The following is a 55,948-nucleotide window of genomic DNA, read 5'->3' as shown; positions in this document are numbered from 1 at the left end:
TCGGTTGTCTCGTCAATCGCATACACACTGGCCGAACGGTGAAACGGATCGGCCGCAAGTAGCTCGGCCACGAACCGCGCTATGTCGGCCTCGGTGCGCAGCGGTTGCACGGGTACGTTGTTGTGGTATGCGACTTCCAGTACGAACCCCACCGTTATGGCCTCCGTCCTCTGTACGTTCGCTTGCCTTCCGGCCAGTACACCGTAACCTCTTGGTCTGGTCGCAAGATTTGGGGTAGGAGTCGATCGCAGGAGAAACGACCCTGGAAACAGGGCGCATTGTTAATGACCAGTCTTATACGTTTGCGGTCACTACCGCGTAGTCGTACAGCGAACTTGACCTCGACGTGGGCAACGGCCCACATCGCGCCGCGCTGAGGGCCAATTCGCAGCGAGCGAAGTTCTTCAAGTGCCCGCCAGTAATCCTCGTCTTCGCCGCTGACGAGTGGGCCGTATTCTTTGCCGTCCTCATCCATCCAATAACCCGATGTCTTGTCTCCAGGTTTGGTGCGTTTCGGCAACTTGGCCAGCAGGTCGGCCGCTCGTTTGCCGTCAGCATTCCCTGCGTTGGCCGTTGCGATCGGTCGCGCGGTTTCGTCGCGCTTTGCCACAATATTCGGTTCGACTACGCGCACCACATCGCTGACTGTGCCTGTCCCCACGAGTGCCGTAACGAGCCCTTGGACAGCCGAGCGGATAGTGACGAACGCGTATTGGACACGCTCCAGTTCGCCCACAACGTAGGCAAGTTGGGCAACGGCCTGACGTAGCTCAGCCTGACTGCTGCCTGCCGCAATGGGGGCGAGAATCCCGTAACATTCGCTCAGGTGCCCGTGGGCAATGCTCACCAGTTCGGCCGGGAGCAGACTCAAGGCCAACTCCAGGTCGGCCGCGACTTCCCTCGCCCCTACCACGTCTGCCTCCCTGAGACCGCTCGTACACCCGTGGGGACACACCGACGATACGAGTGCCGTGGTCGATCGGCCTCCTCGCCCGACCGCGAAGCGAATGGGAACCCTGCGACGATATCCACGCTCATCTGGTGGAGGTGTGGTCGGGATCACCAGGTGTGATCGCTTCCGCGACGTGGCCGCGCCGTGAGACGTTGGGGCTTTCGAGGAACGGAGAGCGACCGATCGTGGCGGCACAACCTGATCCCCGGCACACGCCTGTTCTGATCACCGTCACCGGCCCGGACAAGCCGGGTGTCTCATCGGTCCTGTTCGCGGTGCTCACCAGGCACGGCGTCGACATCCTCGACGTCGAGCAGGTCGTCATCCGTGGCCAGCTCGTGCTCGGCGCCCTCGTCGGCGCCCACCACGACGCCGAGGGGTTGCAGGAGACCGTCGAGCAGGCGATGGCCACTGTGTCCATGCAGGTCGACGTCGAGATCGGGGTGGACCCGCTTTCCCAGGCCCGGTTGGGTTCCTCGCACGTGCTGGTGGTGCTGGGCAGGCCGGTCACCGCGCGCGCGTTCGGCGAGGTCGCTCGCAGGCTGGCCGCGCTCGGCACCAACATCGACGCCATCCGCCGCGTGGCCGACTACCCCGTCACCGGTCTGGAGCTGCGGGTGTCGGTCGCGACTGACACGCCCGAGGCCGACGCCGAGTTGCGGGCCGCGCTGGTCGAGCTGTCGACCAGGGTCGAGTTGGACATCGCGGTCGAGCGCGACCTGTTGTCCCGTCGCGCCAAGCGGCTGATCGTCTTCGACGTCGACTCCACGCTGATCCAGGGTGAGGTCATCGAGATGCTGGCCGCCAAGGCGGGCTGCGAGGAGCAGGTCCGCGAGGTCACCGAGGCCGCGATGCGCGGCGAACTCGACTTCACCGAGTCCCTCGAACGTCGGGTGAAACTGCTCGCCGGGCTGCCCGCGTCCGTAATGGACGAGGTCGCCGACGCGCTGGAGTTGACGGCTGGCGCCCGCACGACCATCCGCACCCTCAAGCGCCTCGGCTTCCGCTGCGGCGTGGTGTCCGGCGGCTTCACCTACATCATCGAGCGCCTGGTCGAAGACCTCGGCCTCGACTTCCACGCGGCCAACGAACTGGAGGTCGTCGACGGCCGCATCACCGGGCGGGTTGTCGGCGATGTCGTGGACCGGCCGGGCAAGGCGGTGGCGCTGCGCCGCTTCGCCGAGCAGTACGGCGTCCCCCTCGCCCAGTGCGTGGCGGTCGGCGACGGCGCCAACGACATCGACATGCTGTCCACGGCCGGCCTCGGGGTCGCGTTCAACGCCAAGCCCGCCCTGCGGGAGGTCGCCGACACCGCGCTGTCCCACCCGTACCTCGACGTCGTCCTGTTCGTCCTGGGCGTCACCCGCGCCGAGGTGGAAGCCGCCGACGCGGCGGACGGCCTCGACCTCGACCGACCGTGACCGAGCCTGCCGCCGCGTGGGGTGGCGGAAGCATCCTCGCCCCGCTGGCCGCCAGCTACGCGTCGTGGCTCGCGCTGCCCGCCGCCGCGACCCGCGAGGTCGCCGACGAGGACCCGGCGCTCGTGCGGGCCATGCCGGTGGTCCTGCGCATCGAGCGCGACGCACCGCCCGCGCGGACGTCGCTGCTTGCCGCCGCCGCGTCGGCCGCCCTGGCGGTCTGCCTCGACCCGCGCGCCGGGCCGGAGGGCCCCTGGCACGACGACGTGCGGGAATGGGTCTCCGGCAGCATCCGCAAGGTCGCCCGCCGGGCCCGCGCGACGCACTGGGCGGCGGTGCGGGAGCTGCCCGGCGTCACCATCGAGGTCGACGGCGCCGAGGCGCGGGCGCTCGTGCCGGTCCGGGTGGCCGACACCCCGCGCGAGGTCGCCCGGCTCCAGATCTCCGGCAGCGAACTCCCCGACGATGACCCCGGCCCGCCGCCGCCGGGCGTGCCGGTGCTGTGGTGCAACCCGGAAGTGCCGATGACAGCGGGGAAAGCGGCCGCGCAGGTCGGCCACGCCACCATGCTCCTCGCCGCCGTCCTGGCGACCACTCCGCTCACGGCGTGGGCCGACAGCGGGTTCCGGTGCGCGGTTCGGACACCGTCGGCACACCAGTGGAAATCCCTGCTGCTCGGCGACGACCCCGACGCGGCTTGGCGCTCCCGCCGCGTACTGGCCGTCCGCGACGCCGGTTTCACCGAAGTGGCCCCCGGCACGGTGACGATCCTCGCCCAGTGGCCCTAAGCCGGGCGTTGCCAGACGACGAACAGGCCGTCCTCGGTGGTGGTCATGGCCTCGATGAAGGACTCGTTGTCGAAGTCGGGCAGGGACTGGAGGCGGTTCATCAGGTCGTCGGCGGCCGGGTCACCCGCGGGCACCGCGCAGCCGCCGCCGCCGTCGCGCATCAGGAGGAAGAAGACGTCTTCCTTCCAGGGGCCCTCCGGGGTGGTGCGGATCGCGACCTCGGCGAGGTCGGCCCAGGACACGGACTCCGCGCTGCCGTCGGCGAGCTGGCGGCGCACCCCCTCGTCGTCGACGGTGATGCCCGCTTCGCCGGGTATGCCTGACACGCGACCTCCGTGAATGATTCTGCTGAGGGACTAGCTCACTTCGCAGCGGCGTCCAGCCTGCGAAGGGCGGCCCGCACGACCTCGGGGTCGGTCGTGGGCCAGAACGGGGGCAGCGACGCCCGCAGGAAACCCCCGTAGCGCGCGGTGGCCAGCCGCGGGTCGAGGACCGCGACGACGCCCCGGTCGTCGGTGGAGCGCAGCAGTCGGCCCGCGCCCTGGGCCAGCAGCAGTGCCGCGTGGGTGGCGGCGACAGTGAGGAAACCGTTGCCGCCGCGGGCTTCCACGGCCCGCTGCCGGGCCGAGGCCAGCGGATCGTCCGGCCGGGGGAACGGGATGCGGTCCATCACCACCAGCGACAGCGACGGCCCCGGCACGTCCACTCCCTGCCACAGCGACAGGGTGCCGAACAGGCAGGTCGCCGGGTTCTCGGCGAACTTCTTCACCAGCAGCGACGTCGAGTCCTCGCCCTGGCAGAGAATGTCCTGCTCGACCCGCTCACGCAGCGCCAGCGCGGCCTGTTTGGCCGCGCGCATCGAGGAGAACAGGCCCAGTGTGCGGCCGCCCGCGGCCTCCACCAGCGCCTGGATCTCGTCCAGGTACGCCGGGGGGAGTCCGTCGCGGCCGGGCGGGGGCAGGTGGCGGGCGGTGTAGAGGATGCCGGTGCGGGGGTGGTCGAACGGCGATCCCACGTCGAGGCCGGTCCAGCGCACGTCGTCGGCGTCGGACGGCGGCTCCTTGTCGGTCGCGGTGCCCTCGGCCTTCGCACCCGCCCGCTGCGTGCCCGGCAGCCCCCACTGCTTGGCCAACGCGTCGAAGGTGCCGCCCAGGGTCAGCGTGGCGGAGGTCAGCACGGTCGTGTTCTCGCCGAACAGGCGCTCGCGCAGCAGCCCCGCCACGCCCAGCGGCGCCACCTTGACCGTCGGTGGGCGCGGGGTGGCCGAGCCGAAGTCGCCGGTCACCCAGACCACGTCGCGGCGGTGGGCGTCGTCGGTGTCGAACGCCGCCAGCACGCGCACGGCGTTGTCGTGCACCTCTTCGAGCATCGACATCGCGAGCTTGCGCGTGGCCACGGCGTCCGGGTCGGACTGGCGTTCCGGGCCGAGCGCGGTGATGCAGCCGTGGGCGCTGTCGCGGATGGCGCTGACGGTGGCGCGCAACGGCTCGGGCAGCGTGTCGAGCCTGCCGGTGGACACGTCTTCCAGGAGCATCGCGAGGCCGTCGCCGGACTCGGCGAGCCGGTCGGCGGTGTCCTCCTCGACCAGCCTGCCCACCCGGCGCGCGGCGATGGACACCGCCGCCGCGGACAGCTCGCCCGTGGCCACGGAGGTGACCCGGTCGACCAGGTCGTGCGCCTCGTCGACGATCACCACGTCGTGCTCGGGCAGCACCTGGTAGCCCTGCAGGGCGTCGATGGCCAGCAGCGCGTGGTTGGTGACTACGATGTCCGCCCGGCCTGCCTCGGCGCGGGCGCGCTCGGCGAAGCAGTCGGTGCCCATCGGACAGCGCGACGCGCCCAGGCACTCGCGCGCGGACACCGACACCTGCCGCCACGCCTGCTCGGACACGCCGGGCACCAGTTCGTCGCGGTCGCCTGACTCGGTGTCGCCTGCCCACTCACGCAGTCGGGTGACCTCGCGGCCAAGCCGGGAGATCGCGAACGGGTCGAACAGCGCCTGGTCCTCTGGCTCGTCCTGCGGGCCGCCGTCGAGCCGGTGCAGGCACAGGTAGTTGCGCCTGCCCTTGAGAATGGCGAACGTCGGTGTCCGGCGCAGCGACTTGGCCAGCGACTTCGCCAGCCGCGGCAGATCGCGGTCGACGAGCTGACGCTGGAGCGCGATGGTGGCCGTGGAGATGACCACCGTGGTGCCCTTCGCCACCGCGTGCCGCACCGACGGCACCAGGTAGGCCAGCGACTTCCCGGTGCCCGTGCCCGCCTGGACGGCGAGGTGGTCGCCCGTGCGAATGGCCGCGTCCACCGCCTCGGCCATCTCGACCTGCCCCGCCCGCTCGGCGCCGCCCACCGCGGTGACCGCGGTGTCGAGCAGCTCGCGCAGCGGGGGCAGGGAGTCGGACACAGCGCAGACGGTACCGGTGGGGTCCGTCAGCGCGGCCCGAGGTCACCCCGGCGCGCCGGGGAATCCACAGTGGACAGTGAGTCGAACGACGTCGACCCGCGACCCGACTTGTCCACACCCCGCCGATCCATCCACAGCTTTCGCGCCGCACCCCCACAACCCGCCACCACCGATAGACTGGAGCAGGGCTGACCCCCCAAGGGAAGGGCGGGGGCTGCCCGGGTGGGTCAGGGCGCAGGCAAGGTCGATTGCCCGGGTACGCGGGCTTGTGCTGCTCTCGTGTGCGATGTCCTTGCCGGGCCCGATCAACCGGGCCGAGGTGGCGCCGACAACGACGTGCCGTTGGTGCCTACCCCACCTTGGGTGTGCCGACGAGGGTCACGTCGGCGACGCGCAGTCGGTCCAGTGCCGTGTCGACGGTGGTCGCGGCGACGCCCGCGGTGAGGTCGAGCAGCACGGTGGTGACGAATCCGTCGCGGGCCGCGTCCAGCGCGGTGGCCCGCACGCAGTGGTCGGTCGCGATGCCCACGACGTCGACCTTGCCCACCCCGTGCGCGCGCAGCCACTCGGTGAGTGAGCGCCCGCCCGGGCCCGCGCCCTCGAAGCCCGAGTACGCCGCCGCGTAGGCGCCCTTGGAGAACACGGCCTCGATCGCGGCGACGTCCAGCTCCGAGTGGAACGACGAGCCCGCCGTGCCCACGACGCAGTGCACCGGCCAGGTGTCCACGAAATCGGGTGTCTCGCTGAAGTGCGCGCCCGGGTCGATGTGGTAGTCGCGGGTGGCCACGACGTGGTCGTAGTTCGCCGCCGCGATGTGCGCGCTGACGGCCGCGGCCACCTCGGCGCCGCCCGCGACCGCGAGCGAGCCGCCCTCGCAGAAGTCGTTCTGCACGTCCACGACGATCAGCGCGGTCTTGTCGGTCATGGGACTCCTAACTCACGTAGACGGTCGGGATCGCGGGGTCGCCCGCGGACAGCTTGAGCCCCTCCCACGGCAGGCTCACCAGGCCCTGGCGGACCCGCTGCCTGCACTCCTGCGCCGTGGGCAGCCCGGCCACCGGCTCGCCGTCGCGCAGCAGCGGGATCTGCAGCCGCCGGTCGTGCTCGCCCACCGCGGGCTCGGTGCCCGCCGCGAGGTAGATCACTTCCTCCAGCGCGGTGCCGGTCGGTTTGTGCGTGCGCAGGGCCAGCTTCCGGCCCCCGCGCGACTCCTTGTGCGAGCTGCGTTTGGCCACCGGGCGGCCGTCGACCTCGACCAGCTTGTAGACCATGCCCGCGGTCGGCGCGCCCGATCCGGTGACCAGCGACGTGCCCACCCCGTAGGCGTCGACCGGCTCGGCGCGCAGCGCGGCGATGGCGTACTCGTCCAGGTCGCCGGAGACGACGATCCGGGTCTCGCGCGCGCCGAGCTTGTCGAGCTGCTCGCGGGCCTGGCGGGCGAGCACGCCGACGTCGCCGGAGTCGATTCTGACCGCGCCCAGTCCGGTGCCCGCCACCTCGACCGCGGTCTCGATGCCCTGGGTGATGTCGTAGGTGTCGACCAGCAGCGTCGTCGCGGTGCCGAGCGCGGCGATCTGCGCCTCGAACGCGGCCCGCTCGCTGTCGTGCAGCAGGGTGAACGCGTGCGCGCAGGTGCCCGCGGTGGGGATCGCGTACGTGCGGCCCGCCTCCAGATTCGACGTGGTGGTGAACCCGGCCAGGTAGGCGGCGCGGGCGGCGGCCACCGCGGCCCGCTCGTGCGTGCGCCGCGAGCCCATCTCGATGATCGGCCTGCCGTTGGCCGCGCTCGCCATCCGCGCGCCCGCGGAGACGATCGCGCTGTCGTGGTTGAGGATCGACAGCACCAGCGTCTCCAGCACCACCGCGTCGGCGAACGTGCCGTGCACGGTCAGCACGGGGGAGCCGGGGAAGTACAGCTCGCCCTCGGGGTAGCCGTCGGCGTCGCCGCGGAACCGGTAGTCGGCCAGCCAGGCGAGCGTCGCCTCGTCGACGACCGCGGTCTCCCGCAGGTGGCGCAGCTCGGCGTCGCCGAACCGGAACGCCGCGATGGCGTCGATGACCCGCTGGGTGCCGCCGACGACCCCGTAGCGCCGCCCGTCGGGCAGCCTGCGGGCGAAGGTCTCGAACACGCACCGCCGGTCGCCGGTGCCGTCGGCGAGCGCGGCGGCCAGCATGGTCAGCTCGTAGTGATCGGTCAGCAGCGCGGTGCTCGACATGCTCACGGCCATGGTCGGTGAGCCTATTGGCACACCCAGCCCGCGCCAGGGCACGATCGGCCTAGTCGTACTCCGATCGAATGAAGATCCGCCGGACCGGTCCAAACCGGTCATGTCACCATTGACCCCATGACCGCAGCCGTCGACATGGAACAGACCGAGGCCACGCCCGCGGGCGCCGAAGTGGTGGCCGCGGACAGACCGTGGCAGACGGTCGTCTGGAACGACCCGGTCAACCTGATGTCGTATGTGACCTACGTGTTCCAGAAGCTGTTCGGCTACAGCCGCGACCAGGCCACCAAACTCATGCTCGACGTGCACCACGAGGGCAAGGCGATCGTCTCGTCGGGCACCAGGGAGAAGGTCGAGGGCGACGTGGCCAAGCTGCACGGCGCGGGTCTGTGGGCGACGATGGAGCACTCGTCGTGAAGCCGTGGAAGCGCAAGGGCGACAAGGTCCAGGCTGACATCGACAAGCAGGAGGCGGCTGTCCTGCGCGGCCTGGTGTCCCAGATCGACGACATGCTCAAGGCGCGCATCGAGGAGACCCCGCAGGACGAACTTGCCGAGCTGACCGGCATCCGCACCGGCCCGTCCACCTCGCCGGACGACCCGATCCTGTCCCGCCTGCTCCCTGATTTCCACCGGCTCGACGAGGACAACCCGACCAAGGAAGACCTGGATTCGGCGGCGGTGCTGCGCTCGCTGCACGAGCCGACCCTGCTCGACCTCAAGACCGGCGTCGCGGCCGTGGTCCTGGAGACCTGCCCGATGTTCGGCGGCGGCATCCGCCTCTCCCTGGAACAGGCCGACGCCTGGCTCTCCGCCCTCAACGACGTGCGCCTCGCGCTGGGCACGGCGATCGAGGTCTCCGACGAGATGCCGGACGAACTGCCCGACGACGACCCGCGCAGCCCGCACCTGGCCGTCTACCACTGGCTGACCTGGGTGCAGGAGTCCCTGATCCAGGCCCTGTCCAGCGAATGACGCGCAACACCTGCACCGATGTTGCGGCGGCGGACCACCACGGCTGGGCCACCGGAGCGTCGGTGTGACGCGCAACGCCATCACCGATGTGCCAGGGGTTCTCGTCGGCCATCACCATCGCGTCGGCGACGGCTGGGCCACCGGGACGACCGTCGTGCTGCTGCCCGAGGGCACGGTCGGCGGCGTCGACTGTCGCGGCGGCGCGCCCGGCACCCGGGAGACCGACCTGCTCGCGCCGGAGAACCTGGTCCGCCGGGTCGACGCGGTGTGTCTGTCCGGCGGCAGCGCCTACGGCCTGGCCGCCGCCGACGGGGTGCTGCGCTGGCTCGGCGAGCGCGGCCGCGGGTTCCCGGTGGGCACCGAACCGCACGAGGTCGTGCCGATCGTCCCCGCCGCGGTCCTGTTCGACCTGCCGCGCGGCGCCTGGGGCAACCGGCCGGACGCGGCCTTCGGCGCCGCCGCCTGCGCCGCCGCGTCGTCCGGGCCGGTCGCGCAGGGCACGGTCGGCGCCGGGGCGGGTGCCCGCGCGGGCTCGCTCAAGGGCGGCATCGGCACCGCCAGCGCCCGGGTCGGCGCGTACACGGTCGGCGCGCTGGCCGCAGTCAACGCCCGCGGCGAAGCCGTGGACCTGGCCACCGGCGCATTGTGGGCCGCGGACCTGGGCCGCCCTGGCGAGTTCCCGGCCACCCCCGGCCGCCCGGCCACCCTGACGGTGCCAGTCCCGTCCGACCTGAACACCACGATCGGCGTGGTCGCCGTCGACGCCGCGCTGGACAAGGCCGCGTGCCGCCGGATCGCCATGGCCGCCCAGGACGGCCTGGTCCGCGCGGTGCGCCCCGCCCACTCCCTGTTCGACGGCGACACCGTGTTCGCCGTCGCAACCGGCGCCCACCCGGTCGAGGGGCCCGCCGCGCTGGACGCCCTCTGCGCGGCCGCCGCCGACGTCTTCGCCCGCGCGGTCGCGCACGGCGTCCTCGCCGCCGACACCGTTGGCGACCTACGCTCTTACCGGGACGTCTGGGCTGCTAGCGCGGGGTGACGCCGCGGCGGTTCACCGCTTCCGGTGGCGAGGTGCTCCCCAGCCCGACTACGCCCCCGAGTGCAGGCACCACGGGTGCCAGCCGAGAAGGTCCGCGCCGTGCTCATTGCGATATGCAGAGTTCATTGCCCTCCGGGTCGTCGAGGGTGACCCACGTGTGGGGCCCCTGCCTGCCGTTGTGCCGGAACGTTGCCCCACTGGCAACCAGCCGCTCGACCACCGCGTCGACGCCGTCGGAGCCGATGCGGATGTCGAGATGGACCCGGTTCTTGACCGACTTGGGCTCCGGCACGAGCTGGAAGAGGACCCGCGGGGCACGGTCCGTGCCACCGGGATGCACGATGGCTGCGCCCTCCTTCCACACCAGCGTGCCGTTGTGGGTCGTCGTGTCGTCCTCGGTCGCGTGGCCCTGCGCGAGCATCTCGCCGATGAACGCCTCGTCGCTCGGTTCCACCGCCCACCCCAGGGCATCGGCCCACCAGTCGGCCAGCACATGCGGCTGAGCCGAGTCGATCGTCACTTGGAATACATACGCCATGACCGACACCGTAGAACCTGCCACCGACAATTCCGCGGCTATGCCCGCCACAGTGGACGGTCCGGCTTGCCGCCGAAAACCTGCTCGGCCGCCCGCCGGACCGGATTCGGCCCGCACCGGAAGCACAGCGCGAGGTAGGCCGCGACCAGCCCGAGGTCCCAGATCCCGTCCGCCCGAATCCTGGTGAACACCGCCACCGGGTCGATCGGCACCGGTTCGAGCCGCGACTCCCAACGGTCCTTGGCGTGCAGAAGCTGCGCTTCGAGCACCTCGCCCGCACTTCGGCGCAGGTCGACCAGACCGAGGAAGTTCCACTGGTAGTACGTCATGTCCACGGCGAAACCCAGCAGCCGCACGTCCTCCTCGGCGATGTCGACGCCCAGTTCCTCCCGGCAGCCGCGGACCGCCGTGGTGTACGCGCTGAGCGTGCCGCCGACCTTGCGGTCCAGCAGGGTGTGCATCCCCTCGACGACGCTGACGTCGCGCTCGCCCGGTCGAGCCCGGGTGCTCGGGCGGCGGCGGGTCAGCAGGAGTCTGTCGTCGTCGGTGAACCCGACGAGGGCGACGCCCACCCCGTTCGCCAGGAACGGCAGCGGCCGCGCCACAGTGTGGTGGCCGTCAGTCGCCAGGAAGTCTCGGCGGAGCGTGGTCCGAACCGCGTTGCCCGCGCCGTCCGGCCGGTCGAACTCCCGGTCCAGGCCCAGCACCGTCGCGGCGAACGTCGCGTAGTCCGCAGGCGCCACGTCGAGGTCGAGGCTGGACGCCTCGTGCCCGCCGGACCGGCCGATCCGGTAGCCGCACAGCGCGACCAGGGAGTCGCTGTTCCAGGTCGACGCGACACCCGCGCCCGCCTCCGCCCGCACCTCCGCCACCACGCGGTCTCGACAGGCCGCGACGGCGTCGGGCAGGTCGACCGCGTCGGGGCGCAGCCGGATGGTGATGTTCCGGGCGTCCAGGACGAGGTTGCCGTCGCCTTCGAGCAGGTGGACCGTCGTGGCCTTCCCCGCGATGTGCACCGGGCCCGACGGCTCGGGGTGCATCCGCGCGACGGCGTTGGCGAGCCGGAGGTGTTTGCGGCGGGCCACCCGCGCCTTCCACCTGTCCTGGTAGAACACGGCGCAGACCAGGCCGAACACGCTGCCCAGGACGGCACCCACGATCAGCAGCACGATGTCCGTCACACCCGAGACGTCGCCGTCGAGTTGATCGTGTTACCGATCGGTCGTCTCTCACGGATTGGGAGCGGGGTACCCACCCAGTAGGATGGGAAGTGTGTTGCACATCCGTCGAGAACTCGTGGACGCCATGGTCGCCCATGCTCGCCGCGATCACCCGGACGAGGCGTGCGGCGTGATCGCCGGTCCCGAGGGTGCCGACCGCCCGGAGCGGTTCATCCCGATGCTCAACGCGGCCAGGTCGCCGACGTTCTACGAGTTCGACTCGGCCGATCTGCTCAAGCTGTACCGGGAGATGGGCGCCAACGACGAGGTGCCCGTGGTGATCTACCACTCGCACACGGCGACGGAGGCATACCCGTCGCGAACCGACGTGTCCTACGCCGCGGAGCCGGACGCGCACTACGTCCTCGTCTCCACCCGCGATCCGCACCAGCACGAGCTGCGCTCGTACCGGATTGTCGACGGCGTCGTCACCGAGGAGCCCGTCGAGGTTGTCGAGTCCTACCGGTTCGCCCACACCGGCCCGGACGACGTGCCCGAGCCCGGCGCATAAGTGAGCTTCCGCGGACGCGGAATACCGACCGCCGTCCCGCGCGTCATCTCCTAGAGAACAGGCAAACCCGGAGGTTCCACCATGGCCGTCACCGTCTCCATCCCGACCATCCTGCGCACGCACACCGGCGGCGAGAAGTCCGTGCCCGCCGCGGGCGGCACCGTGGCCGAGGTCATCGACGACCTCGACGCCAACCACGGCGGCATCAAGGCCCGCCTGGTCAAGGACGGCACGCTGCACCGGTTCGTCAACATCTACGTCAACGACGAGGACGTCCGGTTCGCGGGCGGCTTGGACGCCGCGGTCGCCGACGGCGACAACGTCACCATCCTGCCCGCCGTCGCGGGCGGCGCCCGCTAGCACCCGGAGGGTCCCGTGGCTCGGTACGACTCGCTCATCGACGCGCTCGGCGACACCCCGCTGGTGGGGCTGCCGAGGCTGTCGCCGTCCGACGACGTCCGGCTGTGGGCCAAGCTGGAGGACCGCAACCCGACGGGCTCCATCAAGGACCGGCCCGCGCTGGCCATGATCGAGACCGCCGAGCGGGACGGGCGGCTGACGCCGGGCGCCACCATCCTGGAGCCCACCTCGGGCAACACCGGCATCGCGCTCGCCATGGTCGCCAAGCTCAGGGGCTACGGCCTGGTCTGCGTGATGCCGGAGAACACCTCCGAGGAGCGCAAGCAGCTCCTGCAGGCGTACGGCGCGCGGATCGTGTTCTCCCCGGCAGCGGGCGGCTCCAACGAGGCTGTCCGGCGGGCCAAGGAACTGTCCGCGCAGCACCCCGAATGGGTGATGCTCTACCAGTACGGCAACGTCGACAACGCCCGCGCGCACTACGAGGGCACCGGCCCGGAGATCCTGCGCGACCTGCCCTCGATCACCCACTTCGTGGCGGGCCTGGGCACCACGGGCACGCTCGTCGGCGTCGGCCGGTTCCTGCGCGAGCGCAAGCCCGACGTGCAGATCATCGCCGCCGAGCCGCGCTACGGCGAGCTGGTCTACGGCCTGCGCAACCTCGACGAGGGGTTCGTGCCGGAGCTGTACGACCCGGCCGTGCTCACCGGCCGCTACTCGGTCGGCTCGTACGACGCGCTGCGCCGCACCCGGCAGCTCCTGGAGGTCGAGGGCATCTTCGCGGGCATCTCGACCGGCGCGATCCTGCACGCCGCGCTGGCCGTGGCGGAGAAGGTCGCGGGCACCGGCGAGTCCGCCGACGTGGTGTTCGTCGTCTGCGACGGCGGCTGGAAATACCTGTCGACCGGCGCCTACAGCGGCTCCCTCGACGAGGCGTCCGAGCGCCTGGACGGGCACCTCTGGGCGTAGATTGGCCGCGTGATCGAGATCGAGCGCGCCGCCAGGGTCGCCGCCCCCTCGGCTGAGGTCTGGGCGGTCGTGTCCGACGCGGGCCGGGCCCCGGACTGGTTCAGCTTCGCCGAGCGCACCGACGTCCTCTCCGGCGACGGCGTCGGGCAGAAGCGCAGGCAGCACGGCCGCTGGGGCAAGCGCAGCTCGGAGATCGACCAGGAGGTCATCGAGTTCACGCCGGGTCGCTCGATCGCCTGGAAGCACACCGCCGAACGCCTCGACGGCAAGCCCGCGCCGGTGTTCGCGTCCTCGTCGGTGTTCCGCATCGAGGTCGAGCCGGACGGCGACGGCACCATCGTGAAGCTGCGCGCGGTGCAGCAGCCTGCCGACCGGCTGCGCGGGCTCGCGATGAAGGTGTTCGGCACCCGCGACATCACCCGGCGCATGGAGGAGTCCCTGGTTCGCCTGGACCGCGCCCTTCGCTAGCCCGCGAACACCGTCGTCGGGTGACCCGCGCCCGCGTCGGGGAAGACCAGCACGGAGCCCGCGAGCGGCTCCTCGGTGCCCAGCCCGCGGCGAGCCGTGGTGACGTAGAGGTCGGTCAGGTCCGGTCCGCCGAAGCAGCACGCCGTGGGCCGCGACACCGGCAGGGCCAACTCCCGGTCCAGGGCGCCGTCCGGGGTGTACCGGCGGACCGCGCCGCCGTCCCACACCGCCACCCACACGCACCCGTCCGCGTCGACGCACAGCCCGTCCGGTGAGCCCGGCCCGTCCACCGCGCACAGCGGGCGCCGCCCGACCGCGTCCCCGGAGTCGAGGTCGTAGTCGAACACGTCGATCCGCCCGGTCGGCGAGTCCACAAAGTACAGCCGGGTGCCGTCCGGGCTCCAGCCGAGCCCGTTGCTCACCGCCACGTCGTCGAGCACCACGCGTGCGGCGCCCGTGGGCTCGATCCGCGCCAGCCAGCCCGCCGACGGGGTCGACCCGTAGCCGGTGGTGCCCGCCCACAGCCTGCCCGCCGGGTCCACCCCGGCGTCGTTGCCCCGGTAGCCGTCGCGGGCCCAGTAGACGAGCCAGCGCCGGGTGCCGTCGAGGTCGAGCAGGGCGATGCCGTCGCGCAGGTTCGCCACCAGCCCGCCTGCCGCGCGCGGCTTGGCGGCGCCAACGTGCTGGGGCAGCACGAGTGTCTCGTCCGCGTCGGACGCGGGGTCGTATCGGTGCACCGCGCAGCCGAAGACGTCGACCCAGACCAGCGTGCGGGTGCGCACGTCCCAGGTCGGCCCTTCGCCGAGCCCCGCCGTCGCCCGCACCGCCACGTCCATGCCCGAATCATCCCGCGCGGGCGGTCGGTGGGGGAGCATCAGGGTCATGAAGGTGATCGGACTGCTGGGCGGCATGAGCTGGGAGTCGTCCATCGAGTACTACCGGATCGTCAACGAACGCGTCCGCGACCGGCTCGGCGGCCTGCACTCTGCGCACTGCGTGCTCTATTCGGTGGACTTCGCCGCGATCGAGCGCATGCAGGCGGCAGGCCACTGGACCGAGGCAGCCGCCGTCCTGCGCGACGCCGCGCGGGCGCTGGTCCGCGCGGGCGCGGAGATCATCGTGCTGTGCACCAACACCATGCACAAGGTCGCCGACGACCTCGGTGTCCCGATCCTGCACATCGCCGACACCACAGCCGCCGCCGTCCGCGGCGCCGGTCTGACCAGGGTCGGCCTGCTCGGCACGGCGTTCACCATGGAACAGGACTTCTACACCGGCCGCCTCGCCCGCCACGGCCTCGACGTGCTGGTGCCGGAGGCCGAGGACCGGGCGGTCGTCCACCGGATCATCTACGAGGAACTGGTCCTCGGCGTAGTCCGCGAGGACTCCCGCCAGGCTTACCGCGCGGTGATGGCCCGGCTGATCGAGCGGGGGGCGCAGGGGGTGATCCTCGGGTGCACGGAGATCGAACTGCTGATCGGCCAGGCGGACAGCCCGGTCCCGGTGTTCCCGACCACGCGCCTGCACGCGGAGCTGGCCGTGGACCTCGCCCTCGGCCTGGTGGACGATGGCGGTGCGGAGTCACTGATCTCCGTTCGCGGCCCGGACTTCAGATGACCGTGACCAGCGTCCGCCGTAGCCGCCACGCGGCGTAGCCACGGGCCAGCCGGGCCCGGTGCGGCGAACCGGAGCCGCCAGTGGCGGCAAGGTGGCTCCAGAACCCGGCGACGTAGACAGCGAACGCGGTCAGCCCCTCATCCTGGATATCGGCGAAACTCGACCGCGCCCGCGCCCAGGATTCGGCGGTCTCGGGCCGGTGCCCGGCCTCGATGAGCCGGAGGATCATGAACGCGGTGTCGACCCAGGGCGCGCCCGCGCCCGGGAACCCCCAGTCGATCACGTGCACGCTGCCGGTGTCGCCGATGATGAACTGGTCGCCGTGCAGGTCGGTGTGCAGTAGTCGGTCGCCGTCGACAAGGTCGGGTACGAGCGCGGCCAGCCGGGTCATCTCCTCGACGTCCCAGCCCACGACTGTCTCGGGCGCCAGCCGCGTCCACCAGTCTGTTGGTGCCCAACGCTCGCGCAGCGCGGTCATGCCGGGCGCGGGCATGGCGCTGATCCGCTCGATCGTCGCGGCGATCAGCGGCAGGTCCGGTGAGCCAGGGGCGAGACTGGCCGGGCGTCCGGGCACGTGCTCGTACGCCACCAGCAACCAGTTCTCGCCCGCTTCGGCGGCGTCGATGTCGGCGTGGAACAGCACCCGCGGTGCGACACCGGCGGCGACCTGCCCGCAGGCGATCTCGTTGCGCAGCCACCGCATCCGGCGGCTGACACCCGCCACGCCTTTGAGGAACACCGATCGGCCGGAGTCGAGCCGCAGCACGCAGGCGATGTCGCTGTTGCCTCCGGCTACGATCTCGTCGGCACCCGCCACCGGGCCGAAGTGCTGCTCGACCACATCTCGGACCGGCTGCGGCAGGTCATCCCAGGCCACGGCATGCTCCCGTCCTACTTCTTGCGGGTTTCGGTGTTCTCGTTGCCGTCCGAGCCACTGTTGCTGCAGTTTCCATCCTCATGGCAACTACCGCACTTGGCCTTCAGCGGCCACAGATCGTGGTCGATGGAATCTACTGTGGACAGTGGGTGCGTTCGGCTTCCTCTTGGGCGAATCTGGCGTCCATGTCGCTGAGGGCTTCGGAGGCCAGTGCGGCGAACTGGCGGAGCGCTTCGGCCTCGATGGTGAACTCGAAGCAGTCCGGTGGGGTGCCGCAGGTGAAGTCCGCTTCGCCGCTGCCGTTGACATCGCAGGTGATCGGACAGTCATCGCGGATGGTCACCCAGGTGTTGGTGCTCAGGTTGGCGTACATGGCATGAACTATAGATGGAAGCCTTCCGTTTTGCGTGTCGCCCAATTGGGCGACGTGTGTGATCACATACCGCTACGACAGACTGATGTCCCGATGTAACAGGAGGTGCGTTTTGAGCGGCACGGTCAGCCCGGTCCAGAGCAGGCGCCTGTCCCGCGCGTTGCGGCGCTGGCGCGAACGCGCTGGCTACTCGGTCGAACGCGCGGCCGAGGAGTTGCTGTGCGGCGCGGGCACGGTCTCGCGCATGGAGACCGGCCAGAGCGCGGAACCGCTGCGAGTCAAGGCGGCACTGGAGTTGTACGGCGCCCCGCCTGCCGTGGTGGCGGAGATGATCGAGGCCGCCAAACAGCGCCGTCGTCGTGGCGTACTCCGACGCCCGTACTACGACTTCGTGTCGCAGAACTTCGCCGAATACCTGGACCTGGAGAACGAAGCTGCCGAATTGAGGTGCGTTCAGAGCGACCTCGTGCACGGATTACTGCAAACCAAGGACTATGCCCACGCCTTGATTGACAGCGCCGGTGAACTCATCGAAGCCGTAGATCGGGACAAGTTCCTGCGACTACGCATGGAGCGCCAGCAGCGGCTGATCGCTGACAACCCGTTGGTGCTGCGCGTCATCATGGCCGAATCCGTCTTGTCCACCGAGATCGGTGGTCCGAGGGTGTTGAGTGATCAACTTCAGTACCTTGCGGAACTCGCCGAAGGTGCGGCCAACGTGGAGGTTCGGATGTGGCCGTTTACCGCAGGCGGGCATCCGCTCGTCAACTGCAGTTTCACGATTCTGGCGTTCTCCGGCCCTGATGGCGGACCTGAGTCCGAAGTGGTCCACTCCGAGAACCCCCTGTTCTTCGTGCTGCGGGACGATCCTGAAGAAGTGGCTCGCGTCCAACGAATCTATGATCAAGTGTGGGAGACGGCGCTGGGCGCCGTCGCGTCCGTGGATATGATTCGCCATGCCCAATCCAAGATCGCGCAACGCTCCCGACGAGAGGGATAGGTGATGATCGGGAACAACCTTGCAGAAGCGAGATGGCGGAAGAGTTCCAAGACGGTCGCCAACTCGTCGTGTGTCGAGTTGGCCACTGATGGGGTGACGTGGGGGGCCGTTCGGGACAGCAAGCAGCCTGCCGGCGGGGCCTTGCTGGTGGGCAGGGGCGCGTTCGTCGCGCTTGTCCGGCTCGCGGCCGAATAAGGGGCGACATCAGGGTTTCACCTGATCCCCGGGCCGCCCGCGAGCACGTAGCCTCGACACTGTGACCACCTCGCCCGACAAGACCGCCGCAGGCCGCGTGCTGCCGCCGAGTCCGGCGCAGGCCGCGATCGTGGTCGGCGGCTTCACCGTCCTGCTCTACCTGGTCGAGTTCGTCGACATGCTGCTCCCGGCCGATCTCGACCAGAACGGGATCATCGCGCGCAGCGTGTCCGGGCTCGACGGCATCCTGTGGGCGCCGCTGCTGCACGGCGGCTGGCCGCACCTGATCGGCAACACCCTGCCGCTGTTGGTCTTCGCCTTCCTCGCGATGGCCAACGGGCTCGGCCAGTGGGTCGCGGTGACCGCGACGATCTGGCTGGTCAGCGGCATCGGCGTGTGGCTCACCGGCGACGGCGGCACGGTGACCGTCGGCGCGTCCGGGCTGTGTTTCGGCTGGCTCGCGTTCCTGCTGGTGCGCGGCATCTTCAACCGCAGCGTCCTGCAGCTCGGACTCGCCGCGGTGCTGCTGCTCTACTGGGGCACCATGCTCTTCGGTGTGCTCCCCGGCGACCCGCGGATCTCCTGGCAGGGCCACCTGTTCGGCGCGCTCGGCGGCGTGTTGGCCGCCTGGCTCGCGGCCGCGGCGACCAAGAGCACGGCCAAGCAGGCACCGCCGAGCAGCTTCGCCGGGTGAGCGCCCCGATCGGGATATTCGACTCCGGCGTCGGCGGGTTGACCGTCGCCCGGGCCATTCTCGACCAGCTCCCGCACGAGCGGCTGCGCTACGTCGGCGACACCGCCAACGGCCCGTACGGCCCGCTGCCGATCGCGCAGGTGCGGGCGCACGCGCTCGCCGTCGCCGACGAATTGGTCGCGGGTGGGGTGAAACTGCTGGTGATGGCCTGCAACACCGCGTCGGCGGCCTGTCTGCGGGACGCGCGGGAGCGCTACGACATCCCCGTGGTCGAGGTCGTGGTGCCCGCCGTGCGCCGGGCCGTCGCGGCCACCAGGTCGGGCCGGATCGGGGTGATCGGCACCGCGGGCACCGTCCGCTCCCGCGCCTACGACGACGCGTTCGCCGCCGCCCCCGACGTCACCGTGACCAGCTCCGCATGTCCGCGGTTCGTCGACTTCGTCGAGCGCGGCGTGACCTCGGGCAGGCAGCTCCTCGGCCTCGCGCAGACCTACCTGGAGCCGCTGCAGCAGGCCGACGTCGACACACTCGTGCTCGGCTGCACGCACTATCCGCTGCTCACCGGCCTTGTGCAGGTCGCGATGGGGCCGCAGGTCACGCTCGTGTCCAGCGCCGAGGAATGCGCCAAGGACGTCTTCCGCGTGCTCGCCGAGGGCGACCTGTTCGCCGAGGACACGGGCGACCCCCGACACGAGTTCGGCGCCACCGGGCCCGCGGAGCCCTTCCACCGACTGGCGCGCCGGTTCCTCGGCCCGGAGCTGGCGAGCTTCGCGCCGTTGGATCGATGGTGATCGTGTTCGGCCGGTCGTTGTGACACGCTTGTGGGCGTGCTGCTGACCGTCCTCGGCTGTTCCGGGAGCATTCCCGGCCCACACGCCCCCGCGTCCGGTTACCTGCTGGAGGCAGACGGCTTCCTGCTCGCCATCGAACTCGGCCCCGGCACCTTCGCCGCGCTGCAGGCCGTGCGCGACCCGTTCGACCTCGACGCGCTGCTGTTCTCCCACCTGCACGCCGACCACTGCGCCGACGTCGCCTCGCTGACCGTGCTGCGCCGCTACCACCCCGCGGCGCCACACCGGCGCCGGTTGCCGGTGTACGCGCCGGTCGCGGCGCCGACCCGGTTCGCCGCCGCGTACGCCACCGACGAGGCCGACCGCGCGGCCACCGATCTGTCCGATGTGTACGACTTCGCGGCGCTGCGCCCCGGCAAAGTCCACATCGGACCGTTCGAGGTCGTCGCCGCGCCCGCCGCGCACCCGTGCGAGTCCTACAGCTTCCGCATCGGCCACGGCGGTCGCACGCTCGCCTACACCGGCGACACCGGGGTCTGCGCCGCGCTCACCGACCTGGTCGAGGGCGTCGACGTGCTGCTCACCGAGGCGTCGTGGACGCACGCCGCGGACCGCGTGCCCGACCTGCACCTCTCCGGCCGGGACGCGGGCGAGGTCGCGGCGGCGGCGGGCGCGGGCCGCGTGCTGGTCACCCACATTCCACCGTGGACGGACGCCGACGCCGTGCTCGCCGAGGTCCGCGCGGCCTACACCGGCGACGTGGTGCGCGTCGAACAGGGCGCTGTGTACGACATCTAGGCCACATCTAGGCTTGCGCCCGTGGCACGCAGCGATGGCAGGAACGACGACCAACTCAGGGACATCAAGCTCACCCGCGGCTACCAGGACTGGCCCGCGGGCTCGGTGCTGGTGGAGTTCGGGCGCACCAGGGTGTTGTGCGCGGCCAGCGTCACCGACGGCGTGCCGCGGTGGCGCAAGGGGTCCGGCCTCGGCTGGGTCACCGCCGAGTACGCGATGCTCCCGTCGGCGACCAACACCCGCGGCGACCGCGAGTCGGTGAAGGGCCGCATCGGCGGGCGCACGCACGAGATCAGCAGGCTCATCGGCCGCTCGCTGCGCGCGTGCATCGACCTGCGGTCCCTCGGCGAGAACACCATCCAGCTCGACTGCGACGTGCTCCAGGCCGACGGCGGCACCCGTACCGCCGCGATCACCGGCGCGTACGTCGCCCTGGCCGACGCGGTCACCTGGCTCGCGGCGGCGGGCAAGCTCGCCGACCCGAACCCGCTGTCGTGCGCGGTGGCCGCGGTCAGCGTCGGCGTCGTCGGCGGCCGCGTGCGGCTCGACCTGCCGTACGAGGAGGACGTGCGCGCCGAGGTCGACATGAACGTGGTCGCCACCGACGCGGGCACGCTGATCGAGGTGCAGGGCACCGGCGAGGGCGCGACGTTCGCCCGGTCCACGCTGGACCGGATGATCGACCTCGCGCTCGCCGGCTGCGCGGAGATCAACCGGCTGCAGGCCGAAGCCCTGGCCCTGCCGTTCCCCAAGCAGTTGCCCGAACCCAAGGGCACCAAGTGACCCGCGTCCTGCTGGCGTCGCGCAACGCGAAGAAGCTCGCCGAACTGCGCCGCATCCTGGCGGCCGAGCGGGTCGCGGGCATCGAGATCGTCGGCCTCGACGACGTACCGTCCTTTCCTGACGCGCCCGAGACCGGCGCCACCTTCGAGGAGAACGCGCTCGCCAAGGCCCGCGACGCCGCCGCGGCCACCGGCCTGCCGTCCATCGCCGACGACTCCGGCCTGGCGATCGACGCCCTCAACGGCATGCCCGGCGTGCTGTCGGCCCGCTGGTCAGGCAAACACGGCGACGACCAGGCCAACCTCGACCTGGTGCTCGCCCAACTCACCGACGTCCCGGACGAGCGTCGCGGCGCGGCCTTCGTGTGCGCCGCCGCCCTGGTCCACCCCACCGGCCCCGAATCCGTCCACCGCGGCGAATGGCGAGGCACGCTCGTGCGGGCGATGCGTGGTGACCACGGTTTCGGCTACGACCCGATCTTCGTCCCGGAGGGTGACACCCGGACGTCTGCGGAACTGGCACCCGCGGAGAAGGACACCCTGTCCCACCGCGGCCGCGCTTTGAGCCTGCTCCTGCCACACCTGAGCGACCTGTCCGGCTGAGCAGGCCCACCGCCAGGCCCACCCAGAATCCCCACCCACCCTGGGGGGAGTCCACTTGGGACTGTCCCAGTAACGGTGTTTCGGCCCGACACGCCGGGCGTGAGTTCGGCGGGATGGGCACGGTGTGTGATGACACTGGACGCTATGAGTCCACAAGCGAGTGACAAGAAGGCGTCGATGCCGGCTCGCCGCACGAGGAGTTGGTGGCCGCGATGGTCGCGCAGGCCCGGGAGCGGGGGCTGGCGCTGACCGGCCCGGACGGGCTGCTCAAGCAGTTGACCAAGACCGTCCTTGAGGCCGCGCTCAACGCGGAGATGACCGAGCACCTTGGGCACGAGAAGCACCGGGCCGAGCGCGGTCGGGTGGACGTGAACGTCCGTAACGGCACCCGGACGAAGACGGTGGTCTCCGACGCGGTGGGCGAGGTCGAGGTCGTGGTGCCACGGGATCGGGCGGGCAGCTTCGAGCCGGTGATCGTGCGCAAGCGGCAGCGTCGGTTGGGCAGTGTCGACGAGATCGTGTTGTCGTTGTATGCCAAGGGCTTGACGACGGGTGAGATCTCGGCGCATTTCGCCGAGATCTACGGCGCGTCGGTGTCCAAGGAGACGGTCTCGCGGATCACCGACCAGGTCCTCGGGGAGATGGGCGAGTGGCAGTCCCGGCCGCTGGACTCGATCTACGCGGCGATCTTCATCGACGCGATCGTCGTGAAGATCCGGGACGGGCAGGTGGCGAACCGGCCGGTCTACGCGGCCATCGGTGTCACGCTGGACGGCCGTAAGGACGTGCTCGGGCTGTGGGCCGGTCAAGGCGAAGAACCGTGGCGTGGGCGATGTGTTCTTCGTGGTGTGTGACGGGTTGAAGGGGCTGCCCGAGGTGGTCGGGAACGTGTGGCCCGCCGCGATCGTGCAGACCTGCGTGATCCACTTGCTCCGGGAGACGTTCCGGCTGGCGTCCAAGCGGGACTGGGACGCGGTGAAGAGGGACGTGAAGCCGATCTACACGGCGCCGAATGCGGCCGCGGCGGCGGCCGCGTTGGACGAGTTGGAGGAGAGGTGGGGTGGTAGGTATGGCGCGATGATTCGGTTGTGGCGCAACGCGTGGGAGGAGTTCATTCCGTTCTTGGACTATGATGTCGAGATCAGGCGCGTGTTGTGTTCCACGAACGCGATTGAGTCGTTGAACGCGCGGTATCGTCGTGCGGTGCGGGCACGTGGGCACTTCCCGACGGAGCAGGCGGCGTTGAAGTGTCTGTACCTGGTCACCAGGAGCCTGGATCCGACGGGCGCCGGGCAGGCCCGGTGGGCGATGCGGTGGAAGCCCGCCCTAAACGCCTTCTCGATCACCTTCAGTGACCGCTGGCCGGCCGCTGAGAGCTACTGACAACAACGGCCGGAAACACCGTTCGTGTTACGGACCCTAGAGTTCCTTGGCAACCGCTAGGAACCAAGAGAGTGGAGTGTCGGTTGGCTGCCATTCAAGCCGTGTTCTTCGACGTCGGCGAGACGATCGTTGAGGAGTCGCGCGAGTACGGAACGTGGGCTGATTGGCTCGGAGTCCCCCGGCATACTTTCTCGGCAGTGTTCGGCGCGGTGATTGCGCGCGGAGAGGACTACCGGGAGACATTTCAGTACTTCAAACCCGGCTTCGACCTCGCTGTCGAACGGCAGCGCCGCGCTGATGCTGGCCTGCCGGAGGGCTTCACCGAGGAGAACATCTACCCCGACGCTCGGTCGTGCTTGAAGGAGTTGCGCGAGTTGGGGGTCCGGGTTGGCTTGGCCGGAAACCAGACCGCCCGAGCAGAAGCGATCTTGAAGAGCATGGAGTTCCCGGTCGACGTCATCGGCACGTCCGATGGTTGGGGAGTCGAGAAGCCGGAGCCCGCGTTCTTCGCGCGAGTGATCGAAGAGGCCGGGTGTCCTGCCGGGGCCATCCTCTACGTCGGCGACAGGTTGGACAACGACGTCCGACCCGCTCAAGAGGCCGGGCTCTCGACGGCCATGATCAAGCGCGGGCCGTGGGGCTACATCCTGCGGGACGAGATCGTCGAGGGCCGTTGCCTGTTCCGGCTAACGAGCCTTGCGGAGCTGCCAGAGCTCGTTCGCGATCACAACGCGCTAGTCAGCTAGCGCCACTGGGCGGGATCGCCATCGCGCGTTCCTGAAGTTCTGCCAGGTAGGGCGTGCCGCGAAGCACGGCGCCAACCCTTGGAATACGTCCCGCCGCAGCGGCGTACCAGTCGTGTTCGAGGGCGTCGAACGCGCGGCCCACATATGAGGCTGCACGTTCGACGTCCTCGGCCGCATGAGCAACAGCCAGATCGAAAAGCACCACGGCCGCCTGCTTCGTGTTCGTCGAGTCGAGTCCGTCCAGTGCCGTTTCCAAGCTGGTGGCGGCTTCGGCGGGCTTGCCAGCGAGGAGTTGGCTGTACCCGGTGAATCCGGCCAGCCTCGACTCGTCGTAGAAGTCCAGCCACACCGGGTCCGTGCCTGACGTGCTGAGCGAGTCCTGAGCCTGCCGCACATGGTTCAGACTGGCGGCCGGGTCACCCGTGCGAGCTGTCACCTCGGCCGCGACGCAATGCAGCCACGAACGCATGCCGGGGCCAGCGTCATACCTCGCGTGTCCGTGAGCCGCGTGCAGCAGCGATTCCGCCGACGCACGGTTTCCGTTAAATCCCGGAACGAAGCTCATGTGCGCGAAGACCGCCGCAGCCAGCGCGTGATCTCCCGCGCGTTCTGTCGCCTCGCGCGCCACGTCGAAGCAACGTTGCGCCACGGCCTCCTGGCGGAGGTCGAAGAATGCGATTCGAGCAGACAACAGGGCGGACTCGGCCAGTGCTGCGGCGAGCCTTCGTTGCATTTCATCGCTGCCGGTGCCGCGCAAGATTTGAATTCCGAGCTGTGTGTGAGACAGAGCTGACTCATAGACCGCGTGGGCGGGTGCCGTCCAGTACAGCTCGCGCTGGCGTGTGCTGATCTCGGCGTAAGCAGCCACCGTGCGAGCGTCCGGCCCAGTCGCGTTCGTCATCGCGTGGGCCAGTACATCCGCCGTGCTGGCCGATGCGCCCAACGGCGCGATCACCGGAAGCAGGCTTGCGCCGAGCAGACCCCGGAGGAACAGGTGGCGACTGAATCCGGGATCTCCAGTGGTGGGACTGACCATTGCCAATAGTCTCCTCGCGAGTTCGAACGGTTCTTCGTCGGCAGGGCGCAGTGCTAGCTCGTCTGGTGTGAGGATTCCCAGATCAGACGCAGCCTTACCGAAGATCAGAACAAGGTGCTTGCGGAATCGCGGCTCTGGCCAACGCTCGCCGATCTCCCAACGTCGAACCGTGTTCGGAATCAGGCCGGTGTCCGAATCGTTGTGCGTGGCCATGCTGGCCTTGATCTGCTCGCACACCTCCTCATAGCTCCATCCTCGTTGGAGCCGTTCCCACGTCAAGCGTCGGTTTGGCGGATAGCGCCTCGACCCGCTCACCTGGCACCTCGTGTCTCCGTCGGCGACCTGGCCAGCGTATGTGCTGCGGACGCGGTGAGTCATCACTCGGTTACCGCTGGATGTGGCGTGGATGTCTGGTGGCCAGTGTTGACGGCCGCGCGATCGGGGTTCGCTGATCCATGCAAGGCGTTGCGAACACTTCACCTGGAGTGATCGGACATGAAATGCACCACAAGCAGCCCGGCGGGCAGGGGCGTACCCGACACGGCCCTGCCCGCTGGGTGTCCACCCGCTGGCAACGCACAACGGAGTACGTGATCGAGACGCCAGCACCACACGGCGGGCGCGGACCTGATCGAGCCGTATCGGAAGCGCTCCTGGCCGCCGTGTGAACGCAGCGGACGCGGAGAGCGCGCGGCACACCCCTGGAACAGCCGCACCCGCGTCCGCACGGACCCGCACGACACCCCCGCTCTGTCGTGCGGGTCCACCTACCGCAGAAGGGGAACGAGCAGATGAGGGTCCTGGTCCCACCGATGATCTGGGCGCGCGGCGAGTTCCGCCGCTCGTTGGTGCACATGGTGGACACCCGAGATGGCACACCGCACACGACCACAACGGACCATGGCCTTCGGCGAGTCGCCGTGTGCGGCCAGCTCCTCGCCGATGTGGACTCGAACGAGTCCGACAAGGCCACACGTGAGGTGTGCGGAGCTTGTGCAGACGTCGCCGCCCGGCTGGGCGGGATCGTCTGAGATGAACCTCGCCGAGATCGGGCACAGCCGCGCGGCCCAGTTGCACGTCCTGCGCCGCGCCAGTCAGGACCGGCTACACCTGGACCGCCCGAACGGCGACTACTTCGACCGAGGACGGTTGCTCGCCGCCCACCTGCACACGACCGTGCCCTTGCTGCTCGAACTTCGTCACTTGGAGGTCGTCCAGCTCGAACACGGCAACGGCTGGGGCTCGCTGCGCTTGACGTTGACCGAACGCGGCCGGGCACGGCTGGCCAGCCTCACCGAGCAAGCCGCCGGTGACCTCGCGTCCTCGCGCGCGGCTACCAGCTCGTGCCACATGGTCGAGCTGTCCCTGTCGAGATCGTCCGTGATGTGGATCCAGTACGCCGCTTCGGCGGTTGTGGCCCTGTGGGTCGTGACAAGGGTTGTGGCCAACCTGTTCGAACGCCCGAGCAACACATCCGAGAATCCCACGACCGGACGGAGGGCCGTGCGATGAGGTGCCCGATCGAGGGGGCTGAGGACTCGGTGGCGGAACAAGTCGACCGGTTGCACGCACTTGGTTTTCGTGGCTTGCCGCTGCCAAACCTGGCGTTGCGGTGGGCCGATGGGATGTACCTCTATCGGTTCGGCCGGGGCGTGCTGGACGTGGTTGTCATTCGATCGTTCGACGCGGCTGTCGCCACCCGGATGCACGACTTTGTTCGACCGCGACAACCCCGTCCCCGCCTACGACCCCGGCTCGGCAAGCGACCGTCGAATCATCTGGTACGAGCACGGCAAGGCCAAGCGGGTCATCGACCAACTCGTGACAGATCTGTACCCGCACGAGCAGCGGACCGTGGCCGGGTTCTCCGGTTCGCTCGACGAGCTGCAGCCCAGCACGTCATGACAGGCGAGGGAGTCGTCTGGCTGCCGGGGTTCTTCACCAGACGCCTGCACGTCGTCCTCGCCGCACCACAGCCAGTCCTGGTGTTCCACAACGTCTCGATCCTCTGGGCGCTGTGTGGGGCTCCGGTCGCACTGGTTGATCAACAGCTCGATCGCCCGCTCTGCGATCACTGTGCGAAACGCGATCGAGCCCGCAAGCTGCCAGGCGGTGGCTAGTCGCACACCGAGTGCGCGCCCACCCAGGAAGCCATTGCCTGGCAGAGCAGAACGGCGGGGTCGGACAACGTGTCCGGCCCCGCCGTTCCCATCGTGTTGTTGCGGCTAGACGCGGGTGGCTACCTCTGGGCGGACCGTCCATCCGTCGCCGCCGTGGGAGTACGACGGCGTGAGCTTCGTGTAGTCCGGCTCACCGTCTTTGCGCCATTGCGCGAGCAGGTCGGTCAGGCTGTTCCGGGCGTCGTCGGTCCCGGCGAACAACAGACCGCCGTTGCTGAGACTGACAGCGACGCTCTCGGGTGTCGCCACCCCGATCCCCCAACCGAGTGGACCGCCAGCACTGGCGGCTTCGTCCGTCGCCGAGGCGAGGACGAACGCGGTGAACGCACGCCATCCGTCGGCCCCCTGGTCGAAGAAACCGGGTTCGAGGTCAGCACGGCTCAAGGAGTCCAACAGGTTGTCCGCAACGGACGAGGACCGGTCGTGGAGTTGGTGGGCGCTGATCCACCACGACGGGCAGTCGGGGAGTCGACGTACCGCGTCGACGTAGCGGATCGGGAGCCCGAAGTTGGTGATGACGTCGGGTGCCATCTCGATGAAGCTGCCGGGGTGCAGTTCGCCGCCGTTGATCTCGTCGTCGAGCGTGCATCGGACCACGGCGTTCGTCCCGGCGACGTCCGCGATCTTCACCGGGGTCACCAGCACCGCGCCTTGGCGGGCCTGGCGTGCCCACGCGCTGGGGATGACGTGCGGAGTGACCCACCCGACGATCCGGTCGTATGGCGCCGAGTCCGCCCAGCCCTCGAACCCGTCCGCAGCGTGGACCTCGATGTTTCCGTGGCCGGCCTCGTCGTGGCGGGCGCGGGCTCGCTCAACCAGGGCCGGGTCGATGTCGACGGACACCACGTGCCCGTTGGGGCCGACGATCTCGGACAGCAGAGCACCGGAGTACCCGGACCCGGTGCCGATCTCCATCACCCGCATACCAGGTTCGAGGTCGAGCAATCCGAGCATGGTGTGGATGGTGGTGTCGGTGGTGATCTGCGGGATCAAGTCACCATTTTCGGTGGTCGTCCATGCGGTGTAGTCGACGGCGGTAGCAGCCGCCGCGATCAGGTCTGTCACGTCATGCTCCGGGGTGAGTGGTCGGTGCCGAGATGGTGAGCAAGGGACTGTAGGTCGATGCGGACGGGGGTTCGCCGATCGGCTCGCCCGTGATGTCGGTGAGCCATGCGTGAGCGGCCAGCGGCGGTGTGCGGATGCCGGTGTGCCAGGTGACACCCCGGCGACGGAGCGCCAGGAGAACAACGGCGGTCAACGACCGTTCCATGCAGGCCAGGCGTCCCGGTACCCACCGGGAGGCGTCGTCGATGGCGTTGAGTATGTGCTGGACCTCCTCGGGAGATGCTGGTCGGCGAGTCGTGCCTGCCAGCCAACGGACCGCCGACGTCACATGATCGAACCTCAGCGTGACCAGTGCCAACCGGACCGCCGACGCCACGCATCCAGCGGGAACCGTCGCCAGCCTCCGAGAACGAACACGCCGAGGAAACGCTGTCGGTGTACTCACGGCTCTGCCCTCACAAGGCCAGCCTGTTGCAGGTCGTCAAGCAGCAGGTCCAGATCAGTCCGCACTTGATCCGCCGGTGCCTTGAACTCGACGGCAACCGACCTGCTCGCCGGGTCCGGCTGCCCGTCGTTGGCTTGCAGTGCTGTCCACATGGCGGCGGCGGTCGGATTGCACCGGTACAGCTTGCCCGACTTCTCGGCGAGGAGCACCAGGCCGCCGTCCGGCATCGGCACCGAGCTGACGCCGCGTTCAGGCCGATAACGCACTCTGGCCTCCTGTCTGCGTAGGGGTCGGCGAGTCGGATGTGGACTGCAACCACAACTCGGTGCCGACCACGGAGTCGAACGCGCCGAGTCGGATTGACACCCCGGATGCGCCCTTGTGCAGCTCGGCGCGGACCGCGTCGGTGTCGATCAACCCGAGTTCGCCCAGCCGGGAGGAACTGAGCAGATCGTCAAGCGCGTCCACGTTGGCGCGTAGCCCCCGGTAGGACAGCGCGGTGTAGTCGCCTTTGGTGCTCCGGTCCAGGATCGTCGCGGGCACCAGCCCGTCGACGGCGTACCGCAGTAGCGGCTTCGCCCGGTCCGGAGTCGTGCGAACCGAAGCCGGAACGGACCAGCAAGCGCGCATCACGCCGTCGTCCAGGTACGGCGACTGCAAGCTGATCCCGCACTCTTCCGCCAACGCGACGGGTGCCCGCAGACTTCGCGCGAAGGCGTTGAGCGACAGCCACGCCGTTGAGTCGCCGATGCCGAACTGCCCGGGAACCACAGAGGCGTCATGCTCAGCCGCATGGCTGCGGAGGCAGTCGGCGGTGAGCTTCCGCGCGTCGGGAGTGGCCCAGGCGCTGACACCTCCCACGTCCAGCCACGACACCAACCGCGCCCACCCGCTCGGCGCTGGGCCACCCAACGTGAGCCGATCGGCTGCGCGGGTGAGCGCGTCTCGATATGTCGTCCGGTGCACCTGGGCGGCGGCACGGATGAGCACGGCTGGCGACTGGTTGCGTAGTCGAGCCCAGCCGTTCGCGTGCCGCCACAACTCCCTGATCGTTCGCGGTGTGGCGAGATCGGCCAGGTAGGACGGCACGGCCAGGAGCACGCCGTCCCCGCCGTCCCCTGTGAGGTGCAGGTCCGATCCTCCTGCCGCGAGAGTCTGACGCCACCACCGCGTCCATGCGGTGGCCACCAGGAAGTCCGACGGTTCGTCCACTACCGGCACGCGATCGAGATCCGAGTAGGGAAGCACCGCCTGCGGCACCCTCACCACCTCGTGCTCCAAGCCGGGCACGAGGTCGGCGACGTGAGTGGCAGCCGTCGCATCGTCTACGCCGTCGACCTGGAGGGTGACCGCGCGAAGCGGGCCGTCGAGCACGGCGAGCGCGGCCACGGCCGACGAGTCGAGACCGCCGCTGAGATCAGCAGTCAGCACGTCCGCCACCTCGACGCGATGCCCAACAGCTCGGCGCAGAGCAACCCTCAGCGCCTCGGAACCGGCCGCGAGATCCGCGCGCGGCTTACTGAGATCCAGCCACCGCGTCGAACTCACGTCACCCGTGAGCGTGATCCGCAGTAGCCAACCGGGCCTAACAGTGTGGACACCAAGCCAGGGCGAACCTTCCCACCACACATCGGCCGACGATGGCAGCAGCATTCGGGCCGCCAACCATTGCCGGTTCACCGACCGGCCTACTCGATCTGCAAGCTGTCCAGCGTGTGAGCTGACGACGACATCGCCGCCGCTGCGGGTGTAGTAAACCGGGCGCTGGCCAGCAAGATCGCCAGCCACCAATAGATCAGGTGATCGCACCGCGATCACCACGCGGCTGCCATCGAGCGCCGCCAACGCCGCCGTGTCTCCACGGGCCAAGCGTTGAGCGATCTTCGGCAACTCAGACTGAGGCGTCGTGCAACAGCCGACAACGAGCAGTCGGCAACCGGACACATCGGCCCGGTGAACCTGTTGCGCAGGGCCGGACTGGCCGTGCCACAGCCGGAAATCTCCGACTGTGACAACGGACCAGTCCGGGTTAACGCCTACGTCATGTGGTGTTCTACGGTCGACCGTTCTGGTCAACCACCACATCATTAGCAGTGATCACCAGTACTTCGCGGTCTGCATGTCCGCCGTGTCGTCGGCGGCCGAGCCCTGCGTCAGTTCAACGACGTCGCCCAGCTCATCGAGCCTCGGCGGCTCGTATCGAACGGGAGACTCCACAATTTCAGGCGTTCCAGTTGCGGCCATGTTGGCCCCTTCCTCGCGCGCCCACCCAACGCCTATCCTGCCAACCCTTGACGCTAAGCACAAGATCGCGTGCTCAACGTAGTTGTTCGCTCGGTCCGAGAGGTCTACTTGTGGTTACTTGGGCACGGATCGTGATCACACACGGCGCGACGCTGCGGACAGGTGGGGATCAGGTCTCTGACCTGCGGAAACTCCGACTCCTGGAAATCTGCCAAAGTCGCAACTTGACTGGCCTGCCCTGCTCCAGTCTATCGGTAGTGGGGCGGAAATCGGGTGGGGGCGGTCAGGCTGTGGATGGTTTGAGTGGTTGTGGACAGTGGCCGGACCAGGTCGCTGGTTGGCGGCGACGGGGTGGTCAGTGCAGGGCGCCGTTCAGGGCCTGGGCGCCTGCCGTCACGGACTGTGCGGCTGTGCGCCAGCGCACCGACACCGGGTGCTCGGTCAGCAACACCACCACGTACCGCCAGTGCGGGCCTACCAGTCCGGTGCTGTGCAGCACGATGTCCGTCGGGCAGTCCGACCATCCCTGTTTCACCGCCCACTGCCCGGACAGCCCATCGGGGATGCCGAAGTGCTGGTCGAACCCGTCGGCGGCGTGTCGGGGGGCGTCGGCGAGGGCGTTGACGATCAGGGTGCGGTCGGCGGCGGGGAGGTCGGTCAATACGTGCGTGTACACCCGGCCCATGTCGCGCGCGGTGAGCAGGACGTCGCCCCAGCGGCCGGGGGTGGCGGGTGGGCGGGTGCCGCTGAGGCCCAGGGCGCCCGCGGTCCGCGTGACCAGGGCCGAGCCGCCCGCACGGACCCACAGGTTGCTGGCTATCGCGTCGTCGGAGAGGGTCAGCATGGTGCGGATGCGCGCGCGGGTCTCGGTGTCGGCGCCCGTGCGCAGCACGTCGATCGCGATGAGCAGTTTCACCAGGGACGCGGACCGGAACTGCCGGTCGGCACCCTCGGCGACGATCTCGGTGCCCGTGTCGCGGTCGAGCACCAGCACACCCACGGTCGCCGACTGCTGCACGGCTCGCACGGCGGCTGTCAACGTGGCGGGTTGCCCGGATCCGTCCTTCCCCACGGGCGGCGCGGGCGGCTCGACGGGCACGGGGCGCTCAGCGGGCACGGGTGGCTCAGCGACAGGCTCCTCGACAGCAGCAACGGCAGGCTCCTCGACGGCAGGTGGCGCGGCGAGCACGAGTGCTCCGCGCGGTGTCGCCGCGCACCCGACGAGGACGACGGTGAACAGGATCGGCAGCAGGTTCCAACGGTGGCGCATGCCGTGGATACGGGCCGCGCGGAGTGGGAAGTTGACCCTCCCGGAGGGCAACTTCCCCACCCGCGACCGCGTCTACGCGGCAGGCGCTCCGCCGGTTGTCCCCGGCGCGCCGGTCGGTCAGACCTTGAGGTCTTTGCGCAGCTTGGCGACGTGCCCGGTGGCCCGCACGTTGTAGAGCGCGTGCGCGATCCGGCCATCGGGGTCGACCACGAACGTCGAGCGGATCACCCCGGTCACCGTCTTGCCGTACATGGTCTTCTCGCCGAACGCGGCCCACGCGGTCATCACGGCGCGGTCTGCGTCGGACAGCAGCGGGAAGGTCAGCCCCTCGGCGGCGACGAACTTCGCCAGCTTCGCGGGCTTGTCGGGGGAGATGCCGAGCACGGTGAACCCGGCGTCGTTCAGCTCGGCGAGGTTGTCGCGGAAGTCGCACGCCTGCTTGGTGCAGCCCGGTGTGGCCGCGGCGGGGTAGAAGTAGACGACCACGGACTTGCCGCGGTAGTCCGACAGGGACACCTCGGTGCCCTCGCTGTCCGGCAGGGTGAAATCGGGGGCCAGGTCGCCCGCGGACAGTCGCTTCAGCTCACTCATGCCGATGACGCTAGCGCCCCGCTACGCGGTCCCGTCGAACACGGTCACCAGGTTTCGCGCCGCCGGGTCCGGTTGGGCGCTGATCTGCACCGTCGCCTTGTCCGCGGGCATCGCGAACGCGATGGAGAACCGCACGCTCTGCCCGGGCGGCACGTCCGCCGCGCCGACCAGCCCGGCGTAGCCCTGGGTCGAGTCGATCACCTGCTGCGCGACGACGCCGTTGGCGCTCGCGGCCAGCGACAGCCCGGTCGGCCGGTACGCGGTGGCGCCGTCGTTCTCCACGGTGATCTCGAAGCCCAGCGCGCGCGGCGCGTCCGGGTAGGCCGACGCGGTCGGCACGAACGACTTGGGGGCCGAGATGGCGATGCTGAGCCCGTTGCCGAGCACCTTGCGCTCACCGCTGCGCGACAGCGTGCCGCCCGAGCGGGCCTTCTCGGCGACCGAGCCGGTCGTGGGCCGCTCGACCGGCGCCGAGTACGCCGGACCGCCGCCGCACCCGGCGAGCGACACCAGGAGCGCGCACGCGAGCGCCGTCAGCCCGACGACGGTCTTCACGGTCAGTCCACTTCCTTGCCTGGGGGGACGCGAGAGGAGTACAGGTCCACCATGTCCGTCCCGGGCGCCGCAGGCGACACTGGAAGGGGGCCCGAGTCGGAGCTGGTGTCGTGCTGTGGCCTATCCGTGACCAGCGATGCACTGGCGGTGACCGGGACCACTGCGACCGCGGTGCTCAGGAGGCAAGCGCGACGAACAGGACGAACAGGCCGACGGTGACCAGCCAGGCGGCGATCAGCCAGCCGAAGTCGCGCCACGGCGAGATGGCCTGGTTGTCCTCGCCGGGCACGTAGACTCCGCGCTCCTCGAACCGGTCCACCAGCCGCAGGAGCGCGGCGAGGGGTCGCGGCGCACGCATGTCCCCGATCGTGTCATGTCCGCCGATCAGGTGCGCGGGACGGGTCCGGTGGCGTAGTAGGTCTTGCAGACGCCGCCGTCGAGGTCGGTCGCCAGCTCCAGCACCCCGTCGGCGGTCGCCAGCAGCGACGGGCTGAAGTTGCGGCAGCCCTCGTTGTTCACCCCCGCCACCACGACCGGCGCCGGGATCTCGCGCCACCGCCCCGCCCCCTTGGCCTCGTTGACCAGGATGGTCCGCCCGTTGCCCGCGGCCAGGCTGCCGTCCGGCTCCACCAGCATCTCGCTGACCAGCAGCAACGTCCCCTGCGGCGTCACGGTCACGGTCGGCGTGTGCCGGGGGTAGCGGCCCGCGGTGGTGCGGACCTGGGTGCCGAGGTCGGTGGGGTCGCCGTAGTTCCAGCCGTCGACCGAGGTGCGGAAGTAGATGCCGCACAGCCGCAGCAGGTCGTTGTTGCACACCTCGTAGACCATGAAGTACGTGCCGTCGGGCAGCCGCCGCACGCCGATCATGCCGGGTCGGACCAGCCGGTCGGCGCTGGTCACGGTCTCGGTAGGGGCACTCCAGGTGCGGCCGTCGCGGGAGCGGACCTGGACGAGCTTCTGGTCGTGCGCGGCCTTGTCGGACTCGTCGGAGTAGAACGCCACCAGCGAGCCGTCCGCGGCGACCGACAGTTCGGGCTCCCAGGCGGTGTACTCGTTCGGCGACACCGCGATGTCGGACAGGTACGCCCAGGTGGCGCCCTTGTCGTCGCTGCGCCAGAGCCGCTGCCGCACCCGGCGCGCGTCGGAGGGGGTGTCGAAGCCCGCGGTGGTGGCCCACAGCAGCGTGCCCGCGGGCAGGGCGCCGACCCGGCGGGGTAGCTCGAACAGCGTGCCGCAGCACATCCCCGCGCCCGCGACGCCCGCCGGGTCGGCGATCACCGCGAGCCTGCGGAACGTCCGGCCGCTGTCGGTGCTGCGGTAGACCAGGCCGACGCTGTCGCCGCCTATGCGGCTGCCGATAGTGGCCAACACTGTGCCGTCGGCCAGCCGGATCACCCGCGGATAGCTGCTGCCGACGTCGTCGAGCAGCGTGCGGCCCGGCGCGGCCGCCGCGGGCGGGGTGATGAGCAGGATCAGCAGCAGCGCCACGAGGAGTCTCGCCATGTACTCCTGCCTAGGGCGGACGCCGGTCGGCGCGCAACCCCGGCCACCCGTTCGTGGCTACTTGCGCTGTCCCTTGGCGTGCCGGGCGAACGCGCGCTCCACCTCGCGCTGGGCGTCGCGGGTCGCCAGGTCGTTGCGCTTGTCCCAGGTCTTCTTGCCGCGCACCAGCCCGAGTTCGACCTTCACCCGCCCGTCGACGAAGTACATCGACAGCGGCACCAGCGACAGCCCGCTCTCCCGGACGCGGGCCTCCACCTTGTCGATCTCGCGGCGGTGCAGCAGCAGCTTGCGCACCCGCAGCGGGGGGTGGTTGGTCCAGGTGCCCAGCGCGTACTCCGCGATGTGCAGCCCGCGCAGCCACACCTCGCCCGCATCGATCGTGGCGAACGCGTCCACCAGCGACACCCGGCCCAGCCGCAGGCTCTTCACCTCCGTGCCGACGAGCACCAGACCGGCCTCGACGGTGTCGAGCACGCTGTAGTCGTGGCGGGCGCGCCGGTTCGTCGCGATCGTCTTGCGGCCCCGCTCCTGCGCCATGCGCCGACCTTACGGTGCGCGGGGCAGGCGGTGAGCCGGTCACCTCGGGTACCTGGCGCAGCGGGTAGGTCCGGTGCCGTCAGGTCGCGCCGCTGACCGTCGCCGTGAGTTGAGGCACTGATGTGACGGGTTGTCTCAGGATCGTCTTGAGCTTGGCGGGTGCTGTTCGACGTGCGTCGCTGAGGTAGACCTCGTGATGGTCACCGTTGAAGGTGAGGCCGTTCTCGGGGAGATAGTCGTTGTGGAGGCGATCCAGGGTGGGAGTCTCGTCGTCGTAGGAGCCGATGTGCAGGATCTGAACACAGGTCCCTTCGGTGAGGGTGAGCAGCCGGAGGTCGCCGAGTGCGGGGAGGTCCTTCTTCTTCGAGGCGCTGTCGACGGCGGCCTGGACCATATCTTCGGTGATCCAGGCAGGCTGGCTGATCATCATGGTCCACTCCCAGGTCTCCTTGCGCCGCGCGACGAACGCGGCTGGGTCGTCCGCCCGCCACAGCCCTTCCAACGGGCCGACCACGAAGTCCCGGCTGAGGGTTCTCTTGCTGGCGAACTTCAGCGCGTACGCCACCCCATAGAGGGCTTCGAGCGCGTTCGCATACGCCGGTGCGGTGTTCGGATCACCTCGGCCATCGACCGCGATGTACCGGAACTCGGGCACGTCGACGACGGTGAACTCTTTCGACGACGTGGCGTAGAGCCCTTTGTGGGCCTTCTTGATGTCGTACTTGTCCACTGCCATCCGTTTGCCATCCGTGCCGTTCTCGCCAGTATCCGATCGCGGGTATACACCCAGGTCAGGCTGGGGTGGTGGGGCCGGAGAGACTCGAACTCTCACTGGCACGGACCTAAACCGTGTGCCTCTGCCAATTGGGCTACGGCCCCCTGACCCGTCTCGCCGGGCTGTGTGGAGCCTATCTGCGTGGCCGGCGCGCGCGCTCGCAGGCCGGTGATCTACCGTTGTGCCGCCGACGGCTTGCTTCCTAGGAGGACACGTGGCCCGCGACCCCGACACCATCCAGCGTGAGATCGACCAGGCGCGCGACGCGCTGGCGGCGACGTTGGATCAGCTCGGCACGAAGGCCAGCCCCAAGCGGATGGTGGACAACGCCAAGTCGAGCGCGCGCTCGAAGCTCGACGAGCCCAAGGTCAAGTACGCGCTCATCGGCGTCGGTGTGCTGGTGGGGCTGCTGGTGATCCGCGGGATCTTCCGCTAGGCGCTGGGTCCGGCTAGGTCAGCGCCGCGGGCGGGGCCGACTGCGTCCTTGTCCGCGGCGGCTTCGGCGGCCGCGGCTATCGGTTCACGCTCGGGCCTGGCCAGTCGGGCGGTCATGTAGGCCGCGGTGAACCCCACCGCGTCGCCGTCGAGGGTGTGGACGACGGTGCGGTTCCGCTCGCCGGGCGCGAGTTGTTCGACGAGTTGGTCGGCGCGGTCGCGGGCCGCGATCAGGCCCGGCGCGGTCGCGGTCATCGTCTTGTCGCGGCAGGTCACCGCGACGGTCCAGTCGTCGCCGTCGGGTGTGTAGTTGGCCAGGATCGGCTCGAACATCGCTCGCGTCCCTCCGTTGGCTACCACGTGTGGTGCCGTGGCTGATCCCATTGGACGACATCGGGCGCGTCCGTGCAGCGGAAACCGACCTACCCGACGTCGAGGATCTTGCCGAGGCCGTGCCACAGCGTCGTCATCAGGTAGTCGGCTGCCTGCTCTGCGGTGACCGGGTCGTCGTCCTGGTTGACGTACCAGAGCGAGAGCCGCTCGCAGGCGCCGACGACGATCTGCGCGGCCGCCTCCAGATCGCGCCGCGACGCGTCGGGCATGAAGGTGGTGAACAGCGCGATGTCGATCTCCACCTGTTCCTGGCGGCCCGCCTCGATCTCGGCGGCGGCCTCCCGGCCCGCCACTGCGATCTCGTTGCGCAGCATCAGCGCCCACGAGCGCCGCCGCGAGTCGGTGAACTCGAAGAACGCGACCAGGCCGCGGCGCAGCGCCTCCTCGGCGGAGCGGGCGCCCACGACGGCTTCGGTGGCCACCTTCGCCAACTCGGCCCGCGCCTGCCGGATGCAGGCGACGAGCAGGCCCTCCTTGGAGCCGAAGTACTCGTAGATCATCGGCTTGGAGACCCCGCACCGCTCGGCGATCTCGTCCATCCCAGCGGCCAGGTAGCCCCGCTCGGCGAAGATCTCCTCGGCGACGGCCAGCATCTGCCGCTCGCGCTCGGCCCGCGGCATCCGTCGCCTGCGCACGACCTTGCCCTCGGTTGTGGTCACGAGATTGACTCTACCGCAAGTAACCTACTCCCGGTAAGGTAAACCGGGGCACACCAACGAGCAGGAGGAACGGGCAGATGGGCAAGCTCATCCACACCGGTGTGGTGGTCGTCGGTACCGGGTTCTCCGGCATGGGTATGGCAATCCAACTGCGCAAAGAGGGCCGCGAGGACTTCGTCGTGCTGGAGAAGGCCGCCGACTTCGGCGGCACCTGGCGCGACAACACCTACCCCGGCTGCGCCTGCGACATCCAGTCGCACATGTACTCGTTCTCCTTCGAGCAGAAGTCCGACTGGACCCGGTCCTACGCCCCGCAGGCGGAGATCTGGGACTACCTGCGCGGGGTCGCGGCCAAGTGGGGCCTGGCCCGCTACACCCGCTTCGGCGTGGAGGTCACCGGCGCGGCATGGGACGAGGAGGAGAACCGCTGGCACGTCGCCACCGGCACCGGCGACACCTACGTCGCGCGGTACCTGGTCGCGGGTATCGGCGCGCTGCACATCCCGTCGATCCCGCGGCTTCCCGGCATCGAGAAGTTCCAGGGCGCCACGTTCCACTCCGCCCGGTGGGACCACGACTACGACCTCACCGGCAAGCGCGTCGCGGTGATCGGCACGGGGGCCAGCGCGGTCCAGTTCGTGCCCCGGATCGCGCCGGAGGTCGCCGAGTTGACGCTGTTCCAGCGGACGCCGCCGTGGATCCTGCCCAAGCCCGACCACGCCATGGCGCCGTGGGCGCGGTCGCTGTTCGCCAAGGTCCCCGGCGCCCAGCGCGGCTACCGGCATCTGCTGTACTGGATCAACGAGGTGCGCGCGATCGGCTTCAACGGGCGCCCGGGCATCCTCAAGTTCGCCTCCAAGCTCGCGGCGAAGAACATCACCAAGTCTGTGCGGGACCGGGCGCTGGCCGCAAAGCTCACGCCCGACTACGTCATGGGCTGCAAGCGCGTGCTGGTGTCCAACGACTACTACCCGACGTTCAACCGGGACAACGTCCACCTCGACACCGACGGCGTCGCCGAGGTGCGCGCGCACAGCATCGTGGGCAACGACGGCCGCGAGCACGAGGTCGACGCGATCATCTACGGCACCGGCTTCCACGTCACCGACTCGTTCGACTACCTCGACATCACCGGCCGCGACGGGCTCGACCTGGCCAAGGAGTGGCGCGAGAACGGCATCAACACCCACATGGGGATCAACGTCGCGGGCTTCCCCAACCTGTTCTTCCTGCTCGGCCCGAACACCGGCCTCGGCCACAACTCCGTGGTCTTCATGATCGAGTCGCAGATCCGCTACGTCGCCGACGCGCTGCGCCTGGTCGACAAGCACGACGCCGACGCCATCGACGTGCGGCGCACCGCGCAGCAGCGGTTCAACACCGAGATCCAGCGCAAGCTCGCCGACGGCGTATGGACCCAGGGCGGCTGCACGAGCTGGTACCTGGACTCCCAGGGCGTCAACCGGACCATCTGGCCGGGCTTCACCTGGCGCTACTGGCTGCGGACCCGCAAGGTCGACGCGGCCGACTTCGAGCTGATCTCCCGCGCCCGCGAGCCGCAGCTCTCCGACAACTAGCGCTGACCAGGCCCGCCGCCCCTCGTGGCGGGCCTGGTCAGTCCTCCGTGGGGCGGCCCGCGCGCAGCCTGCCGATCAGGTCGACGGTCTCCAGCCCGCACAGCTCGGCCATCCGTTCCAGCGCGGCGATGTCGAGCCGTACCTCGGCCGGTCCCGCTCCCTGGTGCTCGGCGAGCCGCCCGGCCGCCCAGCGGCGCAGGGGTGCCATGTCGGGGCGCCGGTCGCGGGCGACGCTGCGCAGGTCGACCCGGACGCCGCCGACCGGGCGGTCGGTGAACACGCGGTCGTGCACGCGCGCGATCAGCTCGTGCGGCAGTTCGTCGAGGGCAAGACAGATCTCCACGAACCGCACCACGGAGCACTGCCGGGTACCCAGCTCGTAGGTGGCCAGGGTCTGCAGGGAGATGTCGCTCTGCAGCCTGCCGTTCAGCTCCCGACGCGTCCAGCCGCGCTGCTTGCGCAGGCGACGCAGCTCATCGCCCAGCACCCGCTGGTAGTTCTCGACATCGATCCGCACCGCTCGCCCTCCCTCATCGCCCTGGCACGCCAGGAGCTGACACGAGAGAAAGTCGCGAATGGCCGCGCCCTTACGCGACTGCGCGCAAGTTGGGCTGAATGGGTGATCGGATTGCTAGTTGACGCAGGCCGGTGTGGCGGCCTGGCGGGCCGCGGCGGGGGCGTTGAGCGACAGCAGGGGGTCGCCCGAGAGTCGCTGGCCGGACGGGGTGAAGTCCTTGCCGAGCAGGACCGTGACCTTGCCGCGGGTCAGGTTGGCGTCCGCCTCGACGGTGATGTCGCCGCCGAGGGCCTGGGCCACCGAGTCGGCGCCCGCCTGGTCGCCCTTGGCGTAGCGCACGACCGTCTTCTGTCGGGACGTGGCGTTGCCGGTCTCGCCGGTCTTGAAGCCCTGGCCCGCGAGGGTGTCGGCGACCTCGGCTGCCAGGCCCGTGCGGCCGGAGGCGTTGAGCACGGTCACCGTGGGCTTCGCGGCGGGGGCCGCGTCGGAGCCGGGGGCGCCGTTGCTGGGCGGGGTGCCGCCGAGCAGGCCCTGCACGAACGTGCGCACGGCGGCCGGGTCGACCTGCACGGCCTTGCCGTCGTTCGGGGTGTCGAGGTCGATGGTGCCGATCGGGATGGTCTGGAAGCTCACGTTGCCGCCGGTGAAACCCATCATCTGCTGGGCGAACTGCATGATGTTCCAGTCCTTGTCGAGCACGACGGACTTCTTGATCGCCTCCTGGAGTTGGCCGATCGTGCTCGACCCCGGGACCAGCAGGTCCCTGGAGAAGATCTTCTGCGCCATCCCGCTCATGAACACCTGCTGGCGCACGATGCGGTCGATGTCGCCGCCTGCCAGCCCGTGCCGCTGCCGCACGAACGCCAGCGCGGCGGCGCCCTGCAGGTTCTGCGGGCCCGCGGGGAAGTTCGCCCCGGAGAACGAGTCCCTGACCGCCTTGTTCAGGCAGACGTCGATGCCGCCGATGGCGTTGGTGATGTCGTAGAAGCCGAGCAGGTTCACCTCGGCGTAGTGGTCGATCTTGGCGCCGGTGAGCTTCTCCACGGTGCCGATGAGGTTCTTCGCGCCGTCCTGGTTGGACCGGACCTCAAGCTGCGCCCGGTCGGTGACGCCTTCCTTCTGCAGCCGCTCGCGGGCGGTGAGCTTGGCCCGGCCGTACGCTGAGTTGATCTTGTGTTTGCCGTAGCCCGGGATGTCCACATAGGAGTCGCGGGGCAGCGAGACGCCGACCGCCTTACCGCCGTCGTTCGGGATGCGGATCATGATCAGGGTGTCGGTGTTGATCTCGCCTTCGTCCTTGCCCGCGTTGAGCATCGCGAGCTGCTCCTTGGACAGCGAGTTGCCCTGCGCGTCGGTGCGGCTGTCCATGCCGACCATGAGGATGTCGACCGCGCCGTCCGCGGGCCGCTCGCCGCTGCCGGTGATGACGTCCGCGGTGGTCAGGTCGTCGGTGAAGCCGTTGGCGACCTGCCAGTAGTACCCGGTCGTCGCCAGCACCAGCGCCGAGATCACGGTGACCAGGATCTTGCTGCCGATCAGCCCGCCGCCGCGGCGCGGGGGCGGCGGCGGGACGCGGCGCGCGGCGGCCGGGCGCCGCGGCGACGGGGTGGCCCGGTCGGCGATGCGCTCGGTGCGCGCGGACGCGGAGACCCGGCCGGGAGCGGGGCGGGCGGTTCCGGCCGAGCTGCGCGCCGGAGCGGGCCTGCGTTCGCCCGCTCGGCTCTCTGACCTCGGCGGCCGGTACTCCACGCCTGCTCCTCCCTGTCGCCTGCGCATGAACGTGCACGTGCGGCCCACCAGTCCCCACGAACACTGAGACGTCAACGGGTGCCCAAAGGTTGTCCTTAGCGTGACATACCGTCGGAAGGCGCTCGCCACGGTAGTCCCCTTCCGGTCAGCCCCCCGCGCTCTCCGCGACCGGCCGCGGTGCCCCTGACCTGCGGAGCAGCCACGGCGCCTGGCGGGCGCAGGCGGCCGCGGCGACACCGGCGACGGCGATGGTGAGCCCGTGCACTGTGATCCCCGCCCCACTGACCGTCGTGATCATCGGCGGCACGCAGGCGACCGCCGCGAGCAGCCACGGCCCCGGCGTCGACGCCGTCCCGACCCGCACCGAGTGCAGCAGGTACCAGCCCAGCAGCAGGTGGATCAGGCTCGCCATCGGGTCCAGCGGGAGCCCGAGCAGCATCGGCGGCTCACGGGTGAAGCCGGTGACGGCGAACCCGAGGACGCCGACGGCGACGTAGCCGGTCCCCAGCGCGGCGGCGAGCACGTCCCACCGGGTGCCCCGCCCGTCGTCGGCGCGCCCGGCGCCCGGGTCGGCGGACGTGCGCCACTCGAACAGCAGGAACGCCAACGCCGTCGGCACGCCGAGCAGGGCAAGGGCGAGCACGTTGCTCGGCCGCGCCAGCCAGCTCACGGCGGTGATCGGCAGCCCGGCCGCCCCGACGAGCCCGGCCAGCACGAGCATCCCGCACAGGTACACCAGGTAGACCGTCATCGGCGCGGCCCGGACGAACCGCACCGCCCGGGCCGGGGTGCTCCGCGCGACCGCCCGTACCCCGGCCGACCGGGGCAGGGCCACCAGGCAGACCTGGGCGATGCCGATCAGCAGCACCCCGAGCGCCGATGGCACGAAGCTCGCGGTCCCGGCGGGCTCGGCGATCAGCAGCTTGGGCTGGCCGCCGACCGTGGTCAGCACCGTCAGGCAGGCCGACGCGCCCACGGCCGCCGCGACGAGCACCCGGGGCCGCGCCCGCCACAGGGTGCCGTCGGCGTAGAGGAACGCGAGCTGGCCGAACAGCAGCGCGGCCGCGATGCCGCCCGCGTGCGCCGCGACCGTGCCCGAGCCGAACAGGCCGAGGGCGACCACCGTCAGCGTCTGCGCGACCGGCGCGGCCACGGGCGCGCGCTCGTGCAGCCAGTGCAGGACCGGTGTCGCGCCGACGACGAGCAGGTAGAGCCCGAGCAGCCACAGCGGCTGCACCACGAGCCTGCCGACGGCGGCCACCGCCGCGTCCGGCGCGTCGAGCAGGTCGAGCGAGAGCGGCACCACCAGCCACGCGGTCACGAACGCCAGCACCGGCCGGATCAGCCAGCACACCCGGCCTGCCAGGTAGCCGCCGTAGCCGGTGCCCGCCTCCCGCGCCGCCCGCCAGGCCAGCAGGTTCGAGTGTCCGCCCGCGAAGAAGAACAAGGGCACGAGCTGTAGCGCCCAGGTCAGCGGCCAGAGCGCTGCCACGGGCACGGACAGCAGCGGCGCGAAGGCCAGCACCGACTCGGCTACCACGATGCCGGTAAGGCTCACCAGGCGCAGGAAGCCGAGGTAGCCCGCGCGGTCGCCCTCGGCTTCGCTCAGGTCCGCGGTCCCGCGGGGGACGCCTGTGCGCCGCCGGGCGAACGCGGGCACCCGCACGGCCAGCAGCACGACGACCACCAACAGCGCCACCGTCCAGGTCGCGATGGGCTCCGAGCGCGGCGGCCCCCAGCGCTGGTGCCACGAGTTGGCCACCAGACCCGCCGAGTACAGCGACGCGACCGTGCGGCAGGTGCCCGGCGATCCCCGCGGGTTCAGCTCGCACTGGGCGTGCATGTCGCGGGAGAGCTGCTCGTCGAGCCTGCGCCGCGGCTCGGCGCCCAGCGGCTCGCCCTTGGCCGAGGCGTAGCGCAGCAGGTCGTAGCCGAGGTCGTGCGCCTTGCAGCCGACCGAGTAGTCCCACCGGGTGTCGTCGTCGCCCCACGGCGTCGAGCAGCCGCCGTCGACGTGCACCGCGCGGGTGGTGCCGTCCGGGGCGGGCAAGCGGTCCGGGACCACGCCGGTGACGTGGGTGAAGTCGGCGGGCAGGGCGGCGATCGGGTCGCGGCCGGAAGTCGGCGCCAGCAGCGCCTCGATGGCCTGCGCGGCGCGCGCGACGTCGCCGGTCGGCTGGTGTTCGGGTGGGGCGGGGGAGCGCGAGGCGACGACACCGTAGCCCGCGGCGGCCAGCACGACCAGCAGCAGCCAGCCGAGCCTGCCGCGCAGCCGAGTGCGGGCCCGCCCGTCGGCCGGGTCCGCGTCCTGCCGCGCGCGCTCGGTCATGACCGGACGGCGATCACCCGTTGTGTGTCCCCCACCTGGGCAGGTTACCGGTGCCGACCGGCAGACGTGGCACGGCGCACCCCCAGGGCGCCGCGCCACACCACCCCCCACCGCAGACGCTACGGACCGGTCCTGGCAACCGACCTGTACTCGCGCGCAGCCCCGCACGGTCGCCGGGTAACGTCTCCCACCAGGGCGAATGGTTCGACTGGATGGACTACGATGGGGTCACCGGCAATTGGATACCGGTAATGCGGCAAGTCCCGGGCCGCACGAAGGGGCGACGATGGGCGAGGAACTGCCGGAAACCTTCGGCGAGATCCTCCGCACGCAGCGGCTGCGGGCCCGGCTCACCCAGCAGCAGCTGGCCGACCGTTCCGGCATCAGCGTGCGCGCCCTGCGCTACATCGAGCGCGGCACCGTCGGCAGGCCCCGGCCCGACTCGGTGCGCAAACTCGCCGCCGCGGTCGGGGTGTCGCCGGACGACCTCGTGCACCGCGCCGTCGCGATCCCGGCGCGCGTACCGCAGCTCCGGGTCGGCGTGCTCGGTCCGTTCACCGTCGCGCACGGCGACCGCGAGGTCGAGGTCGGCGCGCTCAAGCAGCGGTCCCTGCTCGCCCTGCTCACCCTGCGCGCCAACGGGCCGGTGCGCCGCGAGGAGATCGTGGACGTGCTCTGGGGCGACCGGCCGCCCGCGAGCTGCCTCGGCCTGGTGCACACCTACGCGTCCCGGTTGCGCCGGGCGCTGCTGTCGGCGAGCAGACGGCACTCCGGGGTGATCACCTCCGTGCCCGGCGGCTACCAGCTCGTCGTCCGCCCCGACCAGGTCGACCTGCTGCGCTTCGACGACCTCACCGCCCGCGCGCACGCCCTGCGCGCCGACGACCCGGCCACCGCGGCCGACCTGCTGGAGCAGGCGCTGGCGTGCTGGCGCGGCCCGGTCCTGGCCGACCTGTCGTCCCGGCTGCGCCAGCACCCGGCCGCGGTCGCGCTGGCCGCCCGCAGGCGCGACGCGGCCCTGTCGCACGCCGACATCGCGCTCGGCCTCGGCGGGCACGAGCGGGTGGTGTCCCGTACGCGCCCGCTGGCGCACGACGAGCCGCTGCACGAGGGCCTGCACGCCCGGCTGATGCTGGGCCTCGCGGGCACCGGGGAGCAGGCCGCCGCGCTGGCGGTGTTCGCCGACATCCGCGCGCGGCTGGACGAGGAGCTGGGCGTCGAGCCCGGCCAGGAGATCCGCGCCGCCCACCTGCGGGTGCTGCGCGACCGCCCGGCCGCCCCCGCGACCGACCCGGCGCCGTACCGGCCGCCCGCGCAGCTCCCGGCCGAGACGCCGGGCTTCGTCGGCCGCGCCGCCCCGCTGGCCCGGCTCGACGAGCTGCTCGCCGAGGTCGACGGGCACGCGGGCGCCGTGGTCGTCGCGGTGTCCGGCAGCGCGGGCGTGGGCAAGACAGCGCTCGCCGTGCGCTGGGCGCACCGGGTGCGCGACCGGTTCCCCGACGGCCAGCTCAGCGTCAACCTCCGGGGCTACGCCGCGAGCAGGCCACCGACCACGCACGAGGTGCTGGTGCGGCTACTGCACGCGCTGGGCGTCTCACCCGAGCGGGTGCCCGCCGACGCCGACGAGGCCGCCGGGCTCTACCGCACCATGCTCACCGACAAGCGCGTGTTCGTGCTGCTCGACAACGCGGCCACCGCCGAGGAGGTCCGCCCGCTGCTGCCCGGGTCGCCGGGCTGCTTCGTGCTGGTCACCAGCCGCGACCGGCTCACCGGGCTGACCGCGCGCGACGGCGCCCACCAGCTTCCGCTCGACATGCTCGACCCGGCCGAGTCGGTCGACCTGCTCGGCAGGCTGGTCGGCGTCGGGCGCACCCGGCGCGAGGCCCAGGCGGTCGCCGAGATGGCCGACACCTGCGCCCACCTGCCGCTGGCGCTGCGCATCGCGGGGGCCAACCTGGCCATCCGGCCGCTGATCAGCGTCGCCGACTACACCCGCGAACTGCGCGACCGCGGCCGGATCGCCGGGCTGGCCGTCGCGGGCGACGAGTCCGGTGCCGTGCGCGCCGCGTTCGACCTGTCCTACGACAAGCTGGGACCCGCGGGCCGCAGGCTGTTCCGGCTGCTCGGCGTGGTCCCCGGCGCCGACATCGATCGGGCCGCGGCCGCCGCGCTGATCGGCGCGCCGGTCGAGGAGGCCGCGCGGCTGCTGCGCGCGCTCGACCACGGCAACCTGATCCGCGAGCACACGCCCGGCCGCTTCACCATCCACGACCTGCTGCGCGAGTACGCCTCCAGCCGCGCGGGCCGCGACGGCGCGCGCGACGAGCGCACCGACGCGGTGGTGCGGCTGTTCGACCACTACCTGGGCGCCGTCCGCGCCCACAGTGCCCTGCTGTGGCAGGTCGGCCCGGCGCCCGACGCCGACCCCGGTGCCGAGCAGGCCGCCATCACCTGGCTGGACGACGAGCGCGCGAACCTGGTGGCCGCCGCGCTGGCCGCGCCGAGTCTGGGGCTGCCCGGCTTCGCGTGGCGCTTCGCCGAGGCCCTGCGCGGCTACTTCGGCAACCGCGGCCACGGCGCCGACGGGATCGCGGTCTGCACCGCCGCGCTGGCCGCGGCCCGCGGCGCGGGCGACGTCGACGCGGAAGCCTCCGTGCACGACCTGCTCGGGGTGATCCACTGCAACCTGAGCGACTACGGCGCCGCCGTGGAGCACCACCGCTGGGCGCTCGAACTCAGCCGCGGCACCGGCAACCGCGTTGTCGAGGCCGCCGCCCTGCACAACCTCGGCCGGGCGCACTCGCAGCTCGGCCAGCCCGCGCAGGCGTCCTCGTTCTACGAGGAGGCGCTGGTCATCAACCGGGCCATCGGCAACCGGCGCGGCGAGGCGGCCGCGCTGAACTACATCGGTGTCGCCGCGCTGTCGCTGGGCAGGCCGGAGACCGCGGTCATGCGGCACACCGCTGCCCTGGAGCTGAGTACCCGCATCGGCCACCGGCAGGTGCAGGCCGCCGCCGCGCAGGGCCTCGGCCTGGCCCACTGGGCTCGTGGCGACCTGCGCCGCGCCGCCGACTGCTACCGCGACGCGCTGGCCGTCTGCCGTCGCTACGGCTTCCGGCACGGCGAGGTGAGCATGCTCATCTGCCTGGCCGAGACCGGACTCGACCTCGGCACCTTCGCCGAGGCCGCCGCACAGGTGCGCCAGGCCGTCGAGCTGGGCAGACAGCTCGGCGAGCGCAGGCACGAGGTCAGCGGCCTGGACATCCTCGCAGGCATCCAGCAGCGCACGGGCGAGTGGTCATCGGCGGCCGAGCACTACACCCGCGCGCTCGGCCTGGCCCGCGAGATCCGCTTCGGCTTCGGCGAGGCGTCCGTGCTCACCGGGCTGTGCGCGCTGCACCGCCGCGTCGGCGACCCGGCCGCCGCCATCGAGCACGGCCTGCGCGCCCTCGCCCTGATGCGCGACACCGGGATGCGGTTGCTGGAGGGCCGCGTGCTCACCGAACTGGCCCACGCCTACCTCGACGCGGGCGACCCGGAAGGCGCCGGCGACCACGCCGAGCGGGGCCTCGCGGTCACCGGCCAGTCCGGTCAGCGGCTGGCGCGGGCGCGGGTGCTGCACGTGCGGGCCCTGGTCCGGCAGGGATCGGGCGACATGCCGGGCGCGGTCGCCGACTGGCGGGCGGCGCTGGCGGTGTTCGACGACCTGGCCGTGCCGGAGGAAGCCCACGTGCGGGCGCTGCTGGCGGCGTTCGCGGGCTAGATGTACCGCACTAGGCGCTCTGGGTGCGTGCGGGAGTGGGCGAGTCGACCGGCGTCGCCGGGGTCGGGTCGGTCCGGCCCAGGCGGGACCAGGCGACGCTGACCGGGACCGCGATAAGCACGCCGAGCACCCCGGCCAGCGCGATGGTGTTCGCCGACGACCCGATGAGCTCGGCCACCGCGCCGCCCGCGGCCACGCCGAGGCCCTGCGCGACCCGCAGGCCGGTGCGCGCGGCGCCGAAGGCACCGCCGCGGATCTCGTTCGGGACGATCGTGTTGAACACGCCCATGACGGTGATCTGGTAGGCGCCCACCGCGCCCGACAGCGCCAGCAGCACCAGCGCGAACACCAGCGTCGGCTTGAGCACGAACAGGATCAGCACCGCCAGCGACGCGGTGGCCAACACGCCGATGAGCCGCGCCCGCAGCCGCACCGGCACGAAGTGCGAGATCAGGAAGGTGCCCACGATGAACCCGAACGGGTCGGCCGCGAGCAGCAGCCCCACCCCATGCGCCGGGGCGCCGATCTCCTGGGCCAGCGGCGCGGCCAGCCCCTCGGGGATCACCGCGAGCCCGACAAGCCAGGACAGCGTCAGCAGCACCCGCAGCTTGCGGTCGCGGAACACCCACTTGGCGCCGTCGAGCCAGCCGGCGTCCTTGCTGCCCGCGGGCGGGCGGTTGCGCACGCTGCGGGCCACCGCCACGGTCGCCAGGACGAACGTCGCCGCGTCGATGGCCAGCGCCCACGACGTGCCGATCGCGCCGACCAGCAGGCCGCCGCCGCCGAGGCCGAGCAGCATCATGGTGTTGGTGGTGATGCCGCGCAGGTCCTGGCTGCGCAGGTAGAGCGCGTCGTCGGTGAAGACCTCGCGGGTGGTGGCGTTCTGCGCGGCCACCGCGGGCGACTGCACCAGCGGAACCCCGATGACCAGCAGGAACAGCACCGGCAGCGGCAAGTGGGGGATGGCCATCACGCCGACCAGCACCGCCTGCAGCGCCGAGCACACGACCATCACCGTGCGCCGCCGGTAGCGGTCCGCCAGATGCGACAGGCCCAGCCCGCCCGCGAGCGCGGGCAGGAAGGTGAGCGCGTAGATGCCCGCGGCCCAGAACGCCGAGCCGGTGCGGTCGTAGACCAGGATCGCCAGCGCGACGCGAGTGAGCTGGTCGCCCGCGACCGAGGCGGCCTCGGCGTACCACAGCGCGCGGAACTCGCGGTTGGCGAGGACCGCGGACATGCGTGGCGTCTGATGGCCCAACGGTCACCTCCTCGCTGCCGCTCGGTCATCACGGTGTTGCTCAGAGTACCGGCAGGACGTGCGCCGATCGGCATCGGTCGAGCCTGGTCACCCCGCACGACGCGACGATGCCGCCGCCCGGCGCACCGGGTGCGATCGGTCGCCGCGTATCCCCGGGCTGAACGGCCCACAGCGCTCGGCGCAGCTACCGACCGCTCGAAGAGGACGGGTCCGCGACGGTGGGCTGTTGCCCAACACTGGCCGCAGTCGGTGGCGGTCCAACGGGGAGGGAAAGACAGAGTGAGTGCAGTGGACGGCAGGGCGATCGTGGTGACGGGCGCCGGACGGGGACTCGGGGCGGCGTTCGCGGCCGATCTCGCCGGGGCGGGCGCGGCGGTGGTGGTCAACGACGTCGACGCGGCGGCGGCCGACGCGGTGGCCGCCGAGATCCGCACGGCGGGCGGCTGCGCGGTGGCCGACCCGCACACCGTGGCCGACCCGGAGCAGGCGGCGGCGATCGTCGAACGGTGTGTCGCCGAGTTCGGCGCCATCGACGGCCTGGTGAACAACGCGGGCCTCACCTACGAGGCCATGCCCTGGGAGGACGACCCGGTGCGGGCCCGCGCGGTGGTCGAGGTCAACGTGCTCGGCGTCGTCTACACCGGCCTGGCCGCGATCCGGCACATGCGCGCGGCCGGCCGGGGCTCGATCGTGAACGTGTCCTCGGGCGCGGCGCTCGGCCAGCGGACCATCGGGGTGTACGCGGCGAGCAAGGGGGCGGTGGCCTCGCTGACCTACTCGTGGGCCCTCGACCTGGAGGACTCGGGCATCCGGGTGAACGCGATCTGCCCCAAGGCGTACACCCGGATGGTGTCGGGCTCGGCGCGGGCCAGCAGGCACACGCCGCCGGAGCACACCCCGGACCGGGTGGCGCCGCTGGTGCGGTTCCTGGTGAGCGACCGGGCCGCGGGGATCACCGGGCAGCTCGTCCGGTGCACGGGCTCCGAGCTGCACATCGTGGGCCAGCCGTACTTCAAGGCGCCTATCCTGCGGCGCGAGTCGTGGGACGTCGACAGCGTGGAGCGGGCCTTCGTCGAGGTTTTCGGCGCTCACCTGGAACCTTTCGGCCTGGAGAAGCGTCTTCCCTCGCGATTGCGGAAGTGGCTGGGTCCGGCGCGGTCCGCCTGAGTGAGCCCGATCACGTTGCGTCGGGTCGATTCAGACGATCACGCTGCGCCCAGGCTCGGCGGCTCGGGGCGTCGTCCGGCCTGGTCGCGGGGTTGCGGCGTCATGGAGTCGGCGCGAACGCGTCCAGGAGAACAGATCCTCCGACGTCGTCGGTTCGGTGGCGCTGTGCTCCATTCGGGCGCTGCTTGGCGTAGTGGGGTCACTACTGTCGGCGCAAGCCGTAACGTGGAGTCGGTGGGCGGCGAGCCGTCGTGTGGATACGTGATACGCGGCTGCCGGCACCGACGATGTTACGGAGGAAGGGTCGTTGACCCGGAAACTTGTCGGGTGTGGAGGCTTCGGCCCGGCACCCGATGGCATCGGCGAGCGGAGAGGGGAGGGGGAAGCAGAGTTGGGTTTCACCGAGCGCGGGGACGCACGGAAAGCACCTCTGGATCTGGGCCGCGGCCTGCCGGAGGGTTCGTGCGCCGCGCTCACCACTCGCGGTTGCTCATCGGAGTCTCCTGTGGTCGAAGGGATCGGCGGGGGCGACGGTGGTGGCGGGTTCACCATTCGCGATTGCGCATGTGACGCTCCTGAACTCGTGGCGGACGGTGTGGCTGTCGAGGTCCCCAGTCGCGTCGCGAACGCTTCCTCGGTCGATCCGGTCGCGCTGATCGTCAGCTCGGCATGCGACACACCTCCTGCGCGCGCGACCGCCGACGCGGGGCTCGCCGGTCGCGCCGACGCTCGCCCGGACTCCGGGCAGGGCGCGGCGGACGGCGGGGACCCTCATCGTCGGGACATGGGATGGCTCCGGTCACGGCTAAGTGTGACGGACTCGCTGCGCAGGGAACACCCTTCATCCAATTTGGTGCTTTCAGTGCGCGGTTGGGGACTTTGGACCCTTCCCAGCCGGGCGTTGCGCTATGTACTCGGGGTCGAGGTCGTCGCCCTGCTCGCCATGGTGGCCGCGGTGATCACCGACTCGGCCGCCGTCCCGGCCGACTGGCGCCGCGTCGGTCTGCTCGTTGTCGCGGGGGCGGTGCACCTGTGGCTTTCGCGCCGCACGGAGGAGACGCGCCGCGACGGTGGTCCCGGCCCGCACATGGACACCACCGTGGTCTGGACGCTGCCCGCGATGGTGCTGCTGCCCGCGTGGCTGGCCGTGGCGTCGATGCTGCTGCTGCGGGTGCAGCTCTACCCGGTCGCGCGGCGTCCGCTGTACCGATACACCTTCAGCACGGCGGGCATCCTGCTGGCCGGTCTCGCGTCACTCGCCGTCATCAGGCTCTCCGGGATCGATTTCGACCGGGCGTTCGGCGTGCGGGAAGCGCTGGTCCTGGTCGCCGCCGGCACGGTGTACTTCCTGGTCAGCGCGGTCGTCGTGGCTGGAGTCATCACGCTGTCCACCCCGCAGCCGACCTGGGCCATGGCGGTCGGCAGCCGCCGCGACAACGGCATGGCCGCGATGACGATGTGCCTTGGCGCGGTGGCGGTCATCGCGCTGCTGCAGACCTGGCTGGCGCCGCTGTTCCTGGTGCCGCTGCTGTGCGCGCTCGACTGGGGCGCCCTGCAGATCGAGAACCTGCGCGGCGACGCCCGTACCGACCACAAGACCCAGCTCCTCAACAGTCGCGGCTGGCACGAGCAGGCGTCCCGCGAGATCGTCCGCGCCCGCCGTAGGAACTCGACGTTCGCCGTCGCCGTCCTCGACCTGGACTACTTCAAGCAGGTGAACGACACCTGGGGTCACCCGGCGGGCGACGCGGTGCTACGGGCCGTGGGCAGTGTCCTGCGCGAGACCACGCGCGAGGGTGACATCGTCGGCCGCTTCGGCGGCGAGGAGTTCGTGCTACTGCTGCCCGACACCGACGCCGAGCAGGCCACGCTGGTCGCCGAGCGCGTCCGCCAGGGTGTCGCCGAGATGCACGTCGCGGCCACCGACAAGCGCGGCCAGCCGGTGCTCATCGCCGACCGCACCACCTCGATCGGCGTGGCCGCCGGTCCGGGTGGCACCGCCGAGTTGGAGACCCTGCTCCGCTCGGCCGACGCCGCGGTCTACGAGGCGAAGAACGCGGGTCGCAACCGGGTCCGCATGTTCGACCCGGCCGGGGCCTGACGCCCGCTACACCGCCTGCTCGTACCGCTCCACGCCGAAGGTCGGGAACCGCTCCAGGAACGCCGTGTACCGCGGGCTGCGCGCGATGATGTCCAGGTACGCGGCGCTCGCGAGCTTGATCAACTGGTCGGAGAAGGCAGCCGTCGGGCTCTCCGGGTGCCACCCGACCAGGTTGCGCCACCGCAGCGGATTGCCCGCGATCGGCACCGCGACGATGCCCGGCATCCGCCGGAACATCGGCTGGCACAGCACCACCGCGTCACCGGACTCCACCAGGTCGATGCAGCTCACCACGTCGGTCTCGTAGAGGGTGCGCGGGGTGAACCCGGCCCGGGCGCAGGCGGCGGCGAAGCAGTCGGCGAAACACCCGTCCCCCGGCGTCGCGCCCCAGTGCACGTCCGCGAGATCGGCCAACTCGACCGCGTCGCTGTCGGCGAACGGGTGCTGGTCGGACAGCAGCACGAACACCGGGTCGGTGGCGAGCGTGCGCCAGGTCAGCCCCGGCCGCGCGGGCGGTGGCGCGTCACCGCAGACACCCACGAGCGTGTAGTCGACGCGGCCCTCCGCGACCATCGCCGCCAAGTCTTCGGACGACCAGGACACGTGCGGGGTGACCTGGAGGTCCGGGTAGGCGGCGGTGAGCTGGTGGACGAGGCCGCCGAGCACCGGCCCGGTCGCCGACCCCAGCCGCAGCCGGGTCGGTGTGTCACCGGGCCGGGCGGCGCTGTTGGCGAGCCGGGCGGCCTCCTCGCGCAGTCCAGAGACCGCGGGCAGCAGCAGGCGCGCCCGGGACAGCACGAGTTCGCCCAACGGGGTCGGCCGGGCGCCGCGTCGGTCGCGCTCGAACAGCGGCCCGCCGAGGGCGCGCTCGATCCGGTGCAGCTGGGCGGTCAGCGCGGGCTGCGCGAGGCCGAGCGTGGCTGCCGCCCTGGTGATGCTCCCCGCCTCGGCGATGGCGCAGATGATCTTGAAGTGGCGCAGCTCCAGCTCCATGCCGCAAAGCTAGTGGGCCGGGTCGGAAGTTCGTAGCGTTGTCGGTTGTCTGCGAGCTCAGGGCCTTCTCCCCCAAGTAAAGTCGAACGCCGGCCGTGCCGTGACGGGGTTGGGGTGGGGGGCCTGGTTGTTTTGTCGCATCAGGGGGAGCACGGGTGGTGTGGCGTGCGGGTCCGGGTGACAATGCCGCGTGGGCACACAGAGGCGCCGGGTCCGCCGTACCAGGGTCGGCCTCGCCGCGCTCGCGGTCGGTGCGGCGGTGGCCTCGCTCGTGCTCGCGCCGCTGAGTCGGGTCGATGGCACCGCGGTCGCCCGCGCGAGTGGCCCGGCGCCGACCTACGTTCCGGCCGCGGGTGCCTCGCTCACGCCGCGGCCGTGTGCGGCGCGCATTCTGACCCTGACCCCCCGGCAGCGGCTGGCGCAGCTTGTCGTCGTCGGTGTCGACCCCTCCGGGCCCGCCGCGGCGCTGCGGGTGGTGCGGGCTGAGCAGGTGGGCGGGATTTTCCTCGGCGGCACCGCCACCGCGCTGCTCGTCGACGGCGGACTTGCCGCGATCACGGCCGAGTCGCGGTTGCCGCTCACGGTCGCGGTGGACGACGAGGGTGGGCGCGTGCAGCGCCTCGACGCGCTCGACGGTGATCTGCCGAGTGCGCGGACGATGGCCGCCACGCTGACCGAGGACCAGGTGCGCGACCTCGCCCGGGTCCGCGCCAACCAACTGCGCGCCCGTGGCGTCACCCTCGACTTCGCGCCCGTGGTCGACCTCACCGACCAGCGGGACGGGGTCATCGGTGATCGGTCGTTCGGCGCCGACCCGGAGGTCGCGGGCCGGTACGCGGGCGCGTTCGCGGCGGGGCTGCGCGAGGGTGGACTGCTGCCGGTGCTCAAGCACTTCCCCGGCCACGGCCGCGCTACCGGCGACTCGCACAAGGCGGCGGTCCGCACCCCCGGCATCGCCGACCTGCGCGAACTCGACCTCCGGCCCTACCGCGACCTCCCGCGCGCGGGGCCGGTCGCGGTGATGTTCGGGCATCTCGACGTGCCCGGTCTGACCGACGGGCTGCCCGCGTCCCTGCACGCGGGCGCGTACCGCCTGCTGCGCGAGGAACTCCGCTTCGACGGCCTCACCGTGACCGACGACCTCGGTGGCATGCGCGCGGTGTCCGACCGCTACGACCTGCCCGAGGCGGTGCTGCTCGCGCTGCGCGCGGGCGTCGACGTGCCGTTCTGGGCGTCGGGGGAGCGGCTGCCCGAGGTGCTGGACCGGCTCGAACTGGCGCTGCGCACCGGCGAGTTGACCGAGCGCCGGGTCACCGACGCGCTGGAGCGGGTGTTGGCAGCCAAATCCGCCTGCTGAGGCCGCAACGCGGGCCACCCCCCGTCCGGGGTGGCCCGCGCCGCAGGCGGCGATCAGGCTAGAACTGGAGGCTCCAGCTGTTGATCGTGCCCGTGTCCTGGCTGGCCACGTCGCGCACGCGCAGCTTCCACGTGCCGTTCGCGGCCTCGGACGAGGCGTTCACGGTGTAGGTCGCCGAGACGTTGTCGGCGGAGTCGCTGCCGGAGGAGTTCTTCAACCGGTAGAGGCTGCCGTCCGGCGCGACCAGGTCGATCTGCAGGTCGCCGCGGTAGGTGTGCCGGATGTCGACGGCCACCTGCAGCCCGGCGGGCGCGTTGCCGCTGACGCCGGACACGGTGATCGGACTGTCCACGGTGGCCAGATCGGGAATCGCGATGTCGGTCTGGTTCTCGAACCGCGGGCCGGGCGGGATGCCGCCGGTGCCCGACAGCTTCCAGATGGTGACCGCGATGGCGTCGGTGTTGCGGTCGAGCGCCGTCACGTTGACGTTGGTCGTGCGGTCGCAGGAGCGGTGGTAGCAGGCGTCGAACGCGGTTCCCGCGGTGCCGCCCCACTTCTGCGCCTGGGCGCTGGACTTGCCGACCTCGGCGCCGGTGAACAGCCCGCCGATCGGGATGCCCGCCCGGGCGAACGCGGCGTGGTCGGAGCGTCCGCCGACCGAGGTCTCCTCGGTCGGCACCCCGATCGTCACGAAGTGCTCCTCCAGCGCGCGCTGCAGTTCCAGCGAACCAGCGGGCTGGCCGTCGGCGTCGTAGACGAAGTAGCCCGGGTTGGGCGAGCCGATCATGTCGAAGTTCAGGTATCCCTTGATCTTCGCCTTCTCCGCGGTGGGCAGGCTGTTGACGTAGTTCGTCGAACCGACCAGGCCCAACTCCTCCGCGCCCCACCAGCCGCAGCGCAAGTGCTTGGTGGGCTGGAGATTCTGGCTCGACACGGTGAGCGCGACCTCCAGCAGTCCGGCCGAGCCGGTGCCGTTGTCGTTGATGCCGGGGCCCGCGGTGACGCTGTCGAGGTGCGCTCCTGCCATGAGCACACTGTTCGGGTCACCGCCGGGGTAGTCGGCGATCAGGTTGTAGCCGGTGGCGCCGTTGTAGGTGAACGTCTTGACCGAGGTCACCCAACCCGCGGTGTCGAGCTTCCCCTTGACGTAGTTGATCGACGCCAGGAACCCGGCCCGACCGTGCGCGCGGTTGCCGCCGTTGTTGGTCGCGATCGTCTGCAGTTGGTTCAGGTGCGCCTGCACATTGGCGACCGGGATGTCCGGCGCCACCGCGGTCGGGGCCGCGTTCGCCAGAGGGACGACGAGCAGGGCACCCGTCAGGGCCAAGCCCGCCGCGAGCGGCAGGATCGTGGATCTTCTGGACATGGTTGCTGCCTCCAGCAGGGTTAGGGGACAACCATGTGGATCATTTCGCACCTCTTGTGCACTCAAAAGCCCTGGTTATTGCCTTTATTGCCAGATACGCATACGAGCCACGACGATGCGCGCGAACCGTCGTCGGCGACCTGGGCCGCTCCGCGCGGGACGGGGTACCGTTCAGCAGCGCGCGGTCCAGCCGGTCACCTGGTCGACACCTGCGTCGCGTTTGTCCACTTCGGACTAGGCCGTGTCTCAAAGTCGTAGCCACTCGTTGATCGTGGCGATGTGGACCGTGGCCTCGTAGCGGACGGCGAGTTTGTCGTACCTGGTGGCGACGGCACGGTTGCGTTTGAGCCGGTTGATCCCG

At 70.8% G+C, this 55,948-nt stretch carries 59 protein-coding genes, 1 tRNA gene and 1 pseudogene (1 of these 61 cut by a window edge); 28 read left to right on the top strand and 33 right to left on the bottom strand.

The window, feature by feature from the left end; translation table 11 throughout:
* Together ACT4N7_RS05680 and ACT4N7_RS05675 are read right to left on the bottom strand one after the other, a co-directional pair.
* Positions 1-152 carry the 5' end (the start) of an Imm1 family immunity protein gene (locus ACT4N7_RS05680; RefSeq protein WP_444827515.1) on the bottom strand. The gene continues 265 nt to the left of window position 1, outside the view, so the window shows 152 of its 417 coding nt (coding positions 1-152); the start codon lies at positions 150-152; the stop codon falls past the left edge of the window.
* A 2-nt stretch (positions 153-154) separates the two neighbouring features.
* Entirely contained in the window at positions 155-871 is a 717-nt protein-coding gene (locus ACT4N7_RS05675; protein ID WP_444827514.1) for a DddA-like double-stranded DNA deaminase toxin, read from the bottom strand.
* A gap of 266 nt (positions 872-1,137) precedes the next feature.
* Here ACT4N7_RS05675 and serB point away from each other — a divergent pair, with 266 nt between their 5' ends.
* Positions 1,138-2,373, top strand: a complete 1,236-nt coding sequence (gene serB, locus ACT4N7_RS05670; RefSeq protein ID WP_444827513.1) for a phosphoserine phosphatase SerB — start codon at positions 1,138-1,140, stop codon at positions 2,371-2,373.
* Positions 2,370-3,158 carry a peptidyl-tRNA hydrolase gene (locus ACT4N7_RS05665; protein WP_444827512.1) on the top strand — a complete coding sequence of 263 codons (789 nt, stop codon included), beginning with the start codon at positions 2,370-2,372 and terminating at the stop codon, positions 3,156-3,158. The genes serB and ACT4N7_RS05665 overlap by 4 nt, the downstream gene beginning before the upstream one ends.
* Here the strand turns inward: ACT4N7_RS05665 and ACT4N7_RS05660 are convergent.
* The 4 genes from ACT4N7_RS05660 to ACT4N7_RS05645 form a co-directional block, all read right to left on the bottom strand.
* Positions 3,155-3,475, bottom strand: a complete 321-nt coding sequence (locus tag ACT4N7_RS05660) for a hypothetical protein (RefSeq protein ID WP_444827526.1) — start codon at positions 3,473-3,475, stop codon at positions 3,155-3,157. The genes ACT4N7_RS05665 and ACT4N7_RS05660 overlap by 4 nt on opposite strands.
* 44 nt (positions 3,476-3,519) lie before the next feature.
* Complete coding sequence (locus tag ACT4N7_RS05655; RefSeq protein WP_444827511.1) at positions 3,520-5,559, bottom strand: ATP-dependent DNA helicase; 2,040 nt, start codon at positions 5,557-5,559, stop codon at positions 3,520-3,522.
* 349 nt (positions 5,560-5,908) lie between these two features.
* Complete coding sequence (locus ACT4N7_RS05650) at positions 5,909-6,484, bottom strand: isochorismatase family protein (RefSeq protein WP_444827510.1); 576 nt, start codon at positions 6,482-6,484, stop codon at positions 5,909-5,911.
* A gap of 7 nt (positions 6,485-6,491) precedes the next feature.
* Positions 6,492-7,787 (bottom strand): nicotinate phosphoribosyltransferase, encoded by a 1,296-nt coding sequence (locus ACT4N7_RS05645; protein WP_444827509.1) that lies wholly within the window; start codon positions 7,785-7,787, stop codon positions 6,492-6,494.
* A gap of 117 nt (positions 7,788-7,904) precedes the next feature.
* Here ACT4N7_RS05645 and clpS point away from each other — a divergent pair, with 117 nt between their 5' ends.
* The 3 genes from clpS (at position 7,905) to ACT4N7_RS05630 (ending at position 9,800) form a co-directional block, all read left to right on the top strand.
* Positions 7,905-8,204, top strand: coding sequence for an ATP-dependent Clp protease adapter ClpS (clpS, locus tag ACT4N7_RS05640; protein WP_444827508.1), 300 nt, complete (start codon positions 7,905-7,907; stop codon positions 8,202-8,204).
* A complete protein-coding gene (locus ACT4N7_RS05635) occupies positions 8,201-8,761 on the top strand; it encodes a DUF2017 domain-containing protein (protein ID WP_444827507.1) in 561 nt (186 codons plus the stop codon). The genes clpS and ACT4N7_RS05635 overlap by 4 nt, the downstream gene beginning before the upstream one ends.
* 64 nt (positions 8,762-8,825) lie before the next feature.
* Positions 8,826-9,800 (top strand): P1 family peptidase, encoded by a 975-nt coding sequence (locus tag ACT4N7_RS05630; RefSeq protein ID WP_444827506.1) that lies wholly within the window; start codon positions 8,826-8,828, stop codon positions 9,798-9,800.
* 103 nt (positions 9,801-9,903) lie between these two features.
* Here ACT4N7_RS05630 and ACT4N7_RS05625 read toward each other — a convergent pair whose 3' ends face one another.
* Positions 9,904-10,338: a VOC family protein gene (locus tag ACT4N7_RS05625; RefSeq protein ID WP_444827525.1), complete on the bottom strand. Its 435-nt coding sequence runs from the start codon at positions 10,336-10,338 to the stop codon at positions 9,904-9,906.
* 38 nt (positions 10,339-10,376) lie between these two features.
* Positions 10,377-11,519, bottom strand: coding sequence for a hypothetical protein (locus ACT4N7_RS05620; protein ID WP_444827505.1), 1,143 nt, complete (start codon positions 11,517-11,519; stop codon positions 10,377-10,379).
* 82 nt (positions 11,520-11,601) lie between these two features.
* On the opposite strand from ACT4N7_RS05620, the gene ACT4N7_RS05615 reads away from it, so the two are divergent.
* The 4 genes from ACT4N7_RS05615 to ACT4N7_RS05600 all read left to right on the top strand — a co-directional run bounded on the left by ACT4N7_RS05615 (position 11,602) and on the right by ACT4N7_RS05600 (position 13,863).
* Positions 11,602-12,069: a Mov34/MPN/PAD-1 family protein gene (locus tag ACT4N7_RS05615; protein ID WP_444827504.1), complete on the top strand. Its 468-nt coding sequence runs from the start codon at positions 11,602-11,604 to the stop codon at positions 12,067-12,069.
* A gap of 81 nt (positions 12,070-12,150) precedes the next feature.
* Positions 12,151-12,429 (top strand): MoaD/ThiS family protein, encoded by a 279-nt coding sequence (locus tag ACT4N7_RS05610; protein ID WP_444827503.1) that lies wholly within the window; start codon positions 12,151-12,153, stop codon positions 12,427-12,429.
* A gap of 15 nt (positions 12,430-12,444) precedes the next feature.
* On the top strand, positions 12,445-13,395 hold the full coding sequence (locus ACT4N7_RS05605) for a PLP-dependent cysteine synthase family protein (protein ID WP_444827502.1): 951 nt from the start codon (positions 12,445-12,447) through the stop codon (positions 13,393-13,395).
* Positions 13,396-13,404: 9 nt separating this feature from the next.
* The gene (locus ACT4N7_RS05600) at positions 13,405-13,863 is read left to right on the top strand and encodes an SRPBCC family protein (RefSeq protein WP_444827501.1); all 459 of its coding nucleotides are present in this window, start codon (positions 13,405-13,407) and stop codon (positions 13,861-13,863) included.
* Here ACT4N7_RS05600 and ACT4N7_RS05595 read toward each other — a convergent pair.
* On the bottom strand, positions 13,860-14,747 hold the full coding sequence (locus ACT4N7_RS05595) for an SMP-30/gluconolactonase/LRE family protein (RefSeq protein ID WP_444827500.1): 888 nt from the start codon (positions 14,745-14,747) through the stop codon (positions 13,860-13,862). The genes ACT4N7_RS05600 and ACT4N7_RS05595 overlap by 4 nt on opposite strands.
* Between ACT4N7_RS05595 and ACT4N7_RS05590 the strand changes: the two genes are divergently transcribed.
* A complete protein-coding gene (locus tag ACT4N7_RS05590) occupies positions 14,746-15,480 on the top strand; it encodes an aspartate/glutamate racemase family protein (RefSeq protein WP_444827499.1) in 735 nt (244 codons plus the stop codon). The genes ACT4N7_RS05595 and ACT4N7_RS05590 overlap by 2 nt on opposite strands.
* On the opposite strand, the gene ACT4N7_RS05585 is transcribed toward ACT4N7_RS05590, so the two are convergent.
* Positions 15,473-16,357 (bottom strand): phosphotransferase family protein, encoded by an 885-nt coding sequence (locus ACT4N7_RS05585; protein WP_444827498.1) that lies wholly within the window; start codon positions 16,355-16,357, stop codon positions 15,473-15,475. The two genes, ACT4N7_RS05590 and ACT4N7_RS05585, sit on opposite strands and share 8 nt — an antisense overlap.
* Positions 16,358-16,490: 133 nt before the next feature.
* Positions 16,491-16,730: a hypothetical protein gene (locus tag ACT4N7_RS05580; RefSeq protein ID WP_444827497.1), complete on the bottom strand. Its 240-nt coding sequence runs from the start codon at positions 16,728-16,730 to the stop codon at positions 16,491-16,493.
* 112 nt (positions 16,731-16,842) lie between these two features.
* On the opposite strand from ACT4N7_RS05580, the gene ACT4N7_RS05575 reads away from it, so the two are divergent.
* The 9 genes and pseudogenes from ACT4N7_RS05575 (at position 16,843) to ACT4N7_RS05535 (ending at position 23,722) form a co-directional block, all read left to right on the top strand.
* Positions 16,843-17,730, top strand: a complete 888-nt coding sequence (locus ACT4N7_RS05575; protein WP_444827496.1) for a helix-turn-helix domain-containing protein — start codon at positions 16,843-16,845, stop codon at positions 17,728-17,730.
* Between the two features lie 3 nt (positions 17,731-17,733).
* A complete protein-coding gene (locus tag ACT4N7_RS05570; protein ID WP_444827495.1) occupies positions 17,734-17,925 on the top strand; it encodes a DUF397 domain-containing protein in 192 nt (63 codons plus the stop codon).
* 61 nt (positions 17,926-17,986) lie between these two features.
* Positions 17,987-18,619, top strand: a complete 633-nt coding sequence (locus ACT4N7_RS05565; protein ID WP_444827494.1) for a rhomboid family intramembrane serine protease — start codon at positions 17,987-17,989, stop codon at positions 18,617-18,619.
* On the top strand, positions 18,616-19,410 hold the full coding sequence (gene murI / locus ACT4N7_RS05560; protein WP_444827493.1) for a glutamate racemase: 795 nt from the start codon (positions 18,616-18,618) through the stop codon (positions 19,408-19,410). The genes ACT4N7_RS05565 and murI overlap by 4 nt, the downstream gene beginning before the upstream one ends.
* Before the next feature lie 36 nt (positions 19,411-19,446).
* Entirely contained in the window at positions 19,447-20,208 is a 762-nt protein-coding gene (locus tag ACT4N7_RS05555; RefSeq protein ID WP_444827492.1) for an MBL fold metallo-hydrolase, read from the top strand.
* Positions 20,209-20,229: 21 nt separating this feature from the next.
* Complete coding sequence (gene rph, locus ACT4N7_RS05550) at positions 20,230-20,991, top strand: ribonuclease PH (RefSeq protein WP_444827491.1); 762 nt, start codon at positions 20,230-20,232, stop codon at positions 20,989-20,991.
* Positions 20,988-21,593 carry an RdgB/HAM1 family non-canonical purine NTP pyrophosphatase gene (gene rdgB, locus ACT4N7_RS05545; protein ID WP_444827490.1) on the top strand — a complete coding sequence of 202 codons (606 nt, stop codon included), beginning with the start codon at positions 20,988-20,990 and terminating at the stop codon, positions 21,591-21,593. The genes rph and rdgB overlap by 4 nt, the downstream gene beginning before the upstream one ends.
* A gap of 212 nt (positions 21,594-21,805) precedes the next feature.
* Positions 21,806-22,976: pseudogene (locus ACT4N7_RS05540) on the top strand (IS256 family transposase).
* A 101-nt stretch (positions 22,977-23,077) separates the two neighbouring features.
* Positions 23,078-23,722 (top strand): HAD family hydrolase, encoded by a 645-nt coding sequence (locus ACT4N7_RS05535; RefSeq protein WP_444827489.1) that lies wholly within the window; start codon positions 23,078-23,080, stop codon positions 23,720-23,722.
* Here ACT4N7_RS05535 and ACT4N7_RS05530 read toward each other — a convergent pair.
* The gene (locus ACT4N7_RS05530) at positions 23,715-24,995 is read right to left on the bottom strand and encodes a hypothetical protein (protein ID WP_444827488.1); all 1,281 of its coding nucleotides are present in this window, start codon (positions 24,993-24,995) and stop codon (positions 23,715-23,717) included. The two genes, ACT4N7_RS05535 and ACT4N7_RS05530, sit on opposite strands and share 8 nt — an antisense overlap.
* 554 nt (positions 24,996-25,549) lie before the next feature.
* Between ACT4N7_RS05530 and ACT4N7_RS05525 the strand changes: the two genes are divergently transcribed.
* The 3 genes from ACT4N7_RS05525 (at position 25,550) to ACT4N7_RS05515 (ending at position 26,663) form a co-directional block, all read left to right on the top strand.
* Positions 25,550-25,789 carry a hypothetical protein gene (locus ACT4N7_RS05525; RefSeq protein ID WP_444827487.1) on the top strand — a complete coding sequence of 80 codons (240 nt, stop codon included), beginning with the start codon at positions 25,550-25,552 and terminating at the stop codon, positions 25,787-25,789.
* A 1-nt stretch (position 25,790) separates the two neighbouring features.
* Complete coding sequence (locus ACT4N7_RS05520) at positions 25,791-26,270, top strand: hypothetical protein (protein WP_444827486.1); 480 nt, start codon at positions 25,791-25,793, stop codon at positions 26,268-26,270.
* Between the two features lie 201 nt (positions 26,271-26,471).
* Positions 26,472-26,663 carry a hypothetical protein gene (locus ACT4N7_RS05515; RefSeq protein ID WP_444827485.1) on the top strand — a complete coding sequence of 64 codons (192 nt, stop codon included), beginning with the start codon at positions 26,472-26,474 and terminating at the stop codon, positions 26,661-26,663.
* 320 nt (positions 26,664-26,983) lie between these two features.
* On the opposite strand, the gene ACT4N7_RS05510 is transcribed toward ACT4N7_RS05515, so the two are convergent.
* The 13 genes from ACT4N7_RS05510 to ACT4N7_RS05450 form a co-directional block, all read right to left on the bottom strand.
* Positions 26,984-28,003 (bottom strand): protein-L-isoaspartate O-methyltransferase family protein, encoded by a 1,020-nt coding sequence (locus ACT4N7_RS05510; RefSeq protein WP_444827484.1) that lies wholly within the window; start codon positions 28,001-28,003, stop codon positions 26,984-26,986.
* Between the two features lies 1 nt (position 28,004).
* Entirely contained in the window at positions 28,005-28,379 is a 375-nt protein-coding gene (locus tag ACT4N7_RS05505) for a lasso peptide biosynthesis B2 protein (protein WP_444827483.1), read from the bottom strand.
* A gap of 65 nt (positions 28,380-28,444) precedes the next feature.
* Positions 28,445-28,714: a PqqD family peptide modification chaperone gene (locus ACT4N7_RS05500; RefSeq protein WP_444827482.1), complete on the bottom strand. Its 270-nt coding sequence runs from the start codon at positions 28,712-28,714 to the stop codon at positions 28,445-28,447.
* Positions 28,698-30,533 carry an albusnodin/ikarugamycin family macrolactam cyclase gene (locus ACT4N7_RS05495; RefSeq protein WP_444827481.1) on the bottom strand — a complete coding sequence of 612 codons (1,836 nt, stop codon included), beginning with the start codon at positions 30,531-30,533 and terminating at the stop codon, positions 28,698-28,700. The genes ACT4N7_RS05500 and ACT4N7_RS05495 overlap by 17 nt, the downstream gene beginning before the upstream one ends.
* A gap of 12 nt (positions 30,534-30,545) precedes the next feature.
* The gene (locus ACT4N7_RS05490; RefSeq protein WP_444827480.1) at positions 30,546-30,692 is read right to left on the bottom strand and encodes a lasso RiPP family leader peptide-containing protein; all 147 of its coding nucleotides are present in this window, start codon (positions 30,690-30,692) and stop codon (positions 30,546-30,548) included.
* Between the two features lie 355 nt (positions 30,693-31,047).
* Positions 31,048-31,962 carry a hypothetical protein gene (locus tag ACT4N7_RS05485; protein WP_444827479.1) on the bottom strand — a complete coding sequence of 305 codons (915 nt, stop codon included), beginning with the start codon at positions 31,960-31,962 and terminating at the stop codon, positions 31,048-31,050.
* A 117-nt stretch (positions 31,963-32,079) separates the two neighbouring features.
* Entirely contained in the window at positions 32,080-32,553 is a 474-nt protein-coding gene (bcp, locus tag ACT4N7_RS05480) for a thioredoxin-dependent thiol peroxidase (RefSeq protein WP_444827478.1), read from the bottom strand.
* A gap of 21 nt (positions 32,554-32,574) precedes the next feature.
* Entirely contained in the window at positions 32,575-33,108 is a 534-nt protein-coding gene (locus tag ACT4N7_RS05475) for a hypothetical protein (protein WP_444827477.1), read from the bottom strand.
* 175 nt (positions 33,109-33,283) lie between these two features.
* Complete coding sequence (locus ACT4N7_RS05470; RefSeq protein ID WP_444827476.1) at positions 33,284-33,466, bottom strand: hypothetical protein; 183 nt, start codon at positions 33,464-33,466, stop codon at positions 33,284-33,286.
* A 26-nt stretch (positions 33,467-33,492) separates the two neighbouring features.
* Positions 33,493-34,611 (bottom strand): exo-alpha-sialidase, encoded by a 1,119-nt coding sequence (locus ACT4N7_RS05465; RefSeq protein ID WP_444827475.1) that lies wholly within the window; start codon positions 34,609-34,611, stop codon positions 33,493-33,495.
* A gap of 57 nt (positions 34,612-34,668) precedes the next feature.
* The gene (gene smpB / locus ACT4N7_RS05460) at positions 34,669-35,148 is read right to left on the bottom strand and encodes an SsrA-binding protein SmpB (RefSeq protein WP_444827474.1); all 480 of its coding nucleotides are present in this window, start codon (positions 35,146-35,148) and stop codon (positions 34,669-34,671) included.
* Between the two features lie 79 nt (positions 35,149-35,227).
* On the bottom strand, positions 35,228-35,884 hold the full coding sequence (locus tag ACT4N7_RS05455; RefSeq protein WP_444827473.1) for a GyrI-like domain-containing protein: 657 nt from the start codon (positions 35,882-35,884) through the stop codon (positions 35,228-35,230).
* 66 nt (positions 35,885-35,950) lie between these two features.
* Positions 35,951-36,027 (bottom strand) — tRNA-Leu (locus tag ACT4N7_RS05450).
* Between the two features lie 110 nt (positions 36,028-36,137).
* Here ACT4N7_RS05450 and ACT4N7_RS05445 point away from each other — a divergent pair.
* On the top strand, positions 36,138-36,359 hold the full coding sequence (locus ACT4N7_RS05445; protein WP_444827472.1) for a DUF3618 domain-containing protein: 222 nt from the start codon (positions 36,138-36,140) through the stop codon (positions 36,357-36,359).
* On the opposite strand, the gene ACT4N7_RS05440 is transcribed toward ACT4N7_RS05445, so the two are convergent.
* Entirely contained in the window at positions 36,356-36,691 is a 336-nt protein-coding gene (locus ACT4N7_RS05440; protein ID WP_444827471.1) for a hypothetical protein, read from the bottom strand. The genes ACT4N7_RS05445 and ACT4N7_RS05440 overlap by 4 nt on opposite strands.
* Positions 36,692-36,780: 89 nt before the next feature.
* Positions 36,781-37,371, bottom strand: coding sequence for a TetR/AcrR family transcriptional regulator (locus tag ACT4N7_RS05435; protein WP_444827524.1), 591 nt, complete (start codon positions 37,369-37,371; stop codon positions 36,781-36,783).
* A gap of 116 nt (positions 37,372-37,487) precedes the next feature.
* Between ACT4N7_RS05435 and ACT4N7_RS05430 the strand changes: the two genes are divergently transcribed.
* Positions 37,488-38,987 (top strand): flavin-containing monooxygenase, encoded by a 1,500-nt coding sequence (locus ACT4N7_RS05430; RefSeq protein ID WP_444827470.1) that lies wholly within the window; start codon positions 37,488-37,490, stop codon positions 38,985-38,987.
* Positions 38,988-39,024: 37 nt separating this feature from the next.
* On the opposite strand, the gene ACT4N7_RS05425 is transcribed toward ACT4N7_RS05430, so the two are convergent.
* The 3 genes from ACT4N7_RS05425 to ACT4N7_RS05415 all read right to left on the bottom strand — a co-directional run bounded on the left by ACT4N7_RS05425 (position 39,025) and on the right by ACT4N7_RS05415 (position 43,582).
* Positions 39,025-39,504: a helix-turn-helix domain-containing protein gene (locus ACT4N7_RS05425; RefSeq protein WP_444827469.1), complete on the bottom strand. Its 480-nt coding sequence runs from the start codon at positions 39,502-39,504 to the stop codon at positions 39,025-39,027.
* 114 nt (positions 39,505-39,618) lie between these two features.
* On the bottom strand, positions 39,619-41,253 hold the full coding sequence (locus ACT4N7_RS05420) for an LCP family protein (protein ID WP_444827468.1): 1,635 nt from the start codon (positions 41,251-41,253) through the stop codon (positions 39,619-39,621).
* 145 nt (positions 41,254-41,398) lie between these two features.
* Entirely contained in the window at positions 41,399-43,582 is a 2,184-nt protein-coding gene (locus tag ACT4N7_RS05415; RefSeq protein ID WP_444827467.1) for a phospholipase A2, read from the bottom strand.
* Positions 43,583-43,868: 286 nt separating this feature from the next.
* On the opposite strand from ACT4N7_RS05415, the gene ACT4N7_RS05410 reads away from it, so the two are divergent.
* The gene (locus ACT4N7_RS05410; protein ID WP_444827466.1) at positions 43,869-47,345 is read left to right on the top strand and encodes a tetratricopeptide repeat protein; all 3,477 of its coding nucleotides are present in this window, start codon (positions 43,869-43,871) and stop codon (positions 47,343-47,345) included.
* Between the two features lie 10 nt (positions 47,346-47,355).
* On the opposite strand, the gene ACT4N7_RS05405 is transcribed toward ACT4N7_RS05410, so the two are convergent.
* Positions 47,356-48,582, bottom strand: coding sequence for an MFS transporter (locus ACT4N7_RS05405; protein ID WP_444827465.1), 1,227 nt, complete (start codon positions 48,580-48,582; stop codon positions 47,356-47,358).
* Between the two features lie 300 nt (positions 48,583-48,882).
* Here ACT4N7_RS05405 and ACT4N7_RS05400 point away from each other — a divergent pair, with 300 nt between their 5' ends.
* Positions 48,883-49,770, top strand: coding sequence for an SDR family NAD(P)-dependent oxidoreductase (locus tag ACT4N7_RS05400; RefSeq protein WP_444827464.1), 888 nt, complete (start codon positions 48,883-48,885; stop codon positions 49,768-49,770).
* Positions 49,771-50,671: 901 nt separating this feature from the next.
* On the top strand, positions 50,672-51,871 hold the full coding sequence (locus tag ACT4N7_RS05395; protein ID WP_444827463.1) for a diguanylate cyclase: 1,200 nt from the start codon (positions 50,672-50,674) through the stop codon (positions 51,869-51,871).
* Positions 51,872-51,877: 6 nt separating this feature from the next.
* Here the strand turns inward: ACT4N7_RS05395 and ACT4N7_RS05390 are convergent, their stop codons facing one another.
* Positions 51,878-52,864, bottom strand: coding sequence for a LysR substrate-binding domain-containing protein (locus tag ACT4N7_RS05390; RefSeq protein ID WP_444827462.1), 987 nt, complete (start codon positions 52,862-52,864; stop codon positions 51,878-51,880).
* A 190-nt stretch (positions 52,865-53,054) separates the two neighbouring features.
* On the opposite strand from ACT4N7_RS05390, the gene ACT4N7_RS05385 reads away from it, so the two are divergent.
* Positions 53,055-54,221 (top strand): glycoside hydrolase family 3 N-terminal domain-containing protein, encoded by a 1,167-nt coding sequence (locus tag ACT4N7_RS05385; RefSeq protein ID WP_444827461.1) that lies wholly within the window; start codon positions 53,055-53,057, stop codon positions 54,219-54,221.
* 58 nt (positions 54,222-54,279) lie between these two features.
* Here the strand turns inward: ACT4N7_RS05385 and ACT4N7_RS05380 are convergent, their stop codons facing one another.
* Positions 54,280-55,587 carry a M28 family metallopeptidase gene (locus ACT4N7_RS05380; protein ID WP_444827460.1) on the bottom strand — a complete coding sequence of 436 codons (1,308 nt, stop codon included), beginning with the start codon at positions 55,585-55,587 and terminating at the stop codon, positions 54,280-54,282.
* Positions 55,588-55,948: the final 361 nt, after the last annotated feature.

The organism is Actinokineospora sp. (genome assembly GCF_052390155.1).
Lineage (GTDB): Bacteria > Actinomycetota > Actinomycetes > Mycobacteriales > Pseudonocardiaceae > Actinokineospora.
The sequence above is the reverse complement of the archived record's forward strand: the minus strand, read 5'-3'. Positions and strand labels throughout refer to the sequence as shown.

Excerpts from the sequence above, each read along its gene's own strand:
- ACT4N7_RS05650 (WP_444827510.1), bottom strand. The coding sequence starts at position 6,484 with ATGACCGACAAGACCGCGCTGATCGTCGTGGACGTGCAGAACGACTTC.
- ACT4N7_RS05645 (WP_444827509.1), bottom strand. The coding sequence starts at position 7,787 with ATGGCCGTGAGCATGTCGAGCACCGCGCTGCTGACCGATCACTACGAG.
- clpS (WP_444827508.1), top strand. The coding sequence starts at position 7,905 with ATGACCGCAGCCGTCGACATGGAACAGACCGAGGCCACGCCCGCGGGC.
- ACT4N7_RS05625 (WP_444827525.1), bottom strand. The coding sequence starts at position 10,338 with ATGGCGTATGTATTCCAAGTGACGATCGACTCGGCTCAGCCGCATGTG.
- ACT4N7_RS05615 (WP_444827504.1), top strand. The coding sequence starts at position 11,602 with ATGGGAAGTGTGTTGCACATCCGTCGAGAACTCGTGGACGCCATGGTC.
- ACT4N7_RS05610 (WP_444827503.1), top strand. The coding sequence starts at position 12,151 with ATGGCCGTCACCGTCTCCATCCCGACCATCCTGCGCACGCACACCGGC.
- ACT4N7_RS05590 (WP_444827499.1), top strand. The coding sequence starts at position 14,746 with ATGAAGGTGATCGGACTGCTGGGCGGCATGAGCTGGGAGTCGTCCATC.
- ACT4N7_RS05595 (WP_444827500.1), bottom strand. The coding sequence starts at position 14,747 with ATGACCCTGATGCTCCCCCACCGACCGCCCGCGCGGGATGATTCGGGC.
- ACT4N7_RS05580 (WP_444827497.1), bottom strand. The coding sequence starts at position 16,730 with ATGTACGCCAACCTGAGCACCAACACCTGGGTGACCATCCGCGATGAC.
- ACT4N7_RS05570 (WP_444827495.1), top strand. The coding sequence starts at position 17,734 with ATGATCGGGAACAACCTTGCAGAAGCGAGATGGCGGAAGAGTTCCAAG.
- ACT4N7_RS05525 (WP_444827487.1), top strand. The coding sequence starts at position 25,550 with ATGAGGGTCCTGGTCCCACCGATGATCTGGGCGCGCGGCGAGTTCCGC.
- ACT4N7_RS05520 (WP_444827486.1), top strand. The coding sequence starts at position 25,791 with ATGAACCTCGCCGAGATCGGGCACAGCCGCGCGGCCCAGTTGCACGTC.
- ACT4N7_RS05495 (WP_444827481.1), bottom strand. The coding sequence starts at position 30,533 with ATGTGGTGGTTGACCAGAACGGTCGACCGTAGAACACCACATGACGTA.
- ACT4N7_RS05490 (WP_444827480.1), bottom strand. The coding sequence starts at position 30,692 with ATGGCCGCAACTGGAACGCCTGAAATTGTGGAGTCTCCCGTTCGATAC.
- ACT4N7_RS05485 (WP_444827479.1), bottom strand. The coding sequence starts at position 31,962 with ATGCGCCACCGTTGGAACCTGCTGCCGATCCTGTTCACCGTCGTCCTC.
- bcp (WP_444827478.1), bottom strand. The coding sequence starts at position 32,553 with ATGAGTGAGCTGAAGCGACTGTCCGCGGGCGACCTGGCCCCCGATTTC.
- ACT4N7_RS05470 (WP_444827476.1), bottom strand. The coding sequence starts at position 33,466 with ATGCGTGCGCCGCGACCCCTCGCCGCGCTCCTGCGGCTGGTGGACCGG.
- ACT4N7_RS05465 (WP_444827475.1), bottom strand. The coding sequence starts at position 34,611 with ATGGCGAGACTCCTCGTGGCGCTGCTGCTGATCCTGCTCATCACCCCG.
- smpB (WP_444827474.1), bottom strand. The coding sequence starts at position 35,148 with ATGGCGCAGGAGCGGGGCCGCAAGACGATCGCGACGAACCGGCGCGCC.
- ACT4N7_RS05455 (WP_444827473.1), bottom strand. The coding sequence starts at position 35,884 with ATGGCAGTGGACAAGTACGACATCAAGAAGGCCCACAAAGGGCTCTAC.
- ACT4N7_RS05440 (WP_444827471.1), bottom strand. The coding sequence starts at position 36,691 with ATGTTCGAGCCGATCCTGGCCAACTACACACCCGACGGCGACGACTGG.
- ACT4N7_RS05435 (WP_444827524.1), bottom strand. The coding sequence starts at position 37,371 with ATGCCGCGGGCCGAGCGCGAGCGGCAGATGCTGGCCGTCGCCGAGGAG.
- ACT4N7_RS05430 (WP_444827470.1), top strand. The coding sequence starts at position 37,488 with ATGGGCAAGCTCATCCACACCGGTGTGGTGGTCGTCGGTACCGGGTTC.
- ACT4N7_RS05415 (WP_444827467.1), bottom strand. The coding sequence starts at position 43,582 with ATGACCGAGCGCGCGCGGCAGGACGCGGACCCGGCCGACGGGCGGGCC.
- ACT4N7_RS05410 (WP_444827466.1), top strand. The coding sequence starts at position 43,869 with ATGGGCGAGGAACTGCCGGAAACCTTCGGCGAGATCCTCCGCACGCAG.
- ACT4N7_RS05405 (WP_444827465.1), bottom strand. The coding sequence starts at position 48,582 with ATGTCCGCGGTCCTCGCCAACCGCGAGTTCCGCGCGCTGTGGTACGCC.
- ACT4N7_RS05390 (WP_444827462.1), bottom strand. The coding sequence starts at position 52,864 with ATGGAGCTGGAGCTGCGCCACTTCAAGATCATCTGCGCCATCGCCGAG.
- ACT4N7_RS05380 (WP_444827460.1), bottom strand. The coding sequence starts at position 55,587 with ATGTCCAGAAGATCCACGATCCTGCCGCTCGCGGCGGGCTTGGCCCTG.